The organism is Clostridium beijerinckii HUN142 (assembly GCF_000621745.1).
In the GTDB taxonomy this organism is placed as follows: Bacteria; Bacillota; Clostridia; order Clostridiales; family Clostridiaceae; genus Clostridium; species Clostridium beijerinckii_A.
This window is the reverse complement of record NZ_JHXK01000021.1, coordinates 1-57,671: the sequence shown is the minus strand read 5'-3', so window position 1 is coordinate 57,671 and position 57,671 is coordinate 1. Positions and strand designations below refer to the sequence as shown.

At 29.8% G+C, this 57,671-nt stretch carries 53 protein-coding genes and 2 pseudogenes (1 of these 55 running past the window's edge); 46 read left to right on the top strand and 9 right to left on the bottom strand.

The window, feature by feature from the left end:
- Positions 1 to 1,003 carry the end of a sigma 54-interacting transcriptional regulator gene (locus T483_RS0111435; protein WP_026886971.1) on the top strand. Its footprint begins 1,793 nt before the window's first position, so 1,003 of the gene's 2,796 nt are visible here — the last part of the coding sequence; the start codon falls outside the window, past its left edge; the stop codon is at positions 1,001 to 1,003.
- A 214-nt stretch (positions 1,004 to 1,217) separates the two neighbouring features.
- Here T483_RS0111435 and T483_RS0111430 read toward each other — a convergent pair whose 3' ends face one another.
- Positions 1,218 to 1,871: a flavodoxin family protein gene (locus T483_RS0111430; RefSeq protein ID WP_026886970.1), complete on the bottom strand. Its 654-nt coding sequence runs from the start codon at positions 1,869 to 1,871 to the stop codon at positions 1,218 to 1,220.
- Positions 1,872 to 2,015: 144 nt separating this feature from the next.
- On the opposite strand from T483_RS0111430, the pseudogene T483_RS29030 reads away from it, so the two are divergent.
- From T483_RS29030 to T483_RS30125, 6 genes and pseudogenes are all read left to right on the top strand, one after another.
- A pseudogene (locus T483_RS29030) lies at positions 2,016 to 2,396 on the top strand (winged helix-turn-helix transcriptional regulator).
- A gap of 331 nt (positions 2,397 to 2,727) precedes the next feature.
- Positions 2,728 to 3,150 (top strand): PTS sugar transporter subunit IIA, encoded by a 423-nt coding sequence (locus T483_RS0111420; RefSeq protein ID WP_026886969.1) that lies wholly within the window; start codon positions 2,728 to 2,730, stop codon positions 3,148 to 3,150.
- 69 nt (positions 3,151 to 3,219) lie between these two features.
- Positions 3,220 to 3,711 carry a mannose/fructose/sorbose PTS transporter subunit IIB gene (locus T483_RS0111415; protein WP_026886968.1) on the top strand — a complete coding sequence of 164 codons (492 nt, stop codon included), beginning with the start codon at positions 3,220 to 3,222 and terminating at the stop codon, positions 3,709 to 3,711.
- 52 nt (positions 3,712 to 3,763) lie between these two features.
- Entirely contained in the window at positions 3,764 to 4,555 is a 792-nt protein-coding gene (locus T483_RS0111410) for a PTS mannose/fructose/sorbose transporter subunit IIC (protein WP_026886967.1), read from the top strand.
- A gap of 21 nt (positions 4,556 to 4,576) precedes the next feature.
- The gene (locus tag T483_RS0111405; protein ID WP_026886966.1) at positions 4,577 to 5,398 is read left to right on the top strand and encodes a PTS system mannose/fructose/sorbose family transporter subunit IID; all 822 of its coding nucleotides are present in this window, start codon (positions 4,577 to 4,579) and stop codon (positions 5,396 to 5,398) included.
- Positions 5,399 to 5,716: 318 nt separating this feature from the next.
- Positions 5,717 to 9,883 (top strand): GH32 C-terminal domain-containing protein, encoded by a 4,167-nt coding sequence (locus T483_RS30125; RefSeq protein WP_051560354.1) that lies wholly within the window; start codon positions 5,717 to 5,719, stop codon positions 9,881 to 9,883.
- A gap of 371 nt (positions 9,884 to 10,254) precedes the next feature.
- Here the strand turns inward: T483_RS30125 and T483_RS0111395 are convergent, their stop codons facing one another.
- Positions 10,255 to 10,578, bottom strand: a complete 324-nt coding sequence (locus T483_RS0111395; RefSeq protein WP_026886965.1) for a hypothetical protein — start codon at positions 10,576 to 10,578, stop codon at positions 10,255 to 10,257.
- Positions 10,579 to 10,856: 278 nt separating this feature from the next.
- Positions 10,857 to 11,147 carry a hypothetical protein gene (locus T483_RS0111390; RefSeq protein ID WP_026886964.1) on the bottom strand — a complete coding sequence of 97 codons (291 nt, stop codon included), beginning with the start codon at positions 11,145 to 11,147 and terminating at the stop codon, positions 10,857 to 10,859.
- A gap of 237 nt (positions 11,148 to 11,384) precedes the next feature.
- Here T483_RS0111390 and T483_RS0111385 point away from each other — a divergent pair, with 237 nt between their 5' ends.
- Genes T483_RS0111385 through T483_RS0111375 form a run of 3 tightly spaced genes read left to right on the top strand, consistent with a single transcriptional unit; the run spans position 11,385 to position 12,786 of the window.
- Complete coding sequence (locus tag T483_RS0111385; protein ID WP_026886963.1) at positions 11,385 to 11,978, top strand: LysE family transporter; 594 nt, start codon at positions 11,385 to 11,387, stop codon at positions 11,976 to 11,978.
- Positions 11,978 to 12,373, top strand: a complete 396-nt coding sequence (locus T483_RS0111380; protein ID WP_026886962.1) for a winged helix-turn-helix transcriptional regulator — start codon at positions 11,978 to 11,980, stop codon at positions 12,371 to 12,373. Before T483_RS0111385 ends, T483_RS0111380 begins: the two co-directional genes overlap by 1 nt.
- On the top strand, positions 12,373 to 12,786 hold the full coding sequence (locus T483_RS0111375) for a GNAT family N-acetyltransferase (protein ID WP_026886961.1): 414 nt from the start codon (positions 12,373 to 12,375) through the stop codon (positions 12,784 to 12,786). The genes T483_RS0111380 and T483_RS0111375 overlap by 1 nt, the downstream gene beginning before the upstream one ends.
- A 369-nt stretch (positions 12,787 to 13,155) precedes the next feature.
- Here the strand turns inward: T483_RS0111375 and T483_RS0111370 are convergent, their stop codons facing one another.
- Together T483_RS0111370 and T483_RS0111365 are read right to left on the bottom strand one after the other, a co-directional pair.
- Positions 13,156 to 14,472: a sensor histidine kinase gene (locus T483_RS0111370; RefSeq protein ID WP_026886960.1), complete on the bottom strand. Its 1,317-nt coding sequence runs from the start codon at positions 14,470 to 14,472 to the stop codon at positions 13,156 to 13,158.
- Positions 14,465 to 15,154 carry a response regulator transcription factor gene (locus T483_RS0111365; RefSeq protein WP_026886959.1) on the bottom strand — a complete coding sequence of 230 codons (690 nt, stop codon included), beginning with the start codon at positions 15,152 to 15,154 and terminating at the stop codon, positions 14,465 to 14,467. Before T483_RS0111365 ends, T483_RS0111370 begins: the two co-directional genes overlap by 8 nt.
- A 164-nt stretch (positions 15,155 to 15,318) precedes the next feature.
- Here T483_RS0111365 and T483_RS0111360 point away from each other — a divergent pair, with 164 nt between their 5' ends.
- From T483_RS0111360 to T483_RS0111340, 5 genes and pseudogenes are all read left to right on the top strand, one after another.
- Positions 15,319 to 16,020 carry a TVP38/TMEM64 family protein gene (locus T483_RS0111360; protein ID WP_026886958.1) on the top strand — a complete coding sequence of 234 codons (702 nt, stop codon included), beginning with the start codon at positions 15,319 to 15,321 and terminating at the stop codon, positions 16,018 to 16,020.
- Positions 16,021 to 16,050: 30 nt separating this feature from the next.
- On the top strand, positions 16,051 to 16,569 hold the full coding sequence (gene pssA, locus T483_RS0111355; RefSeq protein ID WP_026886957.1) for a CDP-diacylglycerol--serine O-phosphatidyltransferase: 519 nt from the start codon (positions 16,051 to 16,053) through the stop codon (positions 16,567 to 16,569).
- Between the two features lie 126 nt (positions 16,570 to 16,695).
- Positions 16,696 to 17,004, top strand: a pseudogene (locus tag T483_RS0111350) (AI-2E family transporter); the annotation flags it as partial.
- Positions 17,005 to 17,228: 224 nt separating this feature from the next.
- Positions 17,229 to 18,956, top strand: a complete 1,728-nt coding sequence (locus tag T483_RS0111345; RefSeq protein ID WP_026886955.1) for an ABC transporter ATP-binding protein — start codon at positions 17,229 to 17,231, stop codon at positions 18,954 to 18,956.
- Positions 18,956 to 20,794, top strand: a complete 1,839-nt coding sequence (locus T483_RS0111340) for an ABC transporter ATP-binding protein (RefSeq protein WP_026886954.1) — start codon at positions 18,956 to 18,958, stop codon at positions 20,792 to 20,794. The genes T483_RS0111345 and T483_RS0111340 overlap by 1 nt, the downstream gene beginning before the upstream one ends.
- A 220-nt stretch (positions 20,795 to 21,014) precedes the next feature.
- Here T483_RS0111340 and T483_RS0111335 read toward each other — a convergent pair whose 3' ends face one another.
- Positions 21,015 to 23,372, bottom strand: a complete 2,358-nt coding sequence (locus tag T483_RS0111335; protein ID WP_026886953.1) for a PEP/pyruvate-binding domain-containing protein — start codon at positions 23,370 to 23,372, stop codon at positions 21,015 to 21,017.
- A 29-nt stretch (positions 23,373 to 23,401) separates the two neighbouring features.
- Complete coding sequence (locus T483_RS0111330) at positions 23,402 to 24,025, bottom strand: TetR/AcrR family transcriptional regulator (protein WP_026886952.1); 624 nt, start codon at positions 24,023 to 24,025, stop codon at positions 23,402 to 23,404.
- Between the two features lie 490 nt (positions 24,026 to 24,515).
- Here T483_RS0111330 and T483_RS0111325 point away from each other — a divergent pair, with 490 nt between their 5' ends.
- The 3 genes from T483_RS0111325 (at position 24,516) to T483_RS0111315 (ending at position 29,049) form a co-directional block, all read left to right on the top strand.
- A complete protein-coding gene (locus tag T483_RS0111325; RefSeq protein ID WP_026886951.1) occupies positions 24,516 to 24,968 on the top strand; it encodes a MarR family winged helix-turn-helix transcriptional regulator in 453 nt (150 codons plus the stop codon).
- Positions 24,969 to 25,256: 288 nt separating this feature from the next.
- Complete coding sequence (locus tag T483_RS0111320; protein WP_026886950.1) at positions 25,257 to 27,800, top strand: PEP/pyruvate-binding domain-containing protein; 2,544 nt, start codon at positions 25,257 to 25,259, stop codon at positions 27,798 to 27,800.
- 517 nt (positions 27,801 to 28,317) lie between these two features.
- Positions 28,318 to 29,049: an MBL fold metallo-hydrolase gene (locus tag T483_RS0111315; RefSeq protein ID WP_026886949.1), complete on the top strand. Its 732-nt coding sequence runs from the start codon at positions 28,318 to 28,320 to the stop codon at positions 29,047 to 29,049.
- A 399-nt stretch (positions 29,050 to 29,448) separates the two neighbouring features.
- On the opposite strand, the gene T483_RS0111310 is transcribed toward T483_RS0111315, so the two are convergent.
- On the bottom strand, positions 29,449 to 30,045 hold the full coding sequence (locus T483_RS0111310) for a TetR/AcrR family transcriptional regulator (RefSeq protein WP_026886948.1): 597 nt from the start codon (positions 30,043 to 30,045) through the stop codon (positions 29,449 to 29,451).
- Positions 30,046 to 30,452: 407 nt separating this feature from the next.
- Here T483_RS0111310 and T483_RS0111305 point away from each other — a divergent pair, with 407 nt between their 5' ends.
- The 14 genes from T483_RS0111305 to T483_RS0111240 all read left to right on the top strand — a co-directional run bounded on the left by T483_RS0111305 (position 30,453) and on the right by T483_RS0111240 (position 47,938).
- A complete protein-coding gene (locus T483_RS0111305; RefSeq protein ID WP_026886947.1) occupies positions 30,453 to 31,430 on the top strand; it encodes an alpha/beta fold hydrolase in 978 nt (325 codons plus the stop codon).
- 429 nt (positions 31,431 to 31,859) lie between these two features.
- Positions 31,860 to 32,627, top strand: a complete 768-nt coding sequence (locus T483_RS0111300; protein WP_026886946.1) for an ABC transporter ATP-binding protein — start codon at positions 31,860 to 31,862, stop codon at positions 32,625 to 32,627.
- Positions 32,617 to 34,608 carry an FtsX-like permease family protein gene (locus T483_RS0111295; protein ID WP_026886945.1) on the top strand — a complete coding sequence of 664 codons (1,992 nt, stop codon included), beginning with the start codon at positions 32,617 to 32,619 and terminating at the stop codon, positions 34,606 to 34,608. Before T483_RS0111300 ends, T483_RS0111295 begins: the two co-directional genes overlap by 11 nt.
- Positions 34,609 to 34,634: 26 nt before the next feature.
- Positions 34,635 to 36,881 carry a M1 family aminopeptidase gene (locus tag T483_RS0111290; protein WP_080696983.1) on the top strand — a complete coding sequence of 749 codons (2,247 nt, stop codon included), beginning with the start codon at positions 34,635 to 34,637 and terminating at the stop codon, positions 36,879 to 36,881.
- A gap of 231 nt (positions 36,882 to 37,112) precedes the next feature.
- Positions 37,113 to 39,098: an FtsX-like permease family protein gene (locus T483_RS0111285; RefSeq protein WP_026886943.1), complete on the top strand. Its 1,986-nt coding sequence runs from the start codon at positions 37,113 to 37,115 to the stop codon at positions 39,096 to 39,098.
- A gap of 29 nt (positions 39,099 to 39,127) precedes the next feature.
- Complete coding sequence (locus T483_RS0111280) at positions 39,128 to 39,991, top strand: ABC transporter ATP-binding protein (protein ID WP_026886942.1); 864 nt, start codon at positions 39,128 to 39,130, stop codon at positions 39,989 to 39,991.
- 2 nt (positions 39,992 to 39,993) lie between these two features.
- Complete coding sequence (locus T483_RS0111275; RefSeq protein ID WP_026886941.1) at positions 39,994 to 42,222, top strand: membrane protein; 2,229 nt, start codon at positions 39,994 to 39,996, stop codon at positions 42,220 to 42,222.
- A complete protein-coding gene (locus T483_RS0111270) occupies positions 42,215 to 42,925 on the top strand; it encodes a hypothetical protein (RefSeq protein ID WP_026886940.1) in 711 nt (236 codons plus the stop codon). Before T483_RS0111275 ends, T483_RS0111270 begins: the two co-directional genes overlap by 8 nt.
- 126 nt (positions 42,926 to 43,051) lie before the next feature.
- Positions 43,052 to 43,723, top strand: a complete 672-nt coding sequence (locus T483_RS0111265) for a response regulator transcription factor (protein ID WP_026886939.1) — start codon at positions 43,052 to 43,054, stop codon at positions 43,721 to 43,723.
- Positions 43,720 to 44,739, top strand: coding sequence for a sensor histidine kinase (locus tag T483_RS0111260; RefSeq protein ID WP_026886938.1), 1,020 nt, complete (start codon positions 43,720 to 43,722; stop codon positions 44,737 to 44,739). The genes T483_RS0111265 and T483_RS0111260 overlap by 4 nt, the downstream gene beginning before the upstream one ends.
- A 168-nt stretch (positions 44,740 to 44,907) precedes the next feature.
- Positions 44,908 to 45,174 carry a hypothetical protein gene (locus T483_RS0111255; RefSeq protein WP_026886937.1) on the top strand — a complete coding sequence of 89 codons (267 nt, stop codon included), beginning with the start codon at positions 44,908 to 44,910 and terminating at the stop codon, positions 45,172 to 45,174.
- Between the two features lie 160 nt (positions 45,175 to 45,334).
- Positions 45,335 to 45,958, top strand: coding sequence for an HAD family hydrolase (locus T483_RS0111250; protein WP_026886936.1), 624 nt, complete (start codon positions 45,335 to 45,337; stop codon positions 45,956 to 45,958).
- A gap of 142 nt (positions 45,959 to 46,100) precedes the next feature.
- Positions 46,101 to 46,919: an EFR1 family ferrodoxin gene (locus tag T483_RS0111245; RefSeq protein WP_026886935.1), complete on the top strand. Its 819-nt coding sequence runs from the start codon at positions 46,101 to 46,103 to the stop codon at positions 46,917 to 46,919.
- A gap of 161 nt (positions 46,920 to 47,080) precedes the next feature.
- Complete coding sequence (locus tag T483_RS0111240) at positions 47,081 to 47,938, top strand: AraC family transcriptional regulator (RefSeq protein WP_026886934.1); 858 nt, start codon at positions 47,081 to 47,083, stop codon at positions 47,936 to 47,938.
- Positions 47,939 to 48,180: 242 nt separating this feature from the next.
- On the opposite strand, the gene T483_RS0111235 is transcribed toward T483_RS0111240, so the two are convergent.
- Positions 48,181 to 48,426 carry a hypothetical protein gene (locus T483_RS0111235; protein ID WP_026886933.1) on the bottom strand — a complete coding sequence of 82 codons (246 nt, stop codon included), beginning with the start codon at positions 48,424 to 48,426 and terminating at the stop codon, positions 48,181 to 48,183.
- Positions 48,427 to 48,559: 133 nt separating this feature from the next.
- On the opposite strand from T483_RS0111235, the gene T483_RS0111230 reads away from it, so the two are divergent.
- From T483_RS0111230 to T483_RS29020, 14 genes are all read left to right on the top strand, one after another.
- Complete coding sequence (locus T483_RS0111230; protein WP_026886932.1) at positions 48,560 to 49,060, top strand: DUF5673 domain-containing protein; 501 nt, start codon at positions 48,560 to 48,562, stop codon at positions 49,058 to 49,060.
- Positions 49,061 to 49,340: 280 nt separating this feature from the next.
- Positions 49,341 to 49,622: a hypothetical protein gene (locus T483_RS0111225; protein WP_026886931.1), complete on the top strand. Its 282-nt coding sequence runs from the start codon at positions 49,341 to 49,343 to the stop codon at positions 49,620 to 49,622.
- Between the two features lie 118 nt (positions 49,623 to 49,740).
- Positions 49,741 to 50,649, top strand: coding sequence for a hypothetical protein (locus T483_RS0111220; protein ID WP_026886930.1), 909 nt, complete (start codon positions 49,741 to 49,743; stop codon positions 50,647 to 50,649).
- Between the two features lie 159 nt (positions 50,650 to 50,808).
- Complete coding sequence (locus T483_RS0111215; protein WP_026886929.1) at positions 50,809 to 51,105, top strand: hypothetical protein; 297 nt, start codon at positions 50,809 to 50,811, stop codon at positions 51,103 to 51,105.
- Positions 51,106 to 51,211: 106 nt separating this feature from the next.
- Positions 51,212 to 51,454, top strand: coding sequence for a hypothetical protein (locus T483_RS0111210; protein ID WP_026886928.1), 243 nt, complete (start codon positions 51,212 to 51,214; stop codon positions 51,452 to 51,454).
- Between the two features lie 171 nt (positions 51,455 to 51,625).
- Positions 51,626 to 52,225 (top strand): sugar O-acetyltransferase, encoded by a 600-nt coding sequence (locus T483_RS0111205; RefSeq protein WP_026886927.1) that lies wholly within the window; start codon positions 51,626 to 51,628, stop codon positions 52,223 to 52,225.
- Positions 52,226 to 52,374: 149 nt separating this feature from the next.
- Positions 52,375 to 52,662, top strand: coding sequence for a YciI family protein (locus T483_RS0111200; RefSeq protein WP_026886926.1), 288 nt, complete (start codon positions 52,375 to 52,377; stop codon positions 52,660 to 52,662).
- Positions 52,663 to 52,834: 172 nt separating this feature from the next.
- A complete protein-coding gene (locus T483_RS0111195) occupies positions 52,835 to 53,158 on the top strand; it encodes a DUF3784 domain-containing protein (protein WP_242841842.1) in 324 nt (107 codons plus the stop codon).
- A 23-nt stretch (positions 53,159 to 53,181) separates the two neighbouring features.
- Positions 53,182 to 53,493, top strand: coding sequence for a DUF3784 domain-containing protein (locus tag T483_RS0111190; protein ID WP_026886924.1), 312 nt, complete (start codon positions 53,182 to 53,184; stop codon positions 53,491 to 53,493).
- A gap of 57 nt (positions 53,494 to 53,550) precedes the next feature.
- Entirely contained in the window at positions 53,551 to 54,144 is a 594-nt protein-coding gene (plsY, locus tag T483_RS0111185; protein ID WP_026886923.1) for a glycerol-3-phosphate 1-O-acyltransferase PlsY, read from the top strand.
- Between the two features lie 118 nt (positions 54,145 to 54,262).
- Positions 54,263 to 54,718 carry a GNAT family N-acetyltransferase gene (locus tag T483_RS0111180; RefSeq protein ID WP_026886922.1) on the top strand — a complete coding sequence of 152 codons (456 nt, stop codon included), beginning with the start codon at positions 54,263 to 54,265 and terminating at the stop codon, positions 54,716 to 54,718.
- A 243-nt stretch (positions 54,719 to 54,961) separates the two neighbouring features.
- Positions 54,962 to 55,609, top strand: a complete 648-nt coding sequence (locus T483_RS0111175; RefSeq protein ID WP_026886921.1) for a DUF975 family protein — start codon at positions 54,962 to 54,964, stop codon at positions 55,607 to 55,609.
- Between the two features lie 689 nt (positions 55,610 to 56,298).
- Positions 56,299 to 57,147, top strand: coding sequence for a C1 family peptidase (locus T483_RS0111170; protein WP_026886920.1), 849 nt, complete (start codon positions 56,299 to 56,301; stop codon positions 57,145 to 57,147).
- A gap of 249 nt (positions 57,148 to 57,396) precedes the next feature.
- Positions 57,397 to 57,671 (top strand): transposase zinc-binding domain-containing protein (locus T483_RS29020; RefSeq protein ID WP_026886919.1); only part of this gene is annotated, 275 nt, incomplete at its 3' end.

Below are 57,671 nucleotides of genomic sequence, written 5' to 3'. Positions count from 1 at the left end.
ATTTGAAGCTGATAATATTCTTGCTGTTGATATGCCTCTTGAAAGATCACCATCGGATGTTTTAGAAAATGTTATAGAAAAAGTTAAGCAAGTTGATGAGGGAAAAGGCGTATTGCTTTTAGTAGATATGGGATCGTTAAACAGTTTTGCAGATGTTATTACAGAAAAAACAGGGATAAACATAAAAAGTATTGATATGGTTTCAACTCCACTAGTTCTAGAAGCTGTTAGAAAGTGTTCTGTTTGTGACGTTGATTTAAATTCAGTATATTCGTATTTACTTACTGATTTTAGGGGATACACTAATAATATTAACACGCAGGCAATTCAAGAAACTAAGGAAAAAAATAAGGTTATAATTACTGTATGTTCTACTGGAAAAGGGGCAGCTATAAAGCTTAAGGAGTTGGTAGAAACGGTTACAAATAATATAGGTGTTAAGAATGTTAATATTATTTCACTTGGACTTAAGAACTTAACTAAGTCAATTAAGAAGATTCAGGAAGAAAATAATATTTTGGCTATTATAGGTATTGCAAATCCTAATCTTGGAATTCCATTTATATCTATAGAACAATTAATCGATGGAACAGGGGAGAATATATTAATAAGTATTATCAAAGGCAAAAAGATAGAAACTATAAAAAATACGGGAGATAAGCAAATAATATTTGAAAATCTCTGTACGCAAACTATTGCTGAATTTATAACATTTCTTAATCCAAAAAAAATTTATTCTCTATTAGATGAATTTTTGAATATTACTGAAAGGTTATTGAGTGTAAACTTTGAAAATCCAGTTAAATTACGAATCATGTTTCATGTTGCATGCGCATTAGAAAGAATGGTACTGAATAATGGATTAGTATATGATGATGGCAACATAAATTTTCATAAAGAAACTATAGAAGCATTGAAGGAAGCGAGTTTGATTTTCAAAAGTGCATTATCAATAAATCTAACAGATGATGAAATTTATTATATTGCTGATATAATTGGATGAAGCTTGGTTTAGTGTAGGAATTTAATTCTTGCGTATTATAAGATAGTGTATGAATGCCTACTTTATCTAAATATAAAACTCCCTTGAAATAAAAAGTTTAATCAGAATATTTCAAAGGAGTTATTTACTTTAGTTAATACTTTATATTATTTATTAGAACTTTCTAAAACGCGTTATGATTAAGTAGAAGAAAATTTTATCGTAATTTAATATACTACTTTATTAAATTTATACCTAGTTCAAATGCTTTTTCACAATCTAAAGGAAATTGTAGTTTTCTATGTGCTGCTTTTGATTCTTCAGAAAAGGCACTAGATTCATATTTTGAGTAATCATCAAATTGGTAAGTATCATTTGAATACATAACTAATGGTTTTGTAAATATACGTTCAATAGTAGATTCAATTTTATTAAAGGCTGTTGGATAACCAACTTGTCCCATAAGATTTTCTGGAACATTCATTGTATAAATAAATGCAGTTGGCATTTTCTTTGGTGCAATTGTAGAATAGTTTTTATCATACACCAAATAAGGGAATAATAGTCTTTCTAAAAATGTCAATAATTGACCTGTTATATTACCAAAATATATTGGAGAACCAAAAATAAGCCCATCAGCTTGAGATACCTTTTCTAAAACTTCGTAAATATCGTCTTTTATAGCACATTTTCCATAACTTTTACCTCCAAGTCTTTTGCAGGCAAAACAGCTTTTACACCCAGTATAGTTTAAATCATATAAATTAATTATTTCAGTTTCAACTTCTTTATCTTTTGCAGCTTCTTTAACGCCATCTAAAGCTTTTTGAAGTAATATAGCTGTATTTTTATTTTTTCTTGGACCTCCATTAATTGCATAAACTTTCATAGTAGCACTCCTCTTTCTTTATAATGTTTTATTTTTAATTTTTCTGCTATAATTAATATAACACGAGGTCGTAAATGTACAAGTATGTAGTTTTTTCTGTGCTAGTATAAAAAGTATACTATTGAATTTAAAGGAGTTGTAATTATGAGCAATGATACGGATTGCAGTGGAGAATTCCATAGCGATAATGTATATGATACAAAATGTCCCCTTATATATGCATTAGAGATTATTGGACAAAAATGGAATATACCTATTATGTAGTACTTATTTGAAAATGATTTTACCAGATATAATGAATTAAAACGAAAAGTTAAAGGTATTACTAATATGATGCTTACAAAATCTTTAAAAGAATTAAAGGAACATAATCTTATTGTTAGAATCCAATATGAAACGATTCCTCCTAAGGTTGAATATGCTTTAACAGAAAGAGGAAAGGCACTACTTCCTACATTGAATGAATTGTCTATATGGGGTGAAGAACAAATAAAACTTGATAAATCAAAATCAAATTGTGAATGATATAAAATGTCAACATTATATTAGAATATATCTAAATTTAAAAGTTAACTGCCATTAATACATGAATCTAAAAGGATCGTGTGTTAGTGGCAGTTAATTTTTATATACATGTGTGTTAATTCTACAAAATTATTTAATAAACTGTGTTAAATGTGATTTGAAGTATGTAAATCCTAAATTCATAGTGTAATCAAAAATATTTAAGTATCAGAAAAGGTAGTTATAGCCTTATTTCAGGATGACTTTTTTATTTACATCCTTGATTGGCATGGGAATTGCTTAGTATATAAGTATAAAAATAATATATGTAGCAAGAAAGGATGATAGAGTAATGATCTCAGTAATTATAGGTACCCATGGTATATTTTCAGAGGAAATTCTTAAATCAGCAGAAATGATTTTTGGAACTCAGGAAAATGTAGGTGCCGTTACTTTTAAACCAGGTGAAGGAATTGAATCACTTGTAGAAAAATATAACACTCTTATAAAAGAGTTAGATTCAACAGACGGAGTACTATTTATGGTAGATCTGTTTGGAGGAAGCCCATTTAATGCGGCAAGTATAATAGCAATGCAACATGAAAATATGGAAATTGTAGCAGGTGTTAATCTGCCAATGATTTTAGAGGTTCTAGGAAGTAGAGATTTTTCAAGCATAACAGAATTGTTAAGAGTAGCAGAAAACTCTGGAAAAGAGGCTATAAAAGTTTTAACTAAAAATATCAATATAGATGAAGATGAAGAAATTATATAAATTGTTTGTAAAATATTATGATAATCGCAATTTAAGTAAATATAAAAATTGAAAGATAGGAGATAAAAAATGGAAATTAGCTTTATAAGAATAGATGACAGATTAATACATGGACAAGTAGCAACAGTTTGGACTAAGGAGAGTGGGTGTAACAGAATATTTGCCTGCAGTGATGAAGTTGCAGCAGATGACTTAAGAAAACAATTAGTAATTCAAGTAGCACCTCCAGGAATAAAAGCATATGTGCTTCCAATAGCAAAAGCAATTGAAGCATATAATAATCCTAAATTTGACAGCTTTAAAACTTTATTTTTATTTACAAACCCTACGGATGTATTAAGAATGGTTGAAGGCGGAGTACCAATTAGATCTGTAAACGTTGGAGGAATGTGTTTTAAAACTGGTGACAAACAAATTACAAATGCATTATGTATGAATGATGTTGATATTGAAGCGTTTAAAAAGCTTAATGAAAAGGGGATCGAATTAGAGGTAAGGAAACTAGCAAAAGATCCTAAGATAAACTTAATGGATAGATTAAAAGAATTAAAATTTATATAAGTATATAAAAACTTTTTTATATAAATTAAAAAAAGAAAGAGAGGAATTATAAATGAGCACTTTACAATTAATTTTATTAGTAATAGTTGCAGCAATTGCTGGTATGGCAAGTGTACTTGATGAGGCACAGTTCCATAGACCAATAATTGCATGTACACTAGTAGGCCTTGTACTAGGGGATATTAAAACAGGAATTATACTAGGTGGAACACTTGAAATGTTAGCATTAGGATGGATGAATGTTGGTGCAGCTATGGCACCAGATGCAGCACTTGCAAGTGTAATTTCAGCAATACTTGTCATAATTGGTAAACAGTCAATTGGAGCGGGTATAGCAGTAGCGGTTCCAATAGCAGCAGCAGGACAAGTTCTTACTATCTTCGTAAGAACAATAACAGTGTTTTTCCAACACTTAGCTGATAAATATGCTGAAAAGGGTAACACAAGAGGAATAGAAATGTGTCATATACTAGGTTTATCACTTCAAGCAATACGTGTAGCTATTCCAGCAGCCATAGTAGGAGTACTTGCAGGAACAGATGCTGTAAATGCAGCGCTTGCAGCTATACCACAAGTTATTACAAGAGGGCTTCAAGTTTCAGGTGGATTTATAGTAGTTGTTGGGTACGCAATGGTAATGAATATGATGAATAGTAAATCATTACTACCATTCTTCTTCATTGGGTTCCTACTAGCAGCATTTACAAACTTCAACTTAATTGGTTTTGGTGCTGTGGGTGTTATTGCAGCAATATTCCATATAAAATCGATAGCTAATGAAGGTAAAGTAGTAGTGGCTGGAACTGGAAGTATTGATGATATTGATGATTCAGACTTAATGTAATTACAGAAAGGAGATAAAATAATGAGTGAAAAGAAATTAAATAAAAGTGATATAGTAAAAATGTTTATCCGTTCAAATTTCTTATTGGGATCGTTTAACTTTGAAAGAATGCAAGCAATAGGTTTTTGTGTTACATTAATTCCAGCTTTGAAGAAATTATATAAGGGTGATGAATTAAGTGCAGCACTTAAAAGACATTTAGAATTCTTTAATACACAACCATTTATGGCAACGCCAATTATGGGAATAACAGCAGCTATGGAAGAACAAAAGGCAAATGGGGCAGATATAGATGAGGCATCAATAAGTGGTGTTAAGATTGGTCTTATGGGACCACTTGCCGGAGTTGGAGACCCAATATTCTGGGGAACACTAAGACCTGTGCTTGCAGCATTAGGGGCAGGACTTGCACTTACAGGAAGTATAATTGGACCATTAATTTTCTTCATAGGATTCAATGCAATAAGACTTGCAACAAATTGGTATGGAATGTTCTATGGATATGAAAAAGGAACTCAATTAGTTGCTGATATGGGAGGAAATAAACTTAGATATCTTACAGAAGGTGCTTCAGTACTTGGATTACTTGTTATAGGTGGTCTTGTTTCTAAATGGACAAGTGTTAATATACCTTTTGTTCTCTCTAAATATACACAAGCTGATGGAAAAGAAGTAGTTACAACTATTCAAAGTGTACTAGACAGCTTAATGCCAGGATTAGTTCCACTTTTACTAACATTTTTATGTATGTATCTATTAAAGAAGAACGTGAATCCATTATTAATAATCTTTGGATTGTTCGCAGTAGGGATTTTAGGAGTTGCGTCTGGAATATTACAATAAACATTAATTCATAATCTTATTTTAAGTAAACCATTTTAAATTGAAATTTATTATAGCAGTATAGATTACCTAATTAATATTATAGATTAAAGGTCTAACATTAATTAAATTAGTAGGGTAGTCTATACTTGTATTAACAACAATATTCTCATGATTATATAGTGAATTTAATCGCAAAGTAAACGTTACCTAAAGTTGAGGAGTTCATATAGTATAGTAAATTCTTATGAAAGTACAAATTTAACATTACTAAAATAATTATATTTATAGAATCAAAGGATAAACACTTCTAAAAATAACGATAAAAGGGGTAAAAAAATGAAGAAATTAAAGTTAAAGTTAATAGCAATAACAGTTGCAACTATGACAACAGCAACGCTGACTTCAGTAAGTGCATCAGCAGCTTGGATACAAAATGAAGGGAATTGGAACTATTTAAGTGATTCAGGGGAAATGAAGATAGGTTGGGTTAACGATAATGGTGCGTGGTACTATTTTGATAATTCAGGAACAATGAAAACAGGCTGGATAAATGATAGTGGTACATGGTATTATATGCAGCCATCAGGAGAAATGAAGATAGGTTGGATTAGTGATAATGGTACGTGGTATTTTGCAGATACATCAGGAACAATGCAAACTGGAGTAGTAAAAATAGATGGAAAAACTTATTTTTTAGATGAAACTACAGGAGCTATGAGGGTAGGAGACATAACAATAAATGGAGCAACTCATACATTTGCACAGAGTGGAGAAGCAATAGGTTCAGATTTAGCATCAACTAAGACATTTAATTCAAATGGAGTTAAAATAGCTGAAACAAATACTCAAGGTAACAGTAATAACACATCAAATACAACAACTAATGAACAAAACAACTCAACAAATACTACAAGTAGTGAAAGATCCCACCACCACAGTAGTAGCAGTAGCAGCAGTCAAGTTAACAAACAAGAACTAATAAATGCAATAACAACTGCAAAAGCAAAATATGCAGCAGCAGTAGAAGGAACAGAAGTAGGGCAGTATAAAGTTGGGGCGAAATCCACATTTAAAATAGCTATTGATGCAGCACAAGCAGTTGTAAACAATACGTATTCTACACAAAAAGATATAGATTCAGCAGTATTATCACTTTCTACAGCTACGACTATATTTGATAGCAGTTATTATAATGATAATGGTAAAGTTAATAAAATATCCTTAATAAATGCAATAACAACTGCAAAAGCAAAATATGAAGCGGCAGTAGAAGGAACGGAAGTAGGGCAGTATAAAGTTGGGGCGAAGTCCACATTTAAAATAGATATTGATCTAGCACAAACGGTTGTAGATAATGCAGGTTCTACGCAAAAAGATATAGATTCAGCAGTAATGGCACTTGAATCGGCTACGACTATATTTAATGATAGTATTAATAAAGATGTTGATCCGAGTACTTCGACTAATTATTTAGAAAATTATCGTGAACAATATCATTATTCTCCGGCTAAAGCTTGGGCAAATGACCCAAATGGAATGGTTTACTTCAATGGTGAATATCACTTATTTTATCAATACTACCCAGACGCTTCAGTATGGGGACCAATGCATTGGGGACATGCTGTTAGTAAAGATTTGATTCATTGGACAGAGTTACCTATTGCTTTAGCACCAGATGATGGTGGAACAATATTCTCAGGATCAGCAGTTGTAGATAAGGATAATACGACTGGCTTCTTTGATGGAATTGCTGGTGGTGGATTAGTTGCGATTTATACTCAAGATTATATGGATAACGGTGCAGAAAAACAAAAAGAGTGTATTGCTTATAGCAAAGATAATGGAAGAACATGGACTAAGTATGCAGGAAACCCTGTTATTGCAGCAGAAAATGATCCATTGAATAATTCGGCATTTAGAGATCCAAAAGTATTCTATAATGATGGAAAATGGTTTATGGTAGTTGCTGGCGGACCACTAAGATTTTTCTCATCAACAGATTTAAAAACTTGGAAACCAGAAGGAATGCAGCCAGAAATTCAAACAGAGTGTCCAGATATATATAAATTAGAAGTTGGAGATACTGGAACATATAAATGGGTATTAAGTGAAGGTGGCAGATATTATAGAGTTGGAGATTTCAAAGAAGTAGGTGGTGTGTGGAAATTCGTTACGGATAATGATGAACATTTACCTATGAATTTTGCTAAAGACTCATATGCTGCTCAAACTTATTATGGTACAGGCGAAAACGGTACACCAGATGGAAGAAGAATTATGATTAATTGGATGAATAACTGGGATTACTGCAATAATGTTGCTTCTATAACAAAGACTTTTAATGGATCTTTTGATTTACAAACTGAATTAAAATTAGTTAACACAGATGCAGGAATTCGTTTAATACAACAACCAATAGACGAATATAAAACTTTACGTAAATCACCTACGACTTTTAATAATGTTATAATTTCTCCAGATCAGCCTAATATTATGAGCGGTTTATCAGGAAGCCAATATGAAATTGTAGCAGAGTTCACACCAGATGAAAATACAACAGAAGTTGGATTCAAATTAAGAGTTGGAAAATCTGCAGATCAGGAAACTATAGTTAAATATAATACTCAAACTGAAGAAGTAACACTTGACCGTTCAAAATCAGGAAAGTCACCAAGTGCAGATAAATTTTTACAAGCTTATAGTCAAAAAATGGGTAAAACATCTGACGGTAAGATTCAATTACACATTTTTGTAGATGCAGCTTCAGTAGAAGTGTATGGAAACAATGGTGAAGTAACTGGTTCAGCTCAAATTTTCCCTAATCGTTCTAGTGATGGCGTTGAAGTATATTCAGTTGGTGGAAATTCAACAGCTACAATTCAATATTATTCATTAAGTAGTATTTGGAATAATGAGGTTGCTGGTAAAGATTCTGCATTAGTATCATTGAGTGAAGGTGATCTAGGCAAAAAAGTAGGTGATGAATTTACTATTTATACAGCTACGGTTCCAGAAACAGCAGAGCAAGGTGTTACTTGGAAATTTGATTCTAATATTTTAGAAATTGTAAATCAAGATGATGAAAAAACTACTTTTAAAACAAAAGGCGTTGGAAATACAAACTTAACAGCTACATCAAAAGATCAAAAATCAAGCAAAGCAATTAATGTAAGTGTGTATGACAGCAATCCAAGCAGTATAATAAAAGACTTAACTAATTTTGAAACTACTGGAGATTGGTATGTAAAAGATAACAGTTATATAGGAAGTAGTTCGGGTGATGGCTTTGCTGTGGCACAAGAAACTAATGTAAGTGGAAAGGTTTCTACTTTGAAAGCAGATGCAGATGTGTCAGATGGAAGTACTGCAGGCCTTGTATTATTATCAAAAAGTGCAAACCCAAAGGAAGGTTCTATAATAGCTAATATAAATAAAAATGGCGAATATAGAGTGTTTGTCTTCACAGGGCTTGATGCAAATGGAAATCCACAAGTCAGCGATTTAAATAGTGGGATAGTTCCAAAGACTGATGATAGCATATATAAATTGAAAGCAGAAATTAGTGATGGGCATATTAAATATTGGATTAATAACGAATTAGTTTGTGATACTAAACAAAGCTATTATGAAACAGGAAGATTTGGATTAAATGTTTATGGAGGAGCAACATCATTTAAAAATGTAAATCTTAGTAATGATGTTCCAAGTACTGAAACAAGTATTTCAGGTTCAGGTTTAACTTTTGATAATTCACCAGAGAACTTACATGTTTCTGATGATAGTTATGTAGTAGATGGTGGCAAAAACAACAACGGTTTTGCAATTTCAGATCAGAATATAGATACAAGTCAAGGAACTTATATTTTAGATACAGATTCTAAAATTTTAGGTGATTGGCATAATCAAAATCCAGCAAATGGTGATGTAGCAGGAGTTGTATTACTTGCTCAAGGCGATAATTACTTTGGAGATGGAGGAATTATAGCTAATGTTGGAAAATGGGGTCATTATAGATTGTTTGGACAAGTTCCAGATGGAACTGGCGGCATGAAAGAGGTTACATTTGCAGAGGGTGATGTTCCAGAAGCACAATATAATAGATACCATTTAAAAGTTGAGCTAAATAGAGATCATATTATTTATTGGATAAATAGTAAAAAGGTATGTGATATAACTCAGGATTATTATACAACCGGGAAATTTGGATTGAATGTATGGAATGGAGCATCCGAGTTCAGGAATATAGTACTTAATAGCAATTCTATAGGAGGTGAAATAGCGAAAACTGAGACAACAACAGGAGCGGCAGTAACAGTAGATGAAACAGCAGGAATAGAGAAAAAGGAAATCGCGATGGCAGGAGATAAAACTACATCAGCTGAAACAGTAGCAACAAATGTAGCTGGAACTGATACTTCAGGAGATAAAACAACAGGAGCAGATGCAACTGAATCTGGCGTGACAGAAACAGCAGAAAAAGTAAATGAAAATATAAATAAGTAAAGTTTTGATTGTGTGGAAGTAGAGAAATTTAAGCCTAATTATATTTAAATTATTGTAAGAAAATGAGACAATACTATCTTAAACTGAAAGGCAGTATTGTCTTTGTAATGAAGAAAAGAAATATATAGTTTGTAGTTTTCAGTGAATTTGTTTTTATAACAAAAAGTCTAATTAAACTATTTCACAGTTAAAACAGCTCTAAAGTTAACCTTAGCAGTCATCATTTTTTCATACGCTGAATTTATTTGTTCTAGTGGAAAAGTTTCAACCATTGAGTGCACATTTGTTAGAATACTAAAATTTATAGTATTTTTTCTAGTATTAGCATCTGTGGCTAACCATCCTTGTATACTTCAAGTAGTTTGATGCTATTACTCTGTGAGGGTTATTGAACCTGGACCTAATATTACAAGTTTATCATCATATTTGAAAGGTCCAATGTTGTATTTAGCTGAGTTTGCAGGCAAACGACGTGATTCTATTATCTGCTCGTTATCATCTACTATAATCATAAAAATGGTTGCAGAAGAGCCGTTTTGAATATTGTATATAATATTTTCCATTAAGTCTAAGTCTTTCATTCTATAGATACCTTCAGACAAGGTTTTATTTAAAGGTTGTGCCATAACAGTTGGACTTTTTATATTAAATGACAAAAATAGAAAAATAGAAAATATAGCAATAAATCTTTTCATTAGATTATCCACCTTCCAAGTTCCTTATAATAAATAAAATATTAACTCATTTAATTCTTATTATGTGAAACTTAAAAAAAACTATTCGAATATTAAGATGGTAAGTAAATTATTGCACAATGTTAAAGTATTGAGGATTATAAAGAAAAATGCATATATAATGGGCTAGCTCAAAAAGGAAGGTACAAATACGAAAGTTGATTTGGTCTAGCTATTCTTATAAAAAATCCGTGCATCAAATAGTGATGCACGGATAAATTACGTTATGTTTCAAGAAATTATGCCACGCTATAAATCTTTACATCTGGGTCAGCACTCCAAAGTGGCTTTAAGCCTACGAATACATCATTTTGGAACATTGAGCTTGATAGGTAAGCTTGTGCATGTTCTACGCTATCGAAGCCATGAAGTACCTGAACATCCTCATCACGAATTAATAGATCCTTTGTCAAAGCACCTTCAATTGTTTCTAGAAATGGTCCACGATAATCAGTATAAACCTTAGCAGCCGCAGGACGCTTAGCTTCTTCGATTTTCATTGTGATTTCTAAATAAGCATTTACTTTCATAAGTATTACCTCCAATTTTTTCATATGACTCATTTTGCTTTCCTGAGTCTGGTATAATTATATTTCAAGCACTCTAAGAGAAAAAGATATCCGTAAATTTATAAGTTACTAATAAATTTCATAGTTACTTGTTAATATATAGACAGCCTTCTATAATAGTTTTAAATTCACTTGAATATGAAAGATGCGTAGCAATCTGGAATTGTTACGGACTTATAAGAAAGATAGGAGGATAAAATGTCGATATCAGTTTTTTGGACAATGTTAGGATATATGCTGGTTTGCTCTTTTACACCAGGTCCTGGAAATATTCTAGCCCTAAATACTACAACTCAATTTGGATGGAAAAAAGGAAAGCGACTAATTTTTGGAATCTGTGCAGGTTATGCATGTGTGCAGTTTATTTGTACTATGGCAATATATGGATTGAACGCTTATCTCACGCCAGTGCTTGTTGTGCTGAAATATATTGGAAGTATATATATGGTTTGGTTAGCGGTAAACATTTTTTTGAGCAAACCACTAAAGGATAAAAAAGATGAGGGAGCGTCATTTAGAGAAGGTTTCTATCTTCAATTTGTAAATGTAAAAATTTATTTTTATATTATGACTCTGCTTATGGTCTATCTTGCTCCACATATTAGTACTTTGCCAGGTTTGCTTTTGGCAGGTGTAGGAGTAGTAAGCGTTGGAGGTGCAGCTTGTTTAACATGGGCATTTCTTGGAATTAAAATGCAGCATATTTACGAAAAATATTACAAGCCTATTAATTTTATATTGAGCCTATTTCTGCTGTATTGTGCTTTTGATATTGTAAGGGGGGGAAGTTAATGTATCAACATAAAATGGAAGATGACATCAGGTGTCCACTTGAATATGGTCTTGAAATTTTCGGTGGAAAGTGGAAGTCACGAATAATATGCGTTTTGGCTGGAAAAGGCACTTTGCGATACAGTGCGCTTCGAAAAGAAATGAGTAATATAACGGATGCAGTTCTGGCATCAACACTAAAAGAACTGATAGCAAATGATATTGTGTTAAGAAAATCATTTGATGAAATTCCTCCTCGTGTGGAGTATTGTCTTACTGAGAAGGGGCACTCTGTGGTTCCTATTTTGCAGAGTATTTGCAGATGGTCAGGGGCATATCATAAGGAAGATAATGAAAATACAATGACGCAATGTAAAAAATGTGACTATAAGTATGGAAAAGGAGGAATTTTTTAATGGCGATTACTTACATAGAGGAAAAGAAATTTACACAAGAGGAAGTACAGCAATTATTCTTATCTGTTGGCTGGGTTTCAGGACAGTATCCAAGTCGATTATATAAAGCGCTGATGAATTCTTCTACAGTCTTAACAGCTTGGGATGGAGATAAATTAGTTGGTCTAGTGAGAGTTTTAGATGACAGCGAAATGGTTGCATATATTCACTATGTTTTAGTTAATACTAATTATCAAGGACAGAAAATTGCTGGAACTATGATTGAAAGGATTAAGAAAAAGTACAAGGATTATTTATATATTGAGATTATGCCAGAAGAGAGAAAAAATGCAGCTTTTTATGAAAGATTTGGATTTAAAATTATGACAGATGGTGTGGCAATGCAACTTTGCAATTTTAATAATCAGTGCTAATGAATATTGAAAAACTACTATATTAAAATATTACCTATATTAGATGGGGAAAACAGAAATGGTTGTATCAATTTTGTATGATGAATTTTAGCATTGTCTATTACCATAACAATTTTCCATTTCAGCTGTTTTTCTATTGGTGGAGTCCTTAAAATGTTTAGGTAATACATATAGTATGTTGGATTTATGGAAATACTGGCAGGCAAAGAAACTAATACTGTTATTAATAAGTTGTTTTAACTTATTATAGTCATAAGACAAGCAAGATATTTTTTGATTCTTGCTTATCAAAGATCTTATACAAGATGTCTTGGGGATGAAATTAGTGATTGAAATAATCCTTCTTGTATTATTTTTTCAATTTATTTGTTAACAAAATGATCTTATATTTAAAGTTATCGTAGTGGAAAATATGGCATCAGTACTTTTGATGTAAAATTTTCCATTATGCATATCTATAATCTTCTTACAAGTTTTTAATCCTATACCTGTACTATCCAATGATTTCAAATTGTTTGTTTGATTCTCTACAGTAACAAATAATTTTTCACTTTCAACATAGTATTTTACTTTAATTACTTCAGACTTATCTGCGTATTTAGATAGATTAGAAAAAATATTATCAAAAACCCTTTGTATTGATATTAAATTTACTTTAAGGAAAAAAGGTGTATTACAAGAGGAAAGATCAAATAAAAATCCCTTATCATCTAACATGAAAATTTGTTCTTGAATTAGTTGTTCTAGCAGTTCGTTTCCGTTAAAGGTTTCTAATTCTAAGCTGTCATGAGCATTAAAAACTGTAAAGTACTCAAATAATTTATCTGATAGATATTTAATTTGATATGCCTTTTCTCTGCTATTATGAATATATTGTCTAAAATTTTCTTCGGTTTTATATTTTTTATATTCTATAATATCCAAATATCCAACTAATGCTGTGAGAGGAGTCCTTAAATCATGTGACAGTGCTGTAATTAATTCACTATTTGCAAGTCTTGCTTCATTCTCACTTTCTAGTCTTTCCATAAAGGACTTTCTCATATCATTAATGCTTTGTGCTAATGATGAAAGTTCATCATTACTATCTATAGTAATATCATACGTTAAATCTCCACCTTCTAATATTTTTATTTCATTTTCAAGTAATCCAATATAGGCTATTTTTTTATTAATAAAAAATAATATGAGGATTATAAAACAAAGTAAAGATATCGCTATTCCAACAAAAGCTAGAATATAGTAATACTTATATTCAAAAAAGCATTCCATATGCATTTTTGCATCAGCGTCAATAAATGATATGTCGATAAGAGCATTACTAGGGAATATTGGACTTTCTTTATATTGTTCATAATTTGTTACTTCATTATTTACATTAGAAGCATAAACTAGATTGTTATCTTTATAAATATAAAGATTCACATTCTTGTTTTTACGAATCCAGGTTTCTATTTTATCATGATCATTTATTGATAAGTCATTACCTGATACATATTCTTTAAACTCTGATATAGCTTGCATTTTTTGATTTGCAAGAAAAGAGGTTTTGTCAAAATAATGATCTAATATATTGTCACCTATTGTTTGTATTAAGAGAAATATACAAACAGATATAATAAATGAGAATATTAAGGATATGATTAATTTAACTTCTAATTTAGTAGATAGAAATTTTCTATTCAATCCTGTACCCCTTTCCCCAAACAGTTTTTATATATTTGGGATTCTGTGGATCTGATTCTAGTTTGCTCCGCAAGTTTCTTATATGAACCATAACTGTATTATTGCAAGAGTAAAAATATGGCTCCTTCCAAATGCTTTCATATAAATTTTGTGCCGAAAAGATCTTTTTACGGTTTTTAGACATCAAAAGAAGGATATTATACTCAATTTCAGTCAAAACTATTTCTTTTCCATCTATTGAAACTTCGTTAGAAGCTATATTTATTTTTAGCCCGTTAATACTAATCGAATCTGTTAAGTCACTTGTATCCTTTCCCTTATAAACATAATATCTTCTAAGTAAAGCTTTAACTCTTGATACTAATTCTGTATATGAAAATGGTTTTGAAAGATAATCATCACTTCCAGCAGAAAATGCCATATACTTATCTGAGTCCTGAGATTTAGCTGTTAAAAATAAAATTGGTGCACTTGTTTTTTCTCTAATTTCTACACAGGCTTTAAAGCCTGTTTTTTTAGGCATTACTACATCAAGTATTATTAAATCAATGTTTTCATCAACTTTACTTATAGCATCTTCGCCATCTACAGCCTCTAGTACATTGTAGCCTTCGCTTTCCAATAAAACCTTAACTATTTCTCTTATTTCGTTATTATCATCTGCGATTAAAATATTTCTCATAGTATAATTAGACACCTCCATTTGTTACTAGTATATAACGTAACATATCCTAAAGCTATATTATTTAAGATGACTTAAGAATTCTTAAGATTTGACGTAGGTTAATTTTAAGATGTTATAGATAAACTTTTAATTATCAAATTAAAAATGAAAGGAAAAAGATTATGGATAGAGTAAAAAAAGTATTAATAGGAAAAGCATTATTGGCTCTATTGGGTACATTAGCAATTGCAGTAACTATTGAGTATTTACCATATATTATTGAGATAACTATGTCCCTTGATAAGTTTAGGAATTATATAATTTCAACTGGTAAGTTTGGGAGCTTTTTATTTATATTCTTTCAAATGCTACAAACTGTAATTGCACCAATTCCAGGCGAGGTCATTCAAGTTGCTGGTGGATATATATATGGAGTGACCATTGGATTAATTTATACGACTTTAGGAATGCTCTTTGGAGCTGTTATAGCATTTTATTTCACTAGATTAATAGGGGGGGCGTTTATAGAAAAGCTAATTAAAAAGAATACATCTCAATGGATTTTGGATCTTACGAATAGTAAAAAATTCGCTATTACACTATTTATATTTTTTATCATACCTGGATTGCCAAAAGATTTTTTGATATATGTAGCAGGATTAACTCCAATTAAGCCGTTAAAGTTCTTTGGAATCTTACTTGTTAGTCGATTCCCATGGCTTTTAGCTTCAGTAGCTATAGGATCAAATATTCATTATGGAAATTATATATCAACAATAGTGATTTCAATTATAGCAGTAACATTATTTGTCCTCGGGATAATTTATAAAGATAAGCTTATAAATAAGTTCTCACAAGCTAATCAAATCAATGAAAATATGTAGTCAATTTCTTATATAAAAAGGAGTAAAGAAATGTTTAAAAAATTTATACCAAACCTACTGACATTTATGAATTTATCATTTGGAATTCTTTCAATAATTGAAGTTTTGAAAAAAGACTTTTTGGAAGCAGCCATATTTATAATTGCAGCCGCTTTAGTGGACAGGTATGACGGAAGAATTGCTAGATATTTAAATGTATCTAGTGAATTAGGAAAAGAATTAGATTCCCTAGCAGATTTGATTTCCTTTGGAGTTGCACCAGCGCTACTTGTATTTATTAAATATAATTTTTCCAATATAGGCTTTGGAGCATTTGGAATTATTTTTATGCTAACTTATATTTTGTGTGGTTGCTATAGATTAGCAAAATATAATGTGAGTGAATTTGATGGGGTTTTTACTGGGATTCCAATAACTATTGCTGGTTCAATTCTTGCATTGTTTTCTTTGTTTGTACCTGGTAATAGTATTGCAATAACCTTATTAATTACTTTAATGATGATTCTTGCATATTTAATGATGTCAAAATTAAAGTTAAAAAAGATTTAAATTTATTAAGATTATTTGAAATTAGATTTTATATTGTTTCCTTAAGCAAAGAAGAATGAACAGGAGTTATATATAAAATTTAGAGCTTAAATTAAAAATGAATTTTGCAACAATCTAAGAGGGTGAAGTTTTATACCAGTAGCTGGGGTTATAATCTCTTTAATACCACTTTGTTTAATAGCATTTAATGTTGAAGGAGTAATTAAAATAATATCTGTTATTGTGATGATTGCCTTATTACATAGCTTAGAAAGTTACATATTAAATCCAAAACTCATGTCTGATAAAACTTCATTGCCAGTATTCTTTATATTTATAATACTGATAATTGGAAAACAATTCATGGGAACATGGGGATTACTTCTAGGAATACCTTTAGTTATGTTTATTTTAGAGGTCAAGGTATCAGATGACTCCATAAATCTTAAAAGTTAAATTTAGGCACTATCGAAAAAATAAAAAGTTAATCCGCCTGCCTATTTTTCATCATAGGAAGCTCGACTCTCATACGCTCGCTTATCAGCAGATTACTATAATAGCTCGCTATGATAGCAATCTGCTTCCTTATCTGATGAAAAAATAGCCTCGGCAAATTTGAACTTGCTATTTTCTTTCATGTGCCTTAAAAACTATAAACAGTATGAATGAAAGGAAAGATTATGCTAAAGTTATTTAAGTATTTCAAGTTTAATAAAGCAACTGTTATTTCATTAGTTATAGTTATATTGCTTAAAACAATGGGAATATTATTTGTTCCAACCTTGACAGCTAATATAGTTAACAATGGAGTAGTAAAAGGTGATCTATATTATGTATTAGAAACTGGTGGGGTAATGATAGGTATTGCAATCCTTACTGGAATACTAGCTATAGTATCAACATATTTATCAGCTGATTTATCAGCAACACTTTCTCGAGATATGAGGAGAAAAATATTTTTGCATTCACAAAAGCTATCTATAGAAGATTATAAAAGATTTTCCACTTCATCTTTAATAACAAGATGTACAAGTGATGTTAATCAAGTTGAAAATACAGTAATAATGATTTTTGAAATGATTATTCCTGTTCCTTTTATAACCTTAATTGGAATGTTGTTAGCATTTTTTAAAGATAAGTATATGGCTTTAATAATACTAATGACAGGAATAGCTCTTTTAATATTTCTTTTACTTATAAGTAAAAGAGTTGTTTCTATATCAATTAGAATGCAAGAAGAGCTAGATAAAATAAATTCTAGAGTAAGGCAATTTATTTTTGGAATAAGAATTATACGTGCTTTTAATCGTGATGTGTATGAAAAAAAACTAATGGATAATATCTTCGAGAGTTATTCTGATATTAATATAAAAATGAACAAGATATTTGCTATGGGTATGCCATTAATATTATCTATGCTGAATTTATCTACTGTTTCTATCTTGTGGTTTGGGGCTGTTAGAATAAATGATGGAAAAATGTTAGTTGGAGATATTATGGCTGTTATTGAATATTCAATAATTATACTTGTATATTTGGTCATGTCTGTAATGGTTCTTATGAATTTACCACGTGCTAGTGCGTGCTCTAAGCGTATATTAGAAATACTAGAATACAATCCTCAAATAGTAGATGAAAAAACGGCTCAGAAGACTTTACCTGATAAAAGAATCCTTGAATTTAGAAATGTTACATTTTCATATAAGGATGCTAAAGAGCTTGCATTAAAGAATATAAACTTTACATGTGAGAGTGGGAAAACAACTGCAATTATGGGTGCCACAGGTTCAGGAAAAAGTACTATAGGTAAATTAATACCAAGATTACATGACGTAAAGAATGGTGAAATATTAATTAATGATATTAATATAAAAAAGTTTACACAAAAAGATTTAAGGAATATGATAAGTTTTTCACCACAAAAAGCATTTCTTTTCAGTGGAACTATAGCTAGCAATATGAGGCATGCAAAAAAAGATGCAACGTTAGAGGAAATGAAAACTGCTGCTATAACGGCCCAAGCTGATAACTTTATAATGGAATTAAAATCTGATTACGATTCAACAGTATCTCAAGAAGGTAGTAATTTTTCAGGAGGACAAAAACAAAGAATATGTATTGCAAGGGCTTTAATAAAGAAAAGTGACATATATGTATTTGATGATAGTTTTTCTGCCTTGGATTATAGCACAGATGCTAAGGTTAGAAAAGCAATAAAGGAAAAGTTGAAAGATTCAATTGTTATAACAATTGCCCAAAGAATAAGTACGATTATGGAAGCGGATCAAATTATAGTTTTGGATAAAGGGGAAATAGTAGGCATAGGAACCCATAAGGAACTTATGAAAAATTGTATTATTTATATAAAAATAGCAGAATCACAATTTAGCAAGGAGGAATTAGCCTAATGAATGATGAAAGATCAAATGATATACTCTCCTTGGATAGTGAAATATCAGTAGAAAGAGCTAAAGATACAAAGAAAACATTAAAAAGGCTAATGAAGCTGCTCATTAATCAAAAATGGAAGTTAATAGTTGTAATATTTTTTGCTATTATGAGTTTAGCATTTACCATGGTTTCCCCATTAATTTTTAGTGAAGCTATTAATACTATATACGATGGAATAAAAAATACATCTTCTAGTAATTATTTTAATATAAGATTTGATATTATAATGAAGCTGGCCCTTATGCTTTTGGGGATATATTTGTTATCATTTATATCTAATTATATACAGCAGTATATAATGGCATCTGTATCTCAAAGGTTAGTATTATCAATAAGGAAAAAGGTAAGTGAAAAGCTTACAAAAGTGTCTTTAAGATATTATGATACACATAAAAAAGGAGAAATTCTAAGCAGGATATCAAATGATTTGGAAAAAGTATCTGATACACTGCAGTCAGGACTTATGCAATTTATTACAGCTGTCTTATCAATAATAGGTGCTGTTATCTTTATGATTTTTATAAATTGGATATTAGCTTTAATAGCTATTTTTATTATTATCATGGGAATCGTTGCAGCATCTATGTTTGAGAAAAAAAGCATTAACTATTTTACTAATAGACAGGAGTCTTTAGGAATATTCAATGGACAAATTGAAGAATATTTTACTGGACAAATGGAAGTAAAAGTATTTAATATGGAAGAAGATATAATAAAAGCTGTTGAAATATCTAATGAAAAATTATATTTAGATGAGAAAAAAGCACAATTTATCACTTATGCCATAAATCCTTTAATACGCTTGATGAATCAGGTAGGCTATGTAGTTATAGCTATTGTGGGAGCTATATTTGCTATTCAAGGAAGATTGTCTATTGGAATAATCCAGGCTTTTTTTCAATATGTAGATCAAGCTTCAGAGCCATTAACTGAGGCTGCATATATATTTAATTCAATGCAGGCAGCCATAGCATCAGCAGAACGAGTATTTGAAATTTTAGATGAAGTTGAAGAAGAAGGAGATATTAAAGATAACAAAGTAATATCAAATCCAAAAGGCAATATAGAGTTTAAGAATATAAGGTTTGGATATGGAAAAGAGATTTTAATTTCGGGAGTGGATTTAAAAGTTAACTCAGGGGAAAAAGTTGCCATAGTTGGTCCAACTGGTGCAGGAAAGACTACATTAATAAATTTACTTATTAGATTTTATGACTTAAACAGTGGGAAAATTGAAATTGATGGTATTGATATCTATAGCTTAAAACGAAGTGATTTACGAGATTTATTTGGTATAGTGCTTCAGGACTCTTGGCTTTTTGACGGAAGTATAAAGGATAATATTTCATATGGAAGAGAAGGGGCAAATCTTTCTGAAATTAAAGTGGCAGCGAGACTAGCTGAGATTGATGATTTTATAAGAGCACTTCCACGTGGATATGATACAGTTTTAAGTGATGAAAATTCATCAATATCTCAAGGACAAAAGCAGCTTTTATGCATTGCTCGTGTAATTCTAGCAAATCCCACAATTTTAATTCTAGATGAGGCTACTTCAAGTGTAGATACACGTACAGAATTAGAAATACAAAATGCTATGGATAATCTTATGAGAGGTAGAACAAGCTTTATAATAGCCCATAGATTGTCTACCATAAAGAATGCTGATAAGATATTAGTTATGGATAAGGGAAATATTGTTGAACAAGGTACACATAAAGAATTATTAGCTAAAGGTGGATTGTATAATAAAATATATAATAGCCAATTTTCAGATAGAATTAAAAAAATATAAAATAACTAGTGCCTAATTATATATTAAAAAAATAAAGCTCTATTAGATGATTATACCGAAAATACATTAGAGATTTTTAATACAGGTGAAAATTTACAGCTAGGAAACGTCATGTAAACTATATAAAATTAATTAAGAGGTAGAAGAAATAAATGTCTACCTCTTAATCAAGCTTAGATATGAATATTTTATGCCATGCAATATAGAGTTTTATATTTAATCAACTATTTAAAATTTGTACCACTCCATGACCGCCGTCAACTATAACTTTATCTCCTGTCTTAAGCCTTGTAGTCGCATTGCCACATCCTACAACAGCTGGAATACCAAGCTCTCTGGCTACTATAGCAGCATGGGATAACGGTGCTCCAATGTCAGTAATTATTGCTGAAGCCTTAGGAAAAAGAGGTGTCCATCCAACATTAGTAGTTGACGCAACCAAGATTTCGCCTTTTTTAAGGTTTTCTCCTTCCTCAGGATTTGTTAAAATACGCACAACTCCTTCGATTTTTCCTGATGCTCCTGCAAAACCTTTAAGAGTTTCAGAATCTTGTGTAGTAATAGGCATAGATTCATCATAGTAATCAACTCTTCTATTAGAATTTTTTACCCATTTAAAGGGATCAAATCTTCCGCGAATAATTGATGGTAATGGTGGAAGTAATTTATATTTTTTATAATTTTTCTTTCTAACTGCAATATGATTTAATGCTAAGTCATTTCCTGAAAGCAAATCTAAAACTTCATTGATGTAAAGAAAAAATATATCATTTCCTATGCCTGTAAGTTCCCCAGCCTTTAGTGCAAAAGCACGATTAACTCTAAAGGCTCTAGTCCATTCCGAACGAACAGACTCTCTAAGACGAGCTGCTTCAGCCACTTTTACAATTTTCTTTTCGAAATTATTAGCTTCTTTAGGAAAATGTTCTTTCAATCTTTTGAGAGATTCTTCATATTGATCATGTTGTTTATTAAGAAGCTTTTCTACATCTGTGTTTGAATTCTTCAATTCCTCTATCTGCTTTTCAAGCCAAGTTTCATCTTCTCCAGGATGAGGTATGGATAATTCAAACTCATGTGGCCCACGATGTCCGTATTTCATTCTGTATTCTTCACGATTCATTTCTCCAGTTATAATCTTTGATATACCAATAATAGGTCCAAGGCTCTCGAGGGATGAATCTCCTCTAAAATTAGACATAAGTGTATTTGTATCTTCAATTCCTGCTACTTTTATTAACTCATCCTTTAATTTATTAGCTATGACCATTTTTCTTCCACCAGCAAGTGCAATCCACAAAGCCTTAAAATTAAAAGGTAAAATTTCAGTTTTCCATAGATCGATTAATTCTTCTTTTGTCTTTACTTCTTTAATAGTTTCAGTCATCCTTCTACACAAATTTGGAGATTCATTCAAATGCTCTGGAATTTCCTTAGAAGCTTTAATAATATTTTTTAAACGATGTTTTAATTTTGGAGCCATCACTTTTATCAAGCCTAGTTTTGAAAATGGATAAATAGGAATTTCTATTTCTTCAGGCATTTGGCCAAAGACTTCACTCATTGTTTTTATTAGACTCTTAATATCTTTGCCGAAGGCAGGGTATAAAGACAATGCATAACTGATGTTTGTATATGCTCTTCCACAAATGTTGCCTGAAAATAAATAGTATCCAGGAATAGTCATTTGTTCTTCATCCAAAGCCCTTATTATAGACCAGCTTAGGGGAGTGAAAACATCAGACATTGCTTCTCCAACATTAGTATTGGTCCATAGGAAATCCCCGTCCAAAGTATCGTTCCATTCATATGTATCAGGATTACCAGTTATCAAGGTTGTGATAGGTCTTGCTTGTAATATATATAATTTTCCATTTGATACTGCCCACTCAATATCTTGATGAGCACCATATTCTGTTTCAAGTTTAGATGCATATTTATATAACTCTGAGGCATATTTCTTAAATTCAGGTGGCCCCTCATATTTTCTTTTGGGCCTCATAATATTAAATGGATATGCATTTGCTTCTCCTGATACAAGCTGTTCTCCTAATCCAAATACAAAATTACCGGTCATGCTCTCGTGACTGCCTGTAATTGGATCAGCAGTAAATAATACTCCTGAAATTTCAGACTGTATCATAATTTGAATCACTACCGCTATCTGATGAGAGTGATCCATTCCTTGGACTGAACTGTATGCTTTTACTCTTTCTGATTCTCTTGAGCTAAAAACTTCATATATTGCGCTTTGAATTTCTTCATCTGTCTTAACATTTAAAACTGTTTCAAATTCTCCTGCAAAAGAAGCTTGAGCAGAATCTTCACTTAAAGCAGATGATCTTACTGCAAATAAAACACTTTCATTATCTTTTCTAATTTCTTTTAAATAATGTTTGATTTTATTCCAAGCATCCTCATTAAGAATATTCTCCTTAAAAGCTGATGGTAAAATCACAAATCCGTCAGGAACAGGATATCCTGCTTGAAACATTTTTGATAACATACATCCTTTTCCACCTGCAAATGATTGGAGTTCAGGGGTTAATTCTTTAAAGCTTTTGATCATATCCAACATTATAATACCTCCTTTTTAAAACTCAATATTTATTTATAAAAACAACTTTTAAGCATTTCTGTATATGCTTCTGCTTCAATAAAAGCCTTATCATAATTAATTTGTTTTGAAGATGATGACTTTGCCTCTTCTAGAACTTTTGCATTAAATCCTTGAAAGGACCATATAACAACGTTTATCGCCCTTTCTATATCTATGCTATCTCTAAATTTAGATAAATCTATACCATTAAATACTCTTTTTGAAGCGCTTTCTAATTCTTCCTTATTTATCACATTTAAATCATTTTCTATATCACTTGATTTTTCCATATTTACAGCTTCAATGAATTTAAGAATTTTAGGAAATTTATTCAATAATTCTGCTTTAATCAGATGGATTTGACGTAACCTAACGAAAAAATCTCTTTCCTTTAAATCAATCTTTTTGTAAAATTCAGTCATGCTAACATCTATGCAATAATCATATAAAAATAAAAATAATTGCTTCTTATTTTTGAAATAGTGAAATAATAACCCTTTAGATATACCGGCCTCTTTAACAATCTCATTTGTAGAGGCATTCTCATAACCTTTCTCAGCAAATTCATTTATTGCTGCATTTAAGATACGATTTTGTTTTTCTGAATCTAAATTTAAAAATTTCGATACCACAGTATTGCCTTCTTTCAGATCTATGTAAGATTAATAAGGAATTTTATATAGATATTTGTGCTATTAAGTTATGCTCATTACTTTAGTGAAATATTATTATTGTAATTTAAGTAGTAAAAAAATAATTCTTTTTATTATTTAAGAGGATTATAACTTCATTGACCAGTATGGTCAATGAATAAATTTAATACTTAAAAGTAAAAAATTGTATTATTGCTTAATAATATAATTGGTATTAAGGGGAATTTAAAAAGATGAAGTGATACTGGGAGAGAAGTAAGTTCTAATTAATAGATTTCTTTTAATGACTAAAAGTTTATAATTTGTTATGGAATTAAAATAAAAAATGACGGATTTTGAATATTGAACTATGAAGAATATATTAAATTTATATAAAAATGATACTGAAATTTAAATTTATTGACAATAAGATATATTGTATATATTATTAAGTAGAGATCTACCTAATTTGAAGTGAGGATGATAAATAATGAAGAATAGAAACTGGGAATACCCGTATGATTTATTTATAAAGAGCATTGCTCAAAAGATGAGATATACAAATGACGAAAAATTAAAGGAATATGATCTTACTTCACCTCAAGCTTTATTGTTGGAGCTTATTGAAAGAGAAATAAGGCACGGAAACGAGATAACTCGCAAGAATTTAGAGAGTGTTATGAATTTAAAAGGCTCATCTATAACTAATCTTTTAAATGGATTAGATAGAAAAGGTTGCATCATACGTAGTGCTGGGATATCAGATGGGCGTACTTTTCAAATCCAAGTTACTGCAAAAGGAAAAAATATATTAACAGAAATGGAAAAGGTTTTTGAAGAAACTGAGGAACAGTTATTAAAAGGCATGTCACAAGAGGAGAAAAAAGTTTTTTTGGATCTGCTTATTAGAGCTTATAAAAATTTATATGGAGAGTCTGATTAATAATAAAAAGCAAAATGCTGCTTTTTATTTAAATGAGTATGTAGAAGTCTACGTATTTTTTATTTTCTATGAAGCTTTGTTTTATTACTTATTAAATATGTTAACTAACTTTGAAAAAATTGATTGTTTATAAATTAAGTTATGCAAATACTTTAAAGGGCCCTAAGTTAACTCTCATTTAACAAAGTAAGTAGATGTCTACATATATTTCTAAATATTATATCAGATATTTTAAATGAAGGCATTATAAGCATTAGGATTAAATTGATTAAGATAGGAGAAATAATTATGTCAAAATATATTAAAATGTTAAAAGAATTAAATAAAGATTCATTGCTTGAAGCAGGAGGAAAAGGAGCTAACCTCGCAATATTAATAAATGCTGGACTACCTGTACCACCTGGATTTGTGGTTACAACAAGTGCATATGATGTTCATCTTGAAAGATCTGGTCTTAAGGAGAAAATAACAAAAAGGCTTGAAAAGATTAAGGGACAAGATATTAATGAAATATCAGAGGCAAGTAAAGATATCTCATCATGGATTGAAAAAGCTCAAATGCCTATTGAGATTCAGAAGGAGCTAAACATAGCTTTTGACGGCTTGTATAAAAAAATGGGAGCAAGTGAAAAGATGTCAGTTTCAGTACGATCAAGTGCAACGGCTGAAGATTTACCAACGGCTTCATTTGCAGGGCAGCATGAGACTTATCTTGGTATCTATGGAAAAGAAAATGTCATTAAACATTTAAAAAAATGCTGGGCAAGTCTTTGGTCATTGCAGGCAATAAATTATAGAATAAGTATGAATTTTGAGCATCTTAAGGTGGATCTTGCAGTTGTAGTTCAGGCAATGATAGATTCAGAGGCGGCTGGAGTGATGTTTACTGCAAATCCTGTAAATGGAAAGAGAGATGAAATATTAATAAGTGCAGGCTATGGGCTTGGTGAAGCAGTTGTTAGTGGTTTAATAACTCCGGATTCATTTGTTTTAAGCAAAAAGGGAGATATAAAAGAAAAGAATCTTGGCTCTAAAGAGATTAATATTAAATTAACTAAAAACGGAATTGTTACAGAAAAAGTACCTGATTCAAAGAGAAAATCCTATTGCCTAGGATCAAATGAACTTAGTCAGCTTACAAAACTAGCAGAGCTTGTTGAAAAACATTATGGTAGTCCTCAAGATACAGAATGGGCTCTTTCTGAAGGCAAGATATATTTACTTCAAGCAAGACCAATTACAACAATGGAAGCTGAGGGGGAGGATTTTAATATACTTGGATCTGAGGATAAAATAATTTATCAAGGCAAAAAGGCAGATTTTGGTCTTCAAAGTGTAATGGAACATAGTCCATATCCACATACTCCTTTGGATTTTGCATGTTTTACTCATTTCTATCAGGGGATATATACTTCTTTCTCCGAAACAGGCTTTAAGATGCCTAAGGAGCAGAATATACCTATAGAAAGAGAAAGTGGATGCGTGGCATTAAGCTATCAGGCGCCATCAATATCTCCATCTATAATTTGGAAGGGGCCTAAATCATTAATTAATGATTTATTTAAAGATACAAATGTTCTATGGCAGGATTTTTCAAGAGAAGCTAATGAGTGGATTAAGAGGATGGATACTGCGAAAAAGAATACAAACGATTCAGAGAAGCTTATAAAACTTATTAAACAGGGGATGAAAGAATACGAGAATTTTGTTTATAAAAGGTTTTCTTTAATTGGTATGCCTGGTGGAATTACTGAGTTTAAGTTTAATAAGTTAATTAAAAAAGCTGTAGGAAAGGAAATGTTTGAAGAGGTTAAAGAAAATCTTCTTAGAGCTTTGCCTTTTAGAACTGCACTTCAGAACAAAGAAATGATAAAGATAGCACAAACAGCAATCATGAATGGAAAAGGCGGCCAGGCTTTTAAGGATGCAATTGAGAATTTCTTGAAAGAATATGGAGATAGATCTTCTATAGGTGCTGGACGTATGATATCACCTTCTACATGGAGTGAAAAACCTGAAATGATAAATGAAATTATTGATGCGTTATTATGCGATACATCTATATTAGATTCGGAAGAAAGTTTTAGGAAACAGGAAGAAGCTTATAAAATTGCAAAAGACTTAGTAAAGAAAGGGTTAAAATGTGATGATTATAAAAAGTTTACTAAAGTTCTAGAGAAAATAAGATATACGGTAATAATAAGAGAGGAAAGTGTATTTTACTTAGAAAAAATAGCAGGTTGTTTGCATAGAATGGCTTTAAAGCTAGGAAGCCTTTTAGTTGAGAAAGATTATATTAATGATGCAGAAGATGTATTTTTCATTTTTCTTGAGGAACTTAATTCAGTGGCAGAAGGTAAGTTAAATATAGAAGAAAGATTAAATAAAAGAAAGAAAGCTTTTGATAAGGTTTATGAGGCTCATGAAAAAGGTGTGCATTGGTTGGTAGCTACAGGGTCAATTCCAGTATTTGAGTCAAAGGAAAAAATTAAACAAGATAAGAACGAAAATTCTAATTCAATTAAAGGAAGTGCTGCAAGTCGTGGAGTATATGAAGGTTCAGTATGCATAGTAAGAAATCCTTCTGAATTTAAAAAATTGAAAAAGGGAGATATACTCGTATCGCCATATACATCTCCAATTTGGACACCTCTTTTTAAAGTTGCAGCTGCGGCTGTCACTGAAATAGGAAGCCCAACATCCCATGCGGCAATTGTAGCTAGAGAGTACGGTATACCGGCTGTTGTGGCTATTGATAATGCAACAAGTATATTAAAAGATGGACAAAGAATAAGAGTAGACGGAACAAATGGAGTAATAACATTATTATAAATAATTGTGAAAATACGAATGATAATACACGAAAGAATTAATTTTATGGAAAGAATTAAATGGATCATTGATGGTGAAGCTAAGTTAAATCAGTTGGATAATGTTATATTATTAGTAATAGTCTAACAGTAAAATGCATTGACAGTAAAAATTCAGCGTGATACCATTGTAATTGAATGATTTATAAAAAGGAGACTTAAAGAGATGATTTTAGTTGTTCTTAACTAAGCTATTAAAATTAAATAGTTTGAGATGCTTTGAAGTTCTACCATAGAGCTTTAACTAAGTGAGCATTTTAAGAACAATATCTTCTACTAAGCTCTTTTATAAAAAATAAAATAACTTTAGATATACATATATTTAGAAGTACTTATTTTGATTAAGCTAAAGTATATGTTTTATATTAGATTAAATTTAACTATAATAAAAGATCTTTAAATAAATGAACTCTCCATAGATGATATTGTTTGTCTATATGGGGAGTTTTAATTTTGTATAAAGAAAGGTGGGACTTTTTATGGAATTTACAAAGGTTACAGAAAAGGTTTATTATCTAATTAATGACGGAGAAACTGACAGACCAGTGCTTGGATATATTAAAGGAGATAAATATTCTTTAATGGTGGATGCAGGAAATTCAAAAAATCATGTAAAGAAATTTAATAGTTGTATAGAAAAATTGAATTTAAGATTGCCTGATTATGTTGCAATCACTCATTGGCATTGGGATCATACTTATGGGATGCATGCAGTTACAGGAAAAACTATAGCATGTGAAATAACTAATGAGCAATTAAATGTTATGTCTAAGTGGCAATGGACAGATGATGCAATGAAAAATCGTCTCTTAACTGGAGAAGATATTGAATTTGCAGATACTAATATTCGTAAAGAATACGAAGGACTTCAAGGTATAAAAGTTGTACCAGCTGATATAGTCTTTAAAAATGACTTAGAAATAGATTTAGGAGGATTAACAGTTATTTTAAAAAATGTTATTTCACCTCATTCTCAAGATTCAGTAATAGTTTATATACCTGAAGAAAAAGTAGTATTTATAGGAGATGCTTATGGCATGGACTACTATAATAATTGTGAATATGATCCATCTAAATTAGAGCGTTTTATAAATGTATTAAAGGATTTAGAGTTTGACATTTGTTTTCCGGGACACTCATCACCTATAAATAAAACTGAGATCATTGAATATTTAAATTCACAGCATAAGAAAATCTATGAAGACAAATAAATATTATTATTTGAATAATTAATCGCTGCTTAGAACCTTTAGCGATATTTTCATAGCTTTTCGGAACAAAATATTTATGATTTCGGTAAGTTACCACATAAGTCTAGTTTTAAAGTTCGATATCTATAATATTCTTTACAATAAATATTGTGAAGAATAAATATTCTAAACCATATATATTCTGAAGAATATATATTCTAATATTCTTCAGAATATGCTTGAATAATACGGGCTTGAAGGCTGTGGACGTAAATAAACCATATGTTTTTATGCGATTTAAGAGAGAAAATCTATGGCCATATTTAGTAGAGAAGAATTTTAATAGGTGTTCATAAGAATACTAAATAGATTATTAGGAAGAATTCATGTATGAGTTAAATAAATTGAGATTAATTAAATTTAATCTAATTCGGATGTTAGCCAAGAAGTCATGAAAGAAAGAATCTCATCAGCTAATGCAGAAATTGCAGAAGCATCTTTCAAGTTACCTTTACTATTCCAACGTTTCGTAGCGCAATATATACCGCTGCTCATCATAACAGTAATCAATTCTAATTTTTCTTCTTCATTCTTTGAACAAGTTCTGGTATTATTGAGCATGTTTTGTACTGTATCTTGTAATTTAAGCTGAACTCTCATATCAATTAACATGTTGGCAGATTTATATAATCTTATATAGCTAGTGCCAACAGTCTTATGATAGTCACACATAATAAAAATTAAATCACGCAAAGTTTTCTCATTTAACTTTGCATCAGGACTAATCCTACTAGATACAATTGTCATGAATTCATCTGATATAAAAGAATCTAATAAATCATATTTATCTTTAAAATGAGCATAAAAGGTTGCGCGGTTTACGTTAGCTCTTTCTGAAATATCCTTCACGGTTATATTTTCAAAGGGGCTTTTATTAGCTAATGAAAGAAATGCATCTTGGATGAGTTTACGAGATTTAGTTATGCGTTTATCATTTATTTGAGATTTTTGTATCATACCTGCTCCTTTCTAAATATATATTCTATAAAAATATTAATTCATAGAAGTTTGCTTTAAACTATTGGACAATTCAAATCAGACAACCTTATAACGAATGAATTATATTATTTAGAATTTATATAGTATGGATATTTTAAGTAAGCTCCTAAATTATAATTTTAATTGAGCACTTGGCTTATTATAGTTATAAGTATAAATTTATTATTGCAATATAAATATTCCTTAATAAACCCTTGTTATTAATATTTTTTACTTAATAACCGACATTTCATGATTTCTGTTGGTTGAATAGCTAATTTCAGTACATTATAATAATAGCATGCATAAATCGCGACAACAACACGTGTTTAATAATTTGACGATTGAGCTGCTATTTACAATTATGTATACGAGGAGAAAGTAAAATGAGTGAATTAAAACATAGAATTGTTGAAACAAATGGTATAAAAATGCATATAGCGGAACAAGGAAAAGGGCCTCTTGTATTATTACTTCATGGCTTCCCTGAAATATGGTACTCATGGAGGAATCAGATACCTGTTTTGGCTGAAGCAGGTTACCATGTAGTGGCACCAGATTTAAGAGGATATGGAGATACAGAAAAACCAGAAAATATTGATCAATACACTCTGCTTCATTTAGTTGGAGATATAGTTGGATTGTTAGATGCATTAAATGAAGAAACAGCAGTAATAGTAGGAAATGATTGGGGAGCAACAATAGCATGGAATGCAGCATTATTAAGGCCAGATAAATTCAAGGGCGTTATAGCTTTAACAGTTCCAATGATGCCTCAACCACCAATTCCGCCAACCACTGTTTTCCCACAAACTAGTGAGGAGTTATTTTATACTTTATATTTTCAAACACCAGGTGTAGCAGAAAAAGAATTCGAGAAAGATGCACGATTTGCAGTTCATAACTTACTGTATTCAGCGTCTGGAAATGCAGGACCACGTAAAGGTAATGATGGAACTCCAAATCCATTTAGTATGGTATCAAGAGAGAAGGGATTACTTTCAGCATTACTAATGCCTAAAATTACATCTTGGCTTAAAGAAAATGACTTAGAGGTTTATGCAGAAGCATTTGATAAAACAGGCTTTAGTGGCGGATTAAATTATTACCGGAATTTAGATAAAAATAGAGAATTATTAAGTTGTTTCAATGGATTAAAAGTAACAATTCCTGCATTATTTATAGTAGGGACTCGTGATGTTGGCTTAAGTATTCCAGGGATGGATCAAATAATTTCTGGAATGAAGAGTATTGTCCCAAACATCCGTCAAACTATATTTCTTGAAGATTGCGGACACTGGGCTCAACAAGAAAAACCAGAAGAGGTTAGTATAGAAATAATTTCATTTCTTAAAAGTTTATAATATATTATAGAAATTAAAATAAAAACTTGTGGGCTTTGAAGTCATCACTTCAGCGTCCACAATAAAACACATCAAAATCATATGCTCACTTTATAGGAGACAGTTAAAATAATAAAACTGTTTCTATAAAGGGGGCATTTTGTTTTTAAATTATATTTGCTCAATTATATCAACATAACAAAAATGTAATATTAATGAAATGTAGTTAAATTGATGAAGTAAGTATAATAATATAAAATAATTAACATAGGGCCAAGTTAAGTATGTGGATTATAGATATATATCAAAAGCAAAAGTTAGATATATACATGTTAAAACTGAAATTAAATACATGTTTATTCCAGCGGACGTATGAAATTTTTATTTGATGAGTCCTAAGTGAAGGATTGGATACGAAGCAAAGGTTTAAGAAAAAAGGGAGAATTATAGATGAAAAATATATTGAATGTAGAAAAAATTGAGAAATATTATGGCAATAAGGGGAATTTAACAAAGGCAATAGATAATATAAGTTTTAAGGTAGATGAGGGAGAGTTTGTTGGAATAATGGGGCCTTCAGGAAGTGGTAAAACTACACTTCTTAATTGTATATCAACCATTGATAGTGTTACTGCAGGAAAAATATTGATAAATGGTAGTGACATTACAAGGTTAAAATCAAAAGAATTAGATAAGTTTAGGCAAAATGAGTTGGGATTTATATTTCAGGACTTTAACTTATTAGATACACTTACAGCTTATGAGAATATTGCTTTAGCCTTAACAATAAAAGGAGAGGACACCTATAAAATAGATGAAGAAATACAAGCAGTAGCAGAGCATTTAGAAATAGGACAAGTGCTTAATAAGTATCCTTATGAGATGTCTGGTGGGCAAAAGCAAAGAGTTGCTTCAGCAAGAGCAATTGTAACTAATCCATCTTTAGTTCTTGCCGATGAACCAACAGGGGCACTAGACTCTAAGTCAGCTAGGCTGCTACTTGAAAGGTTTGAAAACTTAAATGATAATTTGAAAACTACAATACTTATGGTTACTCATGATTCTTTTACAGCAAGTTATGCTCATAGAATACTCTTTATTAAGGATGGTAGAATTTTCAATGAACTCATAAGAGGTAAGGACACAAGAAAGGGATTTTTTAATAAAATCATAGAAGTTATATCTCTTCTTGGAGGTGATGATAACAATGTATTTTAAGCTGGCCTTTGGCAATATAAAAAAGAGTTATAAGGATTATACTATATACTTCTTAACATTAATATTAGCAGTATGCATATTTTATAGTTTTAATTCTATAGATTCACAAAAGGCACTTTTTGATATAAAGTCTTCAAATGCAAATTACATAGAGAAACTAACAGATATTATGTCTTATTTTTCAATGTTTGTATCAGTAATACTAGGAAGTTTAATCTTGTATGCTAATAATTTTCTAATAAAAAAACGTAAAAAAGAATTAGGGATATATATGACATTAGGAATGGGAAAGAGAAAAATATCTAAGATTTTAGTAACAGAAACTTTTATGGTAGGCGCTATATCTTTAGTTGCGGGCCTTATATTAGGAATAGCAGCTTCACAAGTCTTATCTACTCTTATCTTAAAGCTTCTCGATGCTTCTATGAATGAATATAGATTTACAGTTTCTGTAAATGCCATAGGAAAGACTATATTATATTTTGGAATAATGTTTTTACTTGTAATGATTTTTAATGTATTTGTTGTTTCTAAGTACAAAATAATAGACTTGCTTGCGGCAGATAGAAAAAATGAAAAGATGAGATTTAAAAATCCATATATATATTTGGCAGCATTTCTGCTAAGTATAGTATCTCTAGGGGCTGTATATAAATTTTTATTAAAGATAGGCATAGAAACATGGAATCCAATGTTTACACCTTCATTAGTCATTGGTGCTATAAGCACAGTATTATTATTTTTTAGTTTATCTGGAGTTATATTATATTTTTTAAATAAAAATAAAAAGGTATATTTTAAGGGATTAAATATATTCGTTATAAAGCAGGTAAATAGTAAATTCAATACACATTTTTTATCCATGTCAATAATATGTTTAATGCTGTTTATTACAATAATTGTATTATCTACAGGAATAGGTCTTAAGAAGAATTATGAAGCAGGCCTTGAAAAAATAACACCTTTTGATGCTAGTGTAACCATATATCCTCATGGTGAAGATATTTCTTTAGATGACGTGTTTAATAAAATTGATTTCAAAATAAGTGAAAATGAAAAATATATAACTTATGATGAATATATTGCATCAGTAGAAATTAAGGATTTATTTAAAGCTGAAGATGAGGATTTTAAAAGCTATATAGCAAGCTTTGTGAAAATATCTGATTACAATAAAATATTAAAACTAAAAGGTGAAAAAGAAGTTAATTTAAATAGTGATGAAGTTTTAATCTTATCAAATTATAACAAATTAGCTGATCCAATTAATGAAAAATTAAAGCATAGCAATAAAGTCAATATAGAAGGAAAAGAGTATCTAGCGAAAAATCACAAGGCTCTACAAGAAAATCTTGAAACCTCTATAATGGCAGAAAATTATTGCGTTATAGTAATAAATGATGAGTTTTTGCCAGATAGTAAAATCTGTAGATCAGTGCTTAATGTAATGTATACTGATGAAAATAGAGAAGAAAACAATGAAAAATATGAAGAGATTCATAATAATTCTTTGATTGGTGGGAAGTTCGAAAGTATGGATGTCCCCCATATGGATGCCTATTCAAAGGATGGAATTTATTCTAGGGAAAAGCGTTCTTCAACGTCTGAATTATTTCTTGGCTTATATTTAGGTATGGTATTTTTGATATCAAGTATGGCTGTATTAGCACTTCAGCAATTATCAGAAGCTAGTGACAGCATAGAAAGGTATAAAGCTTTAAGGAGAATCGGTGCAAATAAGAAGATGATAAATAAAACAATATTTCTTCAAACCTTGATATACTTCAGTCTTCCAGTAATTCTTGCGTTAGTCCATTCAATAGTCGGCATTATTGTAATTAACAAGGAGATAAGTAATTTCAATCAAGTAGATATTAGATTTTCAGCATTAATGACAGCTGTAATATTTATTATAGTATATGCAGGGTATTTCTATACAACATATACAGGGTATAAAAATATTGTAAAAAATAACATATAAGAACTAGGTAAGGAGGTGAATTAATCATGAAATTTCTTTCATATTTAAGGGTGGAATTAAAACGTACTTTCCATTCAAAAATTGTTTATTTAGTAATGCTATTAACCATATTCAGCCCAATGGCTGGCTATAAGTTGTACAATGATAGTATGTTGGACGAAACGATAACAGGTCACTTTATCGGAAATCCAACTGTTGCTGGCGCTCTAATTGGAGGAATTTTATTTGCTATGTTGACTTTTCTTAAGTTTGATCAAGGACGTAAGTATAAAACTGAGATATTATTGAGCAGCATTGTATCTCCATTAGCTCTAAATGCAGTTAGATTAATTGCTATAGAGGTATCAGCAATTATTACTGTTTCTATTGAAGCTGTATTTTATTATCCATATACGGTTATGAAAATGGGAAGAGTTTTTGATGGATACACGTATTTGAATAGTTTCTTTCTTTTAATCCTCCCATCTGTGATGTTGTCAATTTTAGCAGCTTCAGCTTTATATCAGATTTTTCAAAGATTAGATATTAGTGCTGCTGCATTTATTGTACTTGTCTTACCTAATTTATTTCAACGTGTTCCTATTGGTAATATTATGCGTTGGATAAAGCCGGCAGTTCCAGAATTTTCAGATTATTTCAGCAATACAGAAGTATTTCGTTTAATGGAGCATAATAGATTATTTTGGTTTTTAATGTTTGGAGGAGTATGGTTAGTTTCGGTATTAGGTGTACGTATTTATGGTAAAGGATTATTTGCCTCTATAATTTATAATTCCAAAAGAATAATTTATATTCCTCTAATTGCTGTGGTAATGATAAGTGAATCAGGCTATGCCTTTGTAAATCAACCAGATGTCTATATATTATCTAAGAATCAAATTGCTGATTTACTTGAAATATTTAAAGATAAATCAGAAGATAATCGTTATAAGGTAAATAAAGAGCTTCAATTATTAAACAGTGATTTTAAGATTTCATTTGATGGAAACAAGGGAAGCCTTTCTGCAAAGACGGTATATTCTTTTAATAATCTAAGTGATAGTGAGCAGGAGTGTAAATTGAAGATTAATCCAGGATATGCTATTAAAGTAGTAAAAATAAACGATAAAGTTGTTCCTTTAAAAAAATTGGACACATTAGAAGCTAATGCTGAATTTATTATGCCTGTTGGGAAAAATATTAATGTAACTATGGAATACGAAGGAAAGCCTAAGATTTTTTATATGGTAAGTGATGATATTCTAGATACAACTATTAGTAATAGATATATAGATTTAATGAGTAAAGAAATTATTCCTGAAATTCAGGTTACAGATAGCAAAGATAATTCAAATATTACAGCTGAGCTTACAATGCCTTCAGGTGTTATGCCAATAATCAACCCATGTCAGATGGATGAGAATGGCAAGGAAATTGCTAATATTACAGGTGATACGACTAAGTTAATTTCAGAAGAGGGTGATAAAAAAACTTGGCTTGTTAAGCTTAAAGGAACTCGTTTTGATTTAATGGCAGGAGATTATGTTATGAAGCAACTAGGAAGTGAAAAAATGCCAGTGCAATTTTATTATAGCAGTAAACATGGTGATAATATGAAAAAAATGAATGCTGAAAAGATAATGAAATATACTATAGATTATTGTACTAAGCATTATGGTAAGCTGAAAAAAGTTTCTGAAAATAATCCATTAAAAATAGTAGAGAAAACAGCATTATTTCCAGGAGGATTGGGATTCCCTAATTATAGTACAATGACAGAAAACTGCTTTAGTGATGAGAATTTAAGTAATACATCAAAGGGATCTTCAGGTGCTGAAGTATTAGCTCATGAACTTGCTCATCAATGGTTTGGAGTGGAGACTGTTGGATGGCATGGTAATAATGAAAACTGGTCTGCTGAAGGACTTGCGGTATATACTACCTATCGCATTGCTAAGGAAAACTATGGAGAAGAATATGCTCAAAAAAATTATGTGAATAAGTGGAAAGATGACGTAAAGTATAGTGAAAAAAACTTTTATTATAGGTATCCAGAATATTTAAATTTATTGTCAGAAAGATATGTTGAAAAGGTTAAGGGAGAGAATAGAAGCGTATGTTTATATTCAAAGCTTCCACTTCAAATTTTAAAAGCATCTGAGCTTGTTGGCGGTGAAGATAAAATGGATGAAATTTTAGCTAAATTATATGAAAATAGCTCAAAAGAAAAAATTTCATGGCAGGACTTTTTAGATGCATGCGATCTTAAAGATGAGGATTTAAATCTTGATTAAATTATTTAAATATGAATTTAAAAGACTTATTATAAATAAATTCTTATATCGAATCAGAGCTGTTTGTGCTAATATAACAAAAATGTAATGTTAATGAAATGTAGTTAAATTGATGAAATAAATAGCTTCATATAAAATAAGTTACATGAAATGAAATTAAAAAATAATGATTAGCTGAGGACAAAAATAAAATCATAGAAGTGATATGCCTTGTTGGAGGTGGTGATAATGATGTATTTTAAGCTAGCTTATGACAATATAAAAAAAAGTTATAAGGATTATACTATATATTTCTTAACATTAATATTAGCTGTCTGCATATTTTATAGTTTTAATTCAATAGATTCACAAAAGGCACTTTTTGATATGGAATCATCGACTGCAAATTATATGGATAAGTTAATTGAGACAATATCTGCTATATCAATGTTTGTATCAGTTGTATTAGGCAGTTTAATATTATATGCAAATAATTTTTTAATAAAGAAACGTAAAAAAGAATTAGGTATATATATGACTTTAGGCATGGGAAAAAGAAAAATATCTAGAATTTTAGTGACAGAAACCTTTATGGTAGGAGGAATATCTTTAATTGCCGGTCTTATATTGGGAATAGTAACATCACAAGTTTTATCTACTTTTATATTAAAGTTGTTTGATGATTCAATGGATGGATATAGATTTATAGTTTCAATAAATGCTATAGGTAAGACTATATTATGTTTTGGAATAATGTTTTTACTTGTAATTATATTTAATATATTTGTCATTTCTAAATACAAAATAATTGATTTATTGGCAGCAGATAAAAGAAATGAAAATATGAAATTTAAAAATCTATTTATATATTTAACATCATTTATATTAAGTGTGGCATCACTAACATTTACATATAAAACTTTTTTAGGGATGAATTTATATTTGTGGGATTCTATTATCATACCAGCATTAGTCTTCCTAATAGTAGGCACAGTACTATTCTTCTTTAGTTTATCTGGAATCATATTATATATAATAAGTAATAATAAAAAAGCATATTTTAAGGGATTAAATATATTTATAGTAAAACAAATATATAGCAAAATTAATACAAATTTTATATCAATGTCAGTAATATGTTTAATGTTATTTATTACAATACTTGCATTAACTACGGGAATCGGTCTTAAGAAAGGGTATGAAGCAGGATTTGTAAAACTGGCACCTTTTGATGCTAGTGTGATTTTATATACCAATGATGAAATTAGTAGTGTTGAAGAGTTGCTTAATAAAATTAATTTTAAAAAAAGTGAGAATGAAAAATATGCAATTTACAATGAATATGTTCCAACGATAGAACTAAAATCTTTATTTGGAACTGAAGATAAAGTCTTTGGATTATATAGTGGAAGTTTTGTGAAAATATCTGAGTATAATAAAATATTAAAATTAAAAGGGGAAAAAGAAATAAATTTAAATAGGAATGAGGTTTTAATCTTATCAAATTACAACAAGTTAATTAAGCTAATAAATGAAAAACTAAAAAATAGCAATGAAGTTACTATTAAAGGAAAAGAATTTCTTGTTAAAAATCATGAGACTATACAAGGAAATCTTGAAGATTTTATTGCACCTAGTTATTGCACAATAGTTATAAATGATGAGTTTTTATCACATTATAAAGTTTTTAAATCAGTACTTAATGTAATGTACACAGATAAAAATAGAGAAGAAAATAATAAAAAATATGACGAAATTGAAAAAGATGATATGGATGGAAAATATGAAGATTTGAACCTCCCAATTATAGGTGCTTATTCTAAGGATAGTATTTATTCTATGGAAAAGAGATCATCAATAGGAGCATTGTTTATTCGCTTATATTTAGGTGCGGTATTGTTAATAACCAGCATGGCGATATTGTCTCTTAAGCAGCTATCAGAAGCTAGTGATAGTGTGGAAAGGTATAGAGCATTAAAAAGGATTGGTGTAAATAAGAACATGATAAATAAAACAATATTTATTCAAACCTCGATATATTTCAGCCTTCCAGGAATTCTAGCATTAATCCATTCAATTATTGGTATTACAGTAATTAATAAAGTCATAAACTCTTATGGCCAAATGGATATTAGATTTTCAGCGTCAATAACAGCTTTAATATTTGTTGTGGTTTATACAGCTTATTTTTATATAACATATACAAGCTATAGAGATATAGTAAAAAATAATATTTAAAAAAGAAGAAAAGAAAGGATAAGAAGAATATGAAAATTTCAATTAAAAATTTAAATATGGATTATAAAGGTGGTAAAAGAGCATTAAAGGAGGTTTCACTTGAAATGGAAAGTCCAAGCCTTATTGGACTTCTAGGACCAAATGGAGCAGGGAAATCAACTCTTATGAAATTGCTTGTAGGAGGCCTAATACAAACTAGTGGTGAAATTCTTATGGATGATATACCAATACTTAAGGATGAAAAAAAGTTAAAAGGAAGCCTAGGATATCTACCACAAGCTTTTGGACTGTATGATGAACTTACAGTGTGGCAGTTTCTAGATTACATGGCAGCCCTTAAAGGAATTAAAAATAGTAAGAAGATTCTTGAAGAAGTTATTGAGAAAACAAATCTTAAAGAAAAACGTAAAGCACGTATTTCTACTTTATCAGGAGGTCAAAGGCAGCGTGTAGGAATTGCACAAGCTCTTCTGGGAAATCCGAAATTATTAATTTTTGATGAACCAACTGTTGGATTAGATCCTGAGGAACGTATTAACTTTCGTAATCTATTTTCCAAAATGGCACGGGATAAGATAGTTCTATTATCTACACATATAATTGAAGATGTACAATCGGTATGCGATAAACTGATTGTTATTAATAATGGGCAAATTTTGTTTACTGGAACTCCAGAAGAATTAATTGCATTGGCTCACAATCATGTTGGAGTTTTTGAAGAGAAGATGGGTGAAAGTTCAAAGGAAGAATATAAGGTAACAGCAAGAGTTAACACAGTGCGTGGTATTGCCTGCAGGATTGTAGGGGAAACACTTCCAGCATTTGCAGAGACTGTAGATCCTACCCTTGAGGATGCATATATGTATCTTATCATGGGAAAAGAGGCGATGTAATCATGAAATTCATTTCCTATTTAAGAGTGGAATTAAGCCGTATTTTTCACTCAAAGATTGTTTATCTAATTATGGTATTAACTATGATATGTCCACTAGCGGGATATAATTTGTATAAACCAGTATATGTTTCAACTTTATCTGGTGATTTGATTGCAAATCCAGTGATGGCAGGAGCAATAGGTGGGGGAATATTATTTGCATTATTAACATTACTAGAGTTTAATAGAGTAAAAAAATATGAGACAGAAGCATTAACAAATAGTATTGTTTCACCATTAATATTGAATATAGTTAAATTGTTTACTCTAATGGTAGCAGCTATTGTATCTGTTTCTATTGCAGCAGCAATATATTATCCATACACATTTTTGAAAATGAATAATATTTTTGATATATATACTTACCTGAATAGTTTCTTCTTATTAATGTTACCTTCTATATTCTTATCAATTTTAGTTGTTTCAGCATTTTATCAGATTTTTTCTCGTACAGATGTGAGTATGATTGCATTCATTGGGATTTTGTTAGTTGGCTTTAGCAAATGGTTTGAAAGAAACAATATTTTACATTGGATAAATCCACCTATGCCAGCACTTTCAGATGATTTCAGTAATGATTTAGTATTTCGTTTAATGAAGCATAATCGTTTATTTTGGCTTTTAGTATTCGGCGGAATATGGATAATTGGATTGTTATGTGTGCGTCGTTATGGCAAAGGGTTATTTAAATCAATTTTATATAATTCAAGGAAAATTTATATTCCCGTACTAGCTGTAGTATTGATTAGTAGCGCGGTCTACACATATAGAAATCAACCAAATATTTATCTGGAATCTGAAGTTTATCATAATGAAAACGACATCAATAAAGAGCTTGAACTGTCAAATACTAATTTAGATATTTCATTTAATACTAATAAAGGAAGTCTTTCAGGAAAGGCAACATATACTCTTCAAAATTTGAGCTGTAGTGAACAGGAATGTAAAATTACTTCAAATCCTGGCTTTAAGATTTATCATATTACAGCAAATGGAAAAGAAGTTACATTTAGAAATTTTGACAATAAAAAAAATGATGCTATATTTACTTTACCTGATGATTCTAAAATAATTTTGGAAGTGGAATATAGTGGTGTGCCTAAACTTAGGGAAGAAGAAGGTGATCTTACTTTTGCACCTAATGATATCAATGATAAATGTATAGATCTTTACGGGCAAAATGTACTTTATCCATATCTTAGGGTTGAAGACAGTAAGAATGGTTCACCAGTTAATGGAAAGTTTACTATGCCATCAGGACTTATACCAATTGTGTATGGGGAACCGTATCTAAGGGATGATGCGACAGATGATAAAACAGTTGTAAATGTGTCTAATAATGAAGTTAAGCTATTTTCTGAGGATGGAAAAAATAAAACTTGGCTTTTTAAACTTGATGGAGGTTGTGGAGCTACCATAATAGCTGGTGATTATGTTGTGAAACAGCTGGGGAATAAAAGTATGCCTATAGAATTTTATTATAGCAGTAAAATGGAGGAACGAATGAAAAATATGAATGCGCAAACGGTTATGAATGATACTATTAAATTTTGTACTTCTCATTATGGAAAACTGCATGATGTATCTTTTGGAAAACCATTAAGAATAGCAGAAAGAACTGTGTTTTTTGGTTGTGGACTAGGCTTGGCAAATCTTAGTACAATGCCAGAAAGTAGCTTTAGTGATAAAAACCTAAGCAATGAGTCGCGTGGAGCAGCAACAAAAGCTGAGGTCATGGGACATGAAATTTCTCATCAATGGTGGAGCTTTCAAAATATAGGTGATGGTGGGGATAACCCGAATTGGTCCGCAGAAGGACTTGCTGTTTATACAACTTATAGAATTGCTAAAGAAACGCATGGTGAAGAATATGCCAAAGAAAATTATATAGATATATGGAAGAAGGGAGCATACGAGCAAGATAATAATTTTTATAATAGACATCCAGAATATTTAAAAATGCTTCCAGAAAAATATGCGGATGAAATTAAAGGGTGTAACAGAGCTGTACGAGAATATGAAAAACTACCACTTCAAATTTTAAAAGCTTCCCAATTAGTTGGTGGTGAAGAAAACATGGATAAAATTTTAGGAAAGCTGTATGAGAATAGCTCGAAAACAAAAAGAATTTCATGGCAGGATTTTCTAGATGCATGTAATCTTAAAGAGGAGGATTTAAATGTTGATTAAATTATTAAAATATGAACTAAAAAGACTTATTATAAATAAATTTTTCTTAGGACTGCTTATAATTTCAGCTATATATAGCTACGAAGTTATGACAAGTGATATTATTCTTGGAGTGGCAAACACTGCGCCGTTTTCAGGATGGAGTTATGGAGAATACCTTGCTAAAGTGCTGCCAATTTTACTTGTTACCTTATTATTTTTTATCTCATTTCTTTATTCAAAACAAGAAAAAAATGTACAAGATTTGACGAGGGCAACTCCTATTGATCAATTTAAGTTTCAGATGCTACGCTTTGGTACTATTATTATAGGATTTGTTTTGATTTCTATGATACCAATTTTATATAGTGTGTGGTTTTATAGTGTAAATTTTCACTTCTTAAGCTTTGGCGGTCTTGTTCTGCCAGCATTTATAACGCTTGTTCCATCAATGTTGTTTGTGTTTGGTGTAGGAAGTCTTGGAGGACGATATCATCAAGGATTAATTTTTGGATTAATGGTAGTAGTATTACTTATAAATTATATTCCGCTACCATATGAAGTTGATTTATTTGGAGGAAATTTCTTTGTACAATACCCCATGTCTCTTAGCGCGGTAGAGCCAGCATTCTCAATACCTATAGGTGTAGTAATTGGAAAATTGATATTTGGATTAACTGGGTTCTTGATGATAATTTTATCTGCAACTACAAAGAAAAAGTGAAGTCATTATAATGATATTGAGTAAAATTGTGGTAAAATGTAGTATTTAGTTTTATAATAATTATTAAGGTTATTAAGTTTTGGATTTCAAGATTTAATAACCTTATATTTCTAGTAGGGGGATATGATGAGGAAAATTATTATTATTGAAGATGATGAGGTTATAAGGGAGGAATTGCAAAGTTTTTTAGAGAGATATGGATATGAAGTGAAGGCTCCTTTAGATATGGATAACATAATAAATTATATTGAAAGTGAGAACGCTGAACTTATATTGCTAGATATTAACCTGCCTATGTATGATGGTTACTATATATGTAGGGAAATACGCAAGACTTCAGAGGTTCCAATTATAATAGTTACAAGTAGAGATAGTGAAGTAGATGAACTGATGAGCATGAATTTAGGGGCAGATGACTTTATTACAAAACCTTATAATACAGAAATACTACTTGCAAGAATAACTAATATTTTAAAAAGGACTTATGGAAACATAAAGAATAGTAATATATTAAGCTACAGAGATTTTAATTTAAATCTTTCAAATGCAACAATTATTTATAAAGATAACTCTTTAGAGTTAACTAAAAATGAAGTTAAAATACTATCATTTTTAATAAATAATAAAGGAAATATAGTAAAAAGAGATTCTCTTATGGAGTACCTTTGGAAAGCAGATTTTTTTGTAGACGATAGCACTTTAAATGTTAATATAAATAGATTAAGAAAGAAGCTTGAAGAAATAGGAATAGAAAATCCAATAGAAACAAGAAGAGGAATGGGGTATATTATGCCATGACTATAAGTGAGTTTCTTAAAGATAAAGCTATTGTAATACTATGTAATAGTCTTATGTTTATTATATTGTCAATAATAATGTTTGTTATAAATGTTAACTTAATTATAGTTGTATTTGTTTTTTGTATATGGTTTTTCCCGTTGTGTTCTTATATAGCTTTAGAATATATAAAGCATAAAAAGTATTTTGGGGAGATTGACAGTTTATTAGAAAAATTGGACAAGAAATATTTAATTCCAGATATGCTAAAGGAAGCAGAATCTGTACAAGGAGAAAAGTTTAACTCTATACTTAAAGAATTAAGTAGAGATATGTATGAGCATGTAAAATATTATAAAGATATGCAGGAAGATTATAGAGAATATTTAGAAGCCTGGATTCATGAAATTAAAACACCAATAGCTTCTTCAAAGCTTATTATTGAGAATAATCAAAATGAAGTAACTAATAAAATAGACTTTCAGATAGACAAAATTGAAAGATTTGTGGAACAGGTACTGTACTATTCTAGAAGTAATAATGCTTATAAAGATTATATTATAAAACAAATTAGTCTAGGTAATATAGTAAAAAATGTAGTAAAAAGAAACTATAGAGATTTCATTCATAAGAAAATAAAAATCAATATAAATGACATTGAAGAAAATGTATATAGCGATGGGAAATGGGCTGAATTTATCATTAATCAGATAATAGTAAATTCAATAAAATATTCAAGTAATAAAGATCCTCAAATTAATATATCATCAATGAAAAAAGCCAATTCAGTAATGTTATTTATACAAGATAATGGAGTAGGGATAATAGAGAAAGATATAGATAGAGTCTTTGAAAAAGGCTTCACTGGTGAGAATGGAAGAAGATTTAGCAAAAGTACGGGCATGGGTTTGTATTTATGTGAAAAACTCTGCTTAAAGCTAGGCTTAAAAATTTCAATTGATTCTGAGGTTAATAAGGGAACTAAAGTTACATTAATATTTCCGCTATCTGGCATGGAAACTTTTAGTGATGATTAAGGGGGAAGTTAATAATTAAAAAGAGGGTTGTTCAGAAACTGAATTGTATTATATTTACCAATTATATTATAATTGATTCAGAATAGTAAATTATGATGTATTAAATAATTTTAAAGATATATAACTATAGATTGTAAGTAGTCTAATATGGCTATAGGAGGAATTGAGTTGAGAAATACTGAAAGGTTTATTAGACAGTGGGCTAAAAAAAGGGAAAAGGGAAAATTAAAATTTATTCTAATCAATAGTGCAATATATTGTATAGTGTATTGGATAGTTGCAATCTTATTTATTTTAGTTCGAGGTAAAGAATTACATAGACTAATAGAGAATTCTGATGTATTTATAATTCTTTTTATTATATATATAATATCTTTATTTAGAATATGGAAAAAGAATGAAGATAAATACAATAGTGCAATAAACAATAAGTGAATACAAAGTTGTATTTTTACTACTGCACATTTTTCTTATTTGACGTAGCAAGTTAAAAGGGCATCTTTGAAAACTGAGCAATCTGGAATTTACAATTTATGTTATGATTAACTTGTAATAGTAAAATGTTGAATGCTAAATTTTAATACTGGAGGATGGTATGTATAATTGTATTATATTTGATATTGATGGTACGCTTTTAGACACCGAAATCGCAGTTCTTTCATCACTTCAAAAATTAGTATTTGAAGAACTCAATGAAAATTTGAGTTTTGATGAATTAAGATTCGCTTTAGGTATTCCTGGAGAAGTAACATTAAATAAACTTGGAATAACTAATATTTTAGACTGTAATGTAAAATGGAATAAATACTTAAAAGAGTATTTTCATAATGTAAAAGTTTTTGATGGTATTAAGGATACCTTGATTAAACTAAATGAAATTGGAATTCTAACTGGTATAGTTACTTCAAAAACCAAAGAAGAATTTCTAAATGATTTTGCACCATTTGAATTGAATAATTATTTTAAATTAGTAGTTTGCGCAGATGATACAGAAGAGCATAAACCTAACCCAGAGCCAATTTTAAAATTTATTGAGCTTTCAGGTGCAAATAAATCAAAGACAATATATATTGGTGATACTAAATATGATATGGATTGTGCATTTGGTGCTGGCATAGATTTTGCATTAGCATTATGGGGGGCTAAATCATCAATAGGAATTAATGCAAATTATATTCTTGAAAATCCTAAGCAAGTATTAAAACTTGCAAAAGTTTAGCTCGCATTGTTAGAAAGTGAGAATTATTATGGAACTGTGGGATGTTTATGATAAAAACAGAAGATTAACTGGCAGACGAATGGAACGAGGTAGCAAATTATTGTGTAATAATTATATTAAGTAAATATGGGGTTGAATAACTATGTTAATTAGTTCAGCAACAACAATATATTTTTCACCAACAGGTACAACTAAAAAGATTGTCAATTCAATTGTAAAAGGAATGGGAATAGTTAATGATAAAATAGTTGATTTAACATTACCTAAAGCAAGAAGCGATAATAGCGTTCCTTTAATTGATGGAGAGATAGTATTAATTGGAGTGCCTGTTTATGAGGAAAAAATTCCTGAAATAGTATATCCTTTTCTAGCAAACTTAAAAGGGAATGGAAGCCCAGTTGTGTTAGTTAGTGTTTATGGAAATATTGGTGATGGTATAGTCTTAAATCAACTCGATTCTATAGCTCAAAAGTCAGGTTTTAAGGTGGTAGCAGCAGGTTCGTTTATAGGAGAACATTCATTTTCCACAGAAGAAATACCTATTGCGCAAAATAGCCCTAACAATGATGATCTAAATAAGGCTGAAGAATTTGGAAAAAATATAATGGGAAAAATACAAAATATAAATAGTTTAAAGGATGTTTATATTAAAATTCCTCAAGGAAAGTTACCATTAATGGCAAAAATAGTACCTAAAAATGGTGCTAGATTATTTACAAAGACTCCTTTTGCAGATATGAGCAAATGCAGTCGTTGTAATATATGTGTAAAACTATGTCCTGTGAGTGCAATTGACAAGGGAACTTTAGAAATAGATGAAAAACAATGTTTACGTTGCTTTTGTTGTGTTAAAAGGTGCCCTAAAAATGCAAGAAAAATTATTTATAAACCAAGATTACTGGTTTCAAAAGTGTTAACAATGAAAAACAGAATTATAAAGGAACCCAAAATATATCTGTAAAATTTATCAAATGATATTCATGGATTAAGCGAAAATAATCATTATATATTAAGTAAAAAGAGTTAAATGATAGTCTTTTTAGAAAGACCAAACATAACACAAAAAGTCGGGAATAACCGTTTGAAAAGAGATAAGATATATGTACAGACAGGGGGATAATTATGAAATGGATTGAAGGAATAGGTGAAGCTATCAGCTATATTGAGGAGAATATCACTGAAGAAATCACAATAAAAAATATTGCAGAAAAAACATTTATGTCTCCATTCTATTTCCAGAAAGGCTTTGCAATGCTTTGTGGTTTTACGGTTGGAGAGTATATCAGACAACGCAGGCTTACTCTTGCCGGCAGTGACCTCGTTTCTACTGATGAAAAAATCATTGATATTGCACTAAAGTATGGCTATGCATCACCAGATAGTTTCACAAAAGCTTTTACTCGATTTCATGGTGTCACACCTACTGCTGTTAGAAAAGATGGAGCGATGATTAAGTCATTTGCTCCGCTAAAAATCAAGTTTTTATTGGAAGGCGGTTATATTATGGATTACAAAATTGTTGAAAAAGATTCGTTTACTGTCATAGGTGTATCAAAGGTGTTTAAGTATGAGAATGTATTTGCAGAAATTCCACCGTTTTGGACAGATCATTATGAAGCTGGAAAGGGAAAGTTTGTGTGTGGAATGTATGGAATATCCATAGATGAGAACATGGGATCAGATGAGTTTGAATATTTGATTGCAGATGATTATAATCCATCCATGGAAATACCTAATGGTTTTGTTACAAAGATTATTCCTAAACACACGTGGGCCGTTTTTGCTTGCAAGGGTGCAATGCCAAAATCTCTGCAAGATATGAACAGAAAAATCTTCTCAGAATGGTTGCCTAATTGCAAGGATTATGAAATTGCAGCAGGTTATAATATTGAAATGTACACTGATATAGCTGATTATCCTAAGGGGAATCAAGATGAGAATTATTACAGCGAAATCTGGATTCCTGTTAAGAAAAAATAGTAATGTAAAAGAGTATGATTTGAAGCACATCAGATTCCAAGTTTGTAAGTTTGATGCAGAATAGTTTTAAATCTAGTTCTGTCATATTTTCATAAGCTATAAATCACTAAAAATAAATAGAAAATTATAAAATCGCATTATTCAAAAGTTGATATGTTTCCTTTAAGATAGACAAATAAAAATCTGTTATTTGAAAGGGAGCAGTTCAAATAATTGAATTTGCGATTTTTTTATATGCAAAACTAAAATTCCATAAAATAAGGAATGTAAATAGCAGCTAATATAAAAGCACCTATAATAGAGAATTGAGCAAAGAATCTCTGACTATTAGTTAATTTGGAATTTAAAAATACATATTTATAATTGATTGCTCCAAGAAGTGGAAATATGAAGATAAAATATCTGTTCTTATTGTAATCTGCTATTAAATCGAGTGAAATAAAAAATACATTCACAAGGACTATAAAAATTACTTTAATATTTGACATAGCTCTTCTCCTAAATACTTTTTTTACAAAATTATGCCATAAATTCAAACAAAAAATTTATAATAAAGAAATACTTACAATATATGTTATAATAGATTAATAATGTTTAATTTTAAGCGATGGGGTGTATCACTTGAGTAAGTTTTATGTGTTTTCAATTCTTAGCATATTACTATTTGTAACTGGAACATGGATGTTATTAAAAGATTTATATACATTATATACTCATGGTAGAAATATTGTAAAAGTAAATAAAGGAATAGGATTAGCTATTCTTTGGATGGTATTATTAATAGTTTGGTGTTTATTATCATGGAAAGATGCAAAACTTTATGTTAGATATGAAAATGATAATATTATTGAAAGTGTTTTTACTAATATATTTTGGATAGAATTTTCAATCTCTAATATAATAAAAGCATTAAAGAGTTCAGGAATAAGAGAAAATGGAATATATATATCAGGAGATTTTTATAAGTGGCCTAAGGTCAAGAGTTATAATTGGATAGCACCAAATATAATTGAATTTAAAGTTAAAGCTTTTTTCAAAAGTAATTCAAGTCTTAAACTTACAATAAATGAAGAAGTTAAGGGAGAAGTAGAAGAAGTAATTCAAAAAAATATAGTGTTATAGTCTTCTTAGATTAATAAAAACAAAATATTCATTAGATTTAGATGTCTCATTAGTTGAATGAAAGAATGGGGCATTTTTTTATAAATAATATAGATTTCATGTAGTAAATAAAAAACTGTTTTTGAAAATTGAATAATGTGATATTTACAAAAATGTTGTAATTAATCAGAATAGTAATTCTTATACAGAAAATTTGAGGGATTAAATAATATTCTATTGAGAATATATACTACAGTTTATATTAGATATGATGATATAGAGTAAATATTGGAGGTATATTTTGAAATCGATAATTTATAAAAATCCAGTAAAATCAGGAATAATACTTAACTTATTTTCTATGTGTTTAAGTATATATGCAATTAAGTATAGTGTTTCATTACTAAGCATAGCAATTGTTTCAGTAGGAATTTTAAATAGAAAAATTATTGACAATGGGGTTTGTCTAGACAAGAAGAAAAAAATGATCATAATGGTTAGTTTTATAATAATGCTATCTGTATTTTTTATTTACAGTCGGTATTTTCACTATATAATAAATAAGCAACTTGAGAATATGTAATATGTATCAGTAAAGTAATGTTATAATTTACTTATAAAACAGTCCTTTTTTATTTTAGAATTTGGTTAGAGAATTCTGGTATAGATTATTAAAATATTTTTATAAAGGAATAAGGATAATGAATAAGAAGTATGCGCTAAAGCTAACTATTGTGTCGCTTTTTATAGGTGTAGCTATTTTTGTTATAACAGGTTGTAGTAATCATAAGTTAGCTTCTCGTGAAGCAGAACAAAATGTTAAGACTTTCTTATATAACAAATATGGACAAGACTTTACTGTGAATGTAATCAAATATAATAAAGCAGATTATGTTGGAGTTGCATTACCCACATATTTTAAACTTGAAGCCGTAAGTAATGGGAAAAAATATAATGTTTTTTATGAAAATAATATAAAATATTACTCGTGGACAAAAGATTCAGAAGATATAAAATATCCCAATTCAAATGAACAAGTTGAAGAAAATATTGAAGGTAGGGATTGGAACAAAGAGATATCAGATTATTACGCAAAGCAGATTGGTGAATATTGTAGTGATGGTTATTTAAAGGAATTACATTTTGTAAGAAATAGAACTCCATCAAAAGTTGGAATGACTGCGGAAGAATATCTAGACGAACTTTTTGATTATTCTGCACCATCAATATATATAGACTATGCAATATTTGTGGATAATACAAACAGTGTTCGTGCGAATAATAATGTTTTAAAGAAAATAGATGATGGTATTCGTAGAAAACCAGGTGATTCTAGTCAGTCAAAAAAGTTATATCCACATGACATATTTTTTCAGGAACATTTCCTTATTGTATCTAAGAAAGACAAAGAAGAATATATAAAAAAAGTTGAGGAACACAATAAATTGGATGCAGATTATTATGGTAACAAAATGTCAGATGAATATGCAGAAAAAGTAAAGCCCCTAGATGACTGGTTTAAAAAAACAGAACAAGATTCTTGTATTGTTGAACATGATAATATAGGACCAAATCCAAATGAGGTAGTACAAAATTGGAGAAAAAAATAATTTGAAGTAATAATATGCTTGGAGGTTTGACTTAGTGAATATAGAATATGTTTCTTGAAGATTGAATAGTGTGGTATTTGTAAATATATTATAATTCACAAGATCATAAATTGTGGATTTAAAAGACTAGCAAGTAAGAATTTAATGGAGGATAATCAAATGTCTGATTTTTTATTGGCGGCTTTACCTTGGCTAGTTATGGGAATTGCAATTGCCTTTGCAGTAGTAATCTTTAGCAGAAAAAAGGACAAATTGAACATTGGAGGACAGAAAGGCCTAGATAAAGAAAATTCCAAGAGTACGGTAGATGAAGATGATTATATGTCTGTTAGAATGTGTTTGGGAATTTGTTTTGGAAGTGTATTCAGTTTATTAGGACTTGTGTCACTTTCATATGGAATCAGTTTTGGTATGCTAATTGGCATGGTTGCAGGGATGTATATTAAGAAAAAATAAATATATCTATAAAATATCTCATTGTCAAAAACGAATTTGAGGTATTTTTTGTTGTACAAGTACTACGCAATTCTAAAATAGGGTGAGTGGGATAGAGGTATATGAAATGAGATTGATATTGGAGGAATTTACAGAATTACATGCAAAAGAAATTTGTAATTGGAAATATGATGGAGAATATTCTAGTGCTAATTTGTATCCAAGCAAAATAATTGCTTTAGAGGTGCGATCTTTCAACGAGCGGGCAGTTAAATGCTATAAAAGAGCAGGATTTATAGTAAAGGAAATATATAAAAAAGATACTCCTATTGGGTACGGTGAATTTATAAGAATGGAATTTATCTGTTGACTAATTGGTGATTTGTTAGATAAATTGCAATTTAGGCTGGGAGGGAAAGTAAGCTAGATGCATTTACTATCTATCATTTTTTATCTGATTTTAAAACTGAATGGTTCATAATTTACAAAACATGCTACAATTAAATAAAAGACAAATCATAATTTGAAAGGAACTAAGGTAATGGATTTTAAAGAAATTATGAAACAAAATAGAGGATATTGCTCAAAGCACACAGATATGCCATCAGAGTTACAACTAAAAGCGAAAGAATTATGCTGGGAATATAATCAGACTAGACCATCAGAAAAAGAAAAGAGAAGTAATATTTTAAAAGAATTGCTTGGAACTTGCCATCCGCTAACATTTATTGAGCCGTCATTTCGTTGCGATTATGGTTTTAATATACATACCTATGGGCTTGCTGTGATTAACTATAATTGTGTAATATTAGATACATCGCCAGTTTATATTGGTGCAAATGCATTTATAGCTCCTGGAGTTTGTTTGGCTTGCTCGGGACATGCCATATTTCCAACACAAAGGGCAGAAGGGATTGGAACCTCAAAACCTATTACAATAGAAGATGATGTATTGATTGGTGCTAATTCAACTGTATGCGGTGGAGTTACTATAGGAAAAGGTAGCATTATTGGGGCAGGAAGTGTAGTAAATAAAGATATTCCAGCAGGAGTAATTGCAGTAGGTAATCCTTGCAGAGTATTACGGAAGATTACAGAAGAAGACATAATTAACTTGTCAGTTGAGCAAGGCAATTTCTAATTTGTAGAGTTTATTATATTTTTTTGTAATAATAAAACAAATGTGCAGGTAGAAGTTTAAATAATGTAATTTGAAAAGTTGATAGTGCGATATTTACAAGTATGTTATAATTTATAAAACAAATTGTAATTTAGCTTGGGGGAAAGAAAATGTTTATAGTAAATTTAACTTATGTTAAACCACTAGAAGAGGTTGAAAAGCATTTGGAAGATCACATTACATTCTTAAATAAATACTATGCTAGTAACAACTTTATCTGCTCAGGGAGAAAAAATCCTAGAGATGGTGGAATAATTTTATGCAGCACAAAAAATAAAGAAGAGGTAAATGAAATTATTAGTGAAGATCCATTTCATAAAAATGGAGTTGCTAATTATGAGATAATAGAATTTCAACCAACAAAGTATTCTGAAGGTTTTAAGGAGTTTGTTGAGTAAAGTTTACTGTATGGATTAATATAGCTCTTAAAAAATAAATAAGAATTTTAAATATCACATTATTCAAACTGGTAAATGGATAATGTGATATTTACTATTTATGTTAGAATTAATTACAATAGAAATTAATTAGAAACTAAATATTTTCTATTTTTATTTAAGGAGATGGAAAATGATGATTGTTGGCTTTATTATGTCAGCTATTTTTGGATTACTTGGAATGGTATTTATGATTTTTAAAGAAAAAGCATGTATTCTGATATCGGGATATAATTTAAAAACTAAGAAAGAACGAGAGAAATACGATGAAGTTCGTCTAAGTAAAGATGAACGTAATTTCTTCTTTACATGTTCCATTATATATCTTATTGGTGCAATAACATCAATATTTTGGGGTAAATTATGCTTTTGGATTGCTTTTTTAGTTTGGCTCATATATCTTTTTAAAAATATGCATTTTAATCCAGAAAAAGCATTTGATAAATATAAAAGATAATAATTTCATTGGGAGATGAGTACGTGATTAACTTGATATTAATGATTCCACTAGGACTACTTTCTATATTTTTAGGATGGCGTATTTGGAAAAAGGAGCAGATAACATTGATTCACGATTATCATTATGCAAGGGTTGCTGAAAGTGATAAGAAACCTTATACTGAGGAAGTTGGAAAAGGATGCATTATCATGGGAATTGGAATTATACTGACAGGCATTATTAATTTAATAGGAAACACAAAATATGGATGGATATGTTTTGTAATATTTGCTGTATTGGGATTTAGGATGATGTTTAGAGCACAAAAGAAATATAATGGAGGATTGTTCTGATTTTAGGGCATCTCATTATTATAAATTAAGAAAATAGAACAAAGTTAGGGAGAATATATGATTATTATTTTGTCAATTATAGTATCTTTTTTATGTGGTTCAATTCCAACAGGATACTTAATTATCAAAAAGTTGCACGGAATTGATATAAGGACCAAAGGTAGTGGAAATATAGGATCTACCAATGTTAAAAGAGTGGCAGGACGTAAAATATCTATTATTACTCAAATAGTGGATATTTCAAAGGGCATAATTCCCGTATTTTCAGGAATTTATTTAGCAAAGATTTTTGAACCACAAGCATCAATGGATACTTATCTTTCGATTATTGCTATAGCAGTAATTTTGGGACACGATTTTACTCCATTCCTAGGATTTAATGGTGGGAAGGGCGTTAATACAACTATTGGTGCATTTTTTGTAATTGTACCAATTCCAACATTGGTTGGAGTTGCAGTTCATTTTATATTGCGTTTATTTACAAGTATAGTTTCTATAAGGTCAATTGCAATAGGAGTAACAATACCTTTAATGTGTATAATTATGAAATTACCTATGTCAATAATAGTGAGCAGTTTAATAGCATGTATTTTAATGATATATAAACATAAAGATAATTTAATAAGACTTTTGAATAATGAAGAAAAATAATCTTAAATTATCATTAATTAACTAGAGAATGGATTTACCACTATTTACAATACTGTTATAATTTGTTTATATAGCAAGTTAGTTTGTATTAAATATTAATTGAGTAGTGGGAGGGTTTATGAATATTTCTATTGTTGAAAAGGGAATAAAAGAAATTGAGTTAATGAAACCATTATGGGAGCAACTTAATTCTATTCACTATAATAAATCTGTGCACTTTAAGGAGAAATATGACAGATTTACTTTTGACAAAAGAATAGAATCTATTTGTAAAAAGGCTAAAAACGGTGTTATTAAGTTCGATATGCTTCTAGACAACGAAACAGGAAATTATGTAGGGTATTGTTTAAGTTCAATTGAAGACAATTTAGGAGAAATAGAATCTATATTTGTTGAGAAAAATTATCGAAAGCTTAAGCTAGGAGACAAGCTTATGAAAAATGCTTTAAGTTGGTTTGAATCTAATGCTATAACAGATATTCAAATTAATGTGGTATATGCAAATGATGAAGCGTTACCTTTCTACAGTAATTATGGTTTTAAAATTGGAAATTACATTTTGAAAAGGACGTGATTCTAAAAACTTACAGTCTTGTATTTACAAAAGTGCAATTGGATTGTAAATTTATATATCACATTGGGTAAAATTAGGAATATGATATTTTATACAAAGTTTCAGAATATGTACTAGTATTAGTAGCACTATAAATAATTAAATTTGAACTCAATCAATAGCAAGTTAGTAGAAAAATATTTTATGGAGATTGATAAAAGGTCTAGTTTATTATTAATTTGAGAGAAGTTTAGAGGGAGATATATGGATATTGAGAGCAAAGAAATAAGAAAAAGTGCAAGATACAGTTTAAAAGGCAATTGGAAGATTGGAATATTAAGTACGCTAGTGTATAGTGGTGCAGGTATTATAGGAGGTTTATTTCAAGATTCTAGTGTTATATGGAATTTGATATTAGAAATTATATTTGGTGCATTATTTACATTTGGATATTTTAGTATAATATTAAACATAGTTAGAGGCGAGAAAGTTAATTTTTCAGATATATTTACTGGCACAAAGAAGTTCTTTAAAGCATTAGGAATGACGTTAGCAGTAAATATTCTTACACTATTATGGTCGCTATTATTAATAATCCCAGGTATAATAGCAGCTGCAAAATATTCTATGACATACTATATATGGGCTGATAATCCTAATATAAGCATTCAAGAAGCAATTGATAGAAGTATTAAAATGACAGATGGACACATTTCGGAAATATTTTGGTTATATATAAGTTTTATAGGATGGAGCTTATTAGTAGTGGCTCCAGCAGCAGCTATAAAATATTGGTATCCCGAATATTTTGATGTATTTATGTCTTTTGGAATGGTTTTTGTAAATGTGTATGTTAATGTATCTTTTGGATCGTTATATACTAAGTTACTTCAAGAATGGGAGAGAGGTTAATTTTAAAATTATACTATTTTTCAATTATTAATGGTCAAGAAAATAAGATATAAGCAAAAGCGACAGTACTTTTACAGGTACTGCCATTTTTATTTATATCTTATTTTAAAGATTTATGAGACTAGAATACGAGATTTAGTTTTGTTATCAGCCTTTTAGATTTAGAAAATGTTAATATAAGAACATTGATTAACAGAATTTTAAATGTAAATTTATTGCAATATACGATATAAAAGTGATTGTAAATTTCGTTAATAGTTAAATAAGTGGATATAGGTATATTCAAAAATGTGATCATAGAAACAAAGGGAAATAAACGTTTTAATATGCCTTTAATGCTATATTCTATGCGTTTAGAGAAAAGGGTATTTACTTACGCTGCGTATTATGTGAATATAGTATTTGTAGATAACTTAATGGTTATTTGAGTGTTAATCAATAAAAATATTTTATTATAATTGATAGTATTTTTAATAAATAGAATATCAAGGGCAATGGAGTCTAAAGGAAAATTTACGGCACCATTGTCTTTTTTTGTATTCACAAATTGCTGATTGGATCTTAATAAACTTAATATAAGGGCTAAGATAAAAAAATGAAGCGATTATAAAGATAACTATTAAGAATATATAAAATAAAATCGTTAGGGGGAGATTTAAATTCTATACTGAAAATGGGGGAGTAATAAAATGAAATTAAAAAAAATTAGTATCAAAGTTTTAGCATGTTCACTTATAGTTATGGGAGCTTTAATTCCAACTCAAAATTCCTATGCAAAAACACTACATCCGACAGGATTAAAAGAGCTACATGAAAGCATACCTGGCATTAAAAAGGTAATAAATTCAGATAGTAAAATACAATTGCCTGCAAAAATTGATTTATCAAGTAAATTTCCTAAAGTATCTAATCAAGGAGACTTAGGGAGCTGTGTTGCATGGGCAACAGGATATGCAGATAAAACATATCAGGAATGTCTTGAATGGAAGTGGGGATTAGGTACAAACGATCATGTATTTAGTCCAGCATATATATATAATCAGATACATCAAGACGATTCAGCAGATGGAGGGGGGGCTCTTTTTTCTGATGCATTTAAACTGTTAGAAGAACAAGGTTGTACTACATTATCAGATATGCCTTATGATGGTAGCGAATATAGTTGGCAGGTTACACCAACAGATGAGCAAAAGGCTAATGCAGCTAAATATAAAGCAAAAAGTTGGAGTCAACTTCCAGATGGTGACTATAATTCAATAAAGGCACAAATTGCAGATGGAAATCCGGTAGTTATTGGAATATCAGTATATCCAGATTTTGATAATTTAAATTCTGATAATCCAATTTATGACCAGATTTATGGAGAAAATAGAGGTGGTCATGCAGTTTGTGTAGTTGGTTATGATGATAGTAAAAAGGCTGTAAAAATAATAAATTCATGGGGTAAAGACTGGGGAATTAATGGCTATGGATGGATTAGCTATGATTTAATAAGAAGCCAGAAGATGGAAGCTTATGTAATGACAGATGATGAATAATTATTAATGCTTGAAAATATAGAATAGTAATTGAATCAATTATATGAACAATTATAATAAAGTATTATAAGAGATAAATTAAAGAGGAACAATGCAAATAAAACCTAACGATTAAATTTATATATAATATAAGCAGGAATTTTAATAAAAATTCCTACTTTTTTATTGTATAGGAAAGTATAAAAATTCCGATCGCTGAAAGCGCGGTGTAGACTTGTATTGAGTAAATTTATGTGGTAAATTGATGAAATGATTAAGAGTAAATTAAGAATAATATTAGAAGAAAATTGGAATGAATTTTATAAAAAATATAAAAATAAAATTAGACCTAATGTTATTGCAGAAGTGAAAAAAGTTATGAAATGCAAGGATATAAGTAATGGCTACATTGAATTAAAATGTGATGATTGTGGTGAAATAAAGAAAGTTGGATTTACATGTAAAAGTAGATTTTGCACATCATGTGGTAAGGTTTATGTTGATAATTGGGTTAACGGAATGCTAGGAAAATTAATAAATGTAAA

Excerpts from the sequence above, each read along its gene's own strand:
- T483_RS0111380 (WP_026886962.1), top strand. The coding sequence starts at position 11,978 with ATGTATCAACATAAAATGGAAGATGACATCAGGTGTCCACTTGAATAT.
- T483_RS0111250 (WP_026886936.1), top strand. The coding sequence starts at position 45,335 with ATGTATAATTGTATTATATTTGATATTGATGGTACGCTTTTAGACACC.
- T483_RS0111340 (WP_026886954.1), top strand. The coding sequence starts at position 18,956 with ATGAATGATGAAAGATCAAATGATATACTCTCCTTGGATAGTGAAATA.
- T483_RS0111260 (WP_026886938.1), top strand. The coding sequence starts at position 43,720 with ATGACTATAAGTGAGTTTCTTAAAGATAAAGCTATTGTAATACTATGT.
- T483_RS0111325 (WP_026886951.1), top strand. The coding sequence starts at position 24,516 with ATGAAGAATAGAAACTGGGAATACCCGTATGATTTATTTATAAAGAGC.
- T483_RS0111200 (WP_026886926.1), top strand. The coding sequence starts at position 52,375 with ATGTTTATAGTAAATTTAACTTATGTTAAACCACTAGAAGAGGTTGAA.
- T483_RS0111310 (WP_026886948.1), bottom strand. The coding sequence starts at position 30,045 with ATGATACAAAAATCTCAAATAAATGATAAACGCATAACTAAATCTCGT.
- T483_RS0111285 (WP_026886943.1), top strand. The coding sequence starts at position 37,113 with ATGTATTTTAAGCTAGCTTATGACAATATAAAAAAAAGTTATAAGGAT.
- T483_RS0111245 (WP_026886935.1), top strand. The coding sequence starts at position 46,101 with ATGTTAATTAGTTCAGCAACAACAATATATTTTTCACCAACAGGTACA.
- T483_RS0111365 (WP_026886959.1), bottom strand. The coding sequence starts at position 15,154 with ATGAGAAATATTTTAATCGCAGATGATAATAACGAAATAAGAGAAATA.
- T483_RS0111175 (WP_026886921.1), top strand. The coding sequence starts at position 54,962 with ATGGATATTGAGAGCAAAGAAATAAGAAAAAGTGCAAGATACAGTTTA.
- T483_RS0111315 (WP_026886949.1), top strand. The coding sequence starts at position 28,318 with ATGGAATTTACAAAGGTTACAGAAAAGGTTTATTATCTAATTAATGAC.
- plsY (WP_026886923.1), top strand. The coding sequence starts at position 53,551 with ATGATTATTATTTTGTCAATTATAGTATCTTTTTTATGTGGTTCAATT.
- T483_RS0111180 (WP_026886922.1), top strand. The coding sequence starts at position 54,263 with ATGAATATTTCTATTGTTGAAAAGGGAATAAAAGAAATTGAGTTAATG.
- T483_RS0111420 (WP_026886969.1), top strand. The coding sequence starts at position 2,728 with ATGATCTCAGTAATTATAGGTACCCATGGTATATTTTCAGAGGAAATT.
- T483_RS0111275 (WP_026886941.1), top strand. The coding sequence starts at position 39,994 with ATGAAATTCATTTCCTATTTAAGAGTGGAATTAAGCCGTATTTTTCAC.
- T483_RS0111385 (WP_026886963.1), top strand. The coding sequence starts at position 11,385 with ATGTCGATATCAGTTTTTTGGACAATGTTAGGATATATGCTGGTTTGC.
- T483_RS0111290 (WP_080696983.1), top strand. The coding sequence starts at position 34,635 with ATGAAATTTCTTTCATATTTAAGGGTGGAATTAAAACGTACTTTCCAT.
- T483_RS0111375 (WP_026886961.1), top strand. The coding sequence starts at position 12,373 with ATGGCGATTACTTACATAGAGGAAAAGAAATTTACACAAGAGGAAGTA.
- T483_RS0111345 (WP_026886955.1), top strand. The coding sequence starts at position 17,229 with ATGCTAAAGTTATTTAAGTATTTCAAGTTTAATAAAGCAACTGTTATT.
- T483_RS0111280 (WP_026886942.1), top strand. The coding sequence starts at position 39,128 with ATGAAAATTTCAATTAAAAATTTAAATATGGATTATAAAGGTGGTAAA.
- T483_RS0111405 (WP_026886966.1), top strand. The coding sequence starts at position 4,577 with ATGAGTGAAAAGAAATTAAATAAAAGTGATATAGTAAAAATGTTTATC.
- T483_RS0111195 (WP_242841842.1), top strand. The coding sequence starts at position 52,835 with ATGATGATTGTTGGCTTTATTATGTCAGCTATTTTTGGATTACTTGGA.
- T483_RS0111210 (WP_026886928.1), top strand. The coding sequence starts at position 51,212 with ATGAGATTGATATTGGAGGAATTTACAGAATTACATGCAAAAGAAATT.
- T483_RS0111205 (WP_026886927.1), top strand. The coding sequence starts at position 51,626 with ATGGATTTTAAAGAAATTATGAAACAAAATAGAGGATATTGCTCAAAG.
- T483_RS0111170 (WP_026886920.1), top strand. The coding sequence starts at position 56,299 with ATGAAATTAAAAAAAATTAGTATCAAAGTTTTAGCATGTTCACTTATA.
- T483_RS0111395 (WP_026886965.1), bottom strand. The coding sequence starts at position 10,578 with ATGAAAAGATTTATTGCTATATTTTCTATTTTTCTATTTTTGTCATTT.
- T483_RS0111360 (WP_026886958.1), top strand. The coding sequence starts at position 15,319 with ATGGATAGAGTAAAAAAAGTATTAATAGGAAAAGCATTATTGGCTCTA.
- T483_RS30125 (WP_051560354.1), top strand. The coding sequence starts at position 5,717 with ATGAAGAAATTAAAGTTAAAGTTAATAGCAATAACAGTTGCAACTATG.
- T483_RS0111235 (WP_026886933.1), bottom strand. The coding sequence starts at position 48,426 with ATGTCAAATATTAAAGTAATTTTTATAGTCCTTGTGAATGTATTTTTT.
- T483_RS0111295 (WP_026886945.1), top strand. The coding sequence starts at position 32,617 with ATGTATTTTAAGCTGGCCTTTGGCAATATAAAAAAGAGTTATAAGGAT.
- T483_RS0111320 (WP_026886950.1), top strand. The coding sequence starts at position 25,257 with ATGTCAAAATATATTAAAATGTTAAAAGAATTAAATAAAGATTCATTG.
- T483_RS0111415 (WP_026886968.1), top strand. The coding sequence starts at position 3,220 with ATGGAAATTAGCTTTATAAGAATAGATGACAGATTAATACATGGACAA.
- T483_RS0111305 (WP_026886947.1), top strand. The coding sequence starts at position 30,453 with ATGAGTGAATTAAAACATAGAATTGTTGAAACAAATGGTATAAAAATG.
- T483_RS0111265 (WP_026886939.1), top strand. The coding sequence starts at position 43,052 with ATGAGGAAAATTATTATTATTGAAGATGATGAGGTTATAAGGGAGGAA.
- T483_RS0111220 (WP_026886930.1), top strand. The coding sequence starts at position 49,741 with ATGAATAAGAAGTATGCGCTAAAGCTAACTATTGTGTCGCTTTTTATA.
- T483_RS0111410 (WP_026886967.1), top strand. The coding sequence starts at position 3,764 with ATGAGCACTTTACAATTAATTTTATTAGTAATAGTTGCAGCAATTGCT.
- T483_RS0111240 (WP_026886934.1), top strand. The coding sequence starts at position 47,081 with ATGAAATGGATTGAAGGAATAGGTGAAGCTATCAGCTATATTGAGGAG.
- T483_RS0111390 (WP_026886964.1), bottom strand. The coding sequence starts at position 11,147 with ATGAAAGTAAATGCTTATTTAGAAATCACAATGAAAATCGAAGAAGCT.
- T483_RS0111215 (WP_026886929.1), top strand. The coding sequence starts at position 50,809 with ATGTCTGATTTTTTATTGGCGGCTTTACCTTGGCTAGTTATGGGAATT.
- T483_RS0111335 (WP_026886953.1), bottom strand. The coding sequence starts at position 23,372 with ATGTTGGATATGATCAAAAGCTTTAAAGAATTAACCCCTGAACTCCAA.
- T483_RS0111300 (WP_026886946.1), top strand. The coding sequence starts at position 31,860 with ATGAAAAATATATTGAATGTAGAAAAAATTGAGAAATATTATGGCAAT.
- pssA (WP_026886957.1), top strand. The coding sequence starts at position 16,051 with ATGTTTAAAAAATTTATACCAAACCTACTGACATTTATGAATTTATCA.
- T483_RS0111430 (WP_026886970.1), bottom strand. The coding sequence starts at position 1,871 with ATGAAAGTTTATGCAATTAATGGAGGTCCAAGAAAAAATAAAAATACA.